Origin of the sequence: Psychrobacter sp. NPDC078409 (genome assembly GCF_050268505.1) — a bacterium.
GTDB lineage: Bacteria > Pseudomonadota > Gammaproteobacteria > Pseudomonadales > Moraxellaceae > Psychrobacter.
On sequence record NZ_JBNNGW010000001.1, the window covers coordinates 451,380 to 500,290 of the forward strand.

At 42.8% G+C, this 48,911-nt stretch carries 32 protein-coding genes, 1 tRNA gene, 2 pseudogenes and 1 other annotated feature; of the genes and pseudogenes, 14 read left to right on the top strand and 21 right to left on the bottom strand.

Features of this window, described 5'->3' with window-relative positions:
* The 3 genes and pseudogenes from ACQKC9_RS01640 to ACQKC9_RS01650 all read right to left on the bottom strand — a co-directional run.
* Window positions 1-1,874, bottom strand: a pseudogene (locus ACQKC9_RS01640) (hypothetical protein); the annotation flags it as partial.
* A 1,053-nt stretch (window positions 1,875-2,927) separates the two neighbouring features.
* Window positions 2,928-3,611 carry a cupin domain-containing protein gene (locus ACQKC9_RS01645; protein WP_427620253.1) on the bottom strand — a complete coding sequence of 228 codons (684 nt, stop codon included), beginning with the start codon at window positions 3,609-3,611 and terminating at the stop codon, window positions 2,928-2,930.
* A gap of 92 nt (window positions 3,612-3,703) precedes the next feature.
* Window positions 3,704-4,567 carry a universal stress protein gene (locus ACQKC9_RS01650; protein ID WP_057760594.1) on the bottom strand — a complete coding sequence of 288 codons (864 nt, stop codon included), beginning with the start codon at window positions 4,565-4,567 and terminating at the stop codon, window positions 3,704-3,706.
* Between the two features lie 419 nt (window positions 4,568-4,986).
* Here ACQKC9_RS01650 and ACQKC9_RS01655 point away from each other — a divergent pair, with 419 nt between their 5' ends.
* From ACQKC9_RS01655 to ACQKC9_RS01685, 7 genes are all read left to right on the top strand, one after another.
* Window positions 4,987-5,520: a DUF2058 domain-containing protein gene (locus ACQKC9_RS01655; RefSeq protein WP_290176714.1), complete on the top strand. Its 534-nt coding sequence runs from the start codon at window positions 4,987-4,989 to the stop codon at window positions 5,518-5,520.
* 455 nt (window positions 5,521-5,975) lie between these two features.
* Complete coding sequence (locus ACQKC9_RS01660; protein WP_427620254.1) at window positions 5,976-6,380, top strand: hypothetical protein; 405 nt, start codon at window positions 5,976-5,978, stop codon at window positions 6,378-6,380.
* A gap of 286 nt (window positions 6,381-6,666) precedes the next feature.
* Window positions 6,667-8,820 (top strand): FAD-dependent oxidoreductase, encoded by a 2,154-nt coding sequence (locus ACQKC9_RS01665; RefSeq protein ID WP_427620255.1) that lies wholly within the window; start codon window positions 6,667-6,669, stop codon window positions 8,818-8,820.
* 196 nt (window positions 8,821-9,016) lie between these two features.
* Complete coding sequence (locus tag ACQKC9_RS01670; protein ID WP_427620256.1) at window positions 9,017-10,315, top strand: ABC transporter substrate-binding protein; 1,299 nt, start codon at window positions 9,017-9,019, stop codon at window positions 10,313-10,315.
* A complete protein-coding gene (locus ACQKC9_RS01675) occupies window positions 10,312-12,075 on the top strand; it encodes an ABC transporter permease (protein ID WP_427620257.1) in 1,764 nt (587 codons plus the stop codon). Before ACQKC9_RS01670 ends, ACQKC9_RS01675 begins: the two co-directional genes overlap by 4 nt.
* A 79-nt stretch (window positions 12,076-12,154) precedes the next feature.
* A complete protein-coding gene (locus ACQKC9_RS01680) occupies window positions 12,155-12,796 on the top strand; it encodes an ATP-binding cassette domain-containing protein (RefSeq protein ID WP_427620258.1) in 642 nt (213 codons plus the stop codon).
* Window positions 12,797-12,876: 80 nt separating this feature from the next.
* On the top strand, window positions 12,877-13,503 hold the full coding sequence (locus tag ACQKC9_RS01685) for a CDP-alcohol phosphatidyltransferase family protein (protein WP_427620259.1): 627 nt from the start codon (window positions 12,877-12,879) through the stop codon (window positions 13,501-13,503).
* 44 nt (window positions 13,504-13,547) lie between these two features.
* Here ACQKC9_RS01685 and ACQKC9_RS01690 read toward each other — a convergent pair whose 3' ends face one another.
* The 9 genes from ACQKC9_RS01690 to speB form a co-directional block, all read right to left on the bottom strand.
* Entirely contained in the window at window positions 13,548-14,159 is a 612-nt protein-coding gene (locus ACQKC9_RS01690) for a TetR/AcrR family transcriptional regulator (protein ID WP_427620260.1), read from the bottom strand.
* 247 nt (window positions 14,160-14,406) lie between these two features.
* Window positions 14,407-15,918, bottom strand: a complete 1,512-nt coding sequence (locus tag ACQKC9_RS01695; protein WP_427620261.1) for an aldehyde dehydrogenase family protein — start codon at window positions 15,916-15,918, stop codon at window positions 14,407-14,409.
* A gap of 155 nt (window positions 15,919-16,073) precedes the next feature.
* A complete protein-coding gene (locus tag ACQKC9_RS01700) occupies window positions 16,074-17,480 on the bottom strand; it encodes a YjiH family protein (protein ID WP_057760612.1) in 1,407 nt (468 codons plus the stop codon).
* Window positions 17,461-19,263, bottom strand: a complete 1,803-nt coding sequence (gene dld, locus ACQKC9_RS01705; protein ID WP_427620262.1) for a D-lactate dehydrogenase — start codon at window positions 19,261-19,263, stop codon at window positions 17,461-17,463. Before dld ends, ACQKC9_RS01700 begins: the two co-directional genes overlap by 20 nt.
* A 104-nt stretch (window positions 19,264-19,367) precedes the next feature.
* Window positions 19,368-21,089 carry a 5-guanidino-2-oxopentanoate decarboxylase gene (locus ACQKC9_RS01710; protein WP_427620263.1) on the bottom strand — a complete coding sequence of 574 codons (1,722 nt, stop codon included), beginning with the start codon at window positions 21,087-21,089 and terminating at the stop codon, window positions 19,368-19,370.
* A gap of 92 nt (window positions 21,090-21,181) precedes the next feature.
* Window positions 21,182-21,925 carry an MBL fold metallo-hydrolase gene (locus ACQKC9_RS01715; protein ID WP_427620264.1) on the bottom strand — a complete coding sequence of 248 codons (744 nt, stop codon included), beginning with the start codon at window positions 21,923-21,925 and terminating at the stop codon, window positions 21,182-21,184.
* Window positions 21,922-22,722: a carbon-nitrogen hydrolase family protein gene (locus ACQKC9_RS01720; RefSeq protein WP_427620265.1), complete on the bottom strand. Its 801-nt coding sequence runs from the start codon at window positions 22,720-22,722 to the stop codon at window positions 21,922-21,924. Before ACQKC9_RS01720 ends, ACQKC9_RS01715 begins: the two co-directional genes overlap by 4 nt.
* The gene (locus ACQKC9_RS01725) at window positions 22,719-24,065 is read right to left on the bottom strand and encodes a purine-cytosine permease family protein (protein WP_427620266.1); all 1,347 of its coding nucleotides are present in this window, start codon (window positions 24,063-24,065) and stop codon (window positions 22,719-22,721) included. Before ACQKC9_RS01725 ends, ACQKC9_RS01720 begins: the two co-directional genes overlap by 4 nt.
* A 139-nt stretch (window positions 24,066-24,204) precedes the next feature.
* Window positions 24,205-25,173, bottom strand: a complete 969-nt coding sequence (speB, locus tag ACQKC9_RS01730) for an agmatinase (RefSeq protein WP_057760617.1) — start codon at window positions 25,171-25,173, stop codon at window positions 24,205-24,207.
* Window positions 25,174-25,381: 208 nt separating this feature from the next.
* Here speB and ACQKC9_RS01735 point away from each other — a divergent pair, with 208 nt between their 5' ends.
* Window positions 25,382-26,284: a LysR family transcriptional regulator gene (locus tag ACQKC9_RS01735; RefSeq protein WP_427620267.1), complete on the top strand. Its 903-nt coding sequence runs from the start codon at window positions 25,382-25,384 to the stop codon at window positions 26,282-26,284.
* Window positions 26,285-26,300: 16 nt separating this feature from the next.
* On the opposite strand, the gene ACQKC9_RS01740 is transcribed toward ACQKC9_RS01735, so the two are convergent.
* The 3 genes from ACQKC9_RS01740 to ACQKC9_RS01750 form a co-directional block, all read right to left on the bottom strand.
* A complete protein-coding gene (locus tag ACQKC9_RS01740) occupies window positions 26,301-28,091 on the bottom strand; it encodes a potassium/proton antiporter (protein ID WP_201607887.1) in 1,791 nt (596 codons plus the stop codon).
* A gap of 278 nt (window positions 28,092-28,369) precedes the next feature.
* Window positions 28,370-28,705: a GlpM family protein gene (locus ACQKC9_RS01745; protein WP_224737711.1), complete on the bottom strand. Its 336-nt coding sequence runs from the start codon at window positions 28,703-28,705 to the stop codon at window positions 28,370-28,372.
* A gap of 189 nt (window positions 28,706-28,894) precedes the next feature.
* A complete protein-coding gene (locus tag ACQKC9_RS01750) occupies window positions 28,895-30,565 on the bottom strand; it encodes an alpha-keto acid decarboxylase family protein (RefSeq protein ID WP_427620268.1) in 1,671 nt (556 codons plus the stop codon).
* 260 nt (window positions 30,566-30,825) lie between these two features.
* Here ACQKC9_RS01750 and ACQKC9_RS01755 point away from each other — a divergent pair.
* Window positions 30,826-30,900 (top strand) — tRNA-Gly (locus ACQKC9_RS01755).
* Between the two features lie 438 nt (window positions 30,901-31,338).
* Here the strand turns inward: ACQKC9_RS01755 and ACQKC9_RS01760 are convergent.
* On the bottom strand, window positions 31,339-31,563 hold the full coding sequence (locus ACQKC9_RS01760) for a helix-turn-helix domain-containing protein (protein ID WP_193008784.1): 225 nt from the start codon (window positions 31,561-31,563) through the stop codon (window positions 31,339-31,341).
* A gap of 196 nt (window positions 31,564-31,759) precedes the next feature.
* Here ACQKC9_RS01760 and ACQKC9_RS01765 point away from each other — a divergent pair, with 196 nt between their 5' ends.
* From ACQKC9_RS01765 to ACQKC9_RS01780, 4 genes are read left to right on the top strand one after another with little or no spacing between them, the layout of a single operon-like run.
* Window positions 31,760-31,975 carry a hypothetical protein gene (locus ACQKC9_RS01765; RefSeq protein WP_011513303.1) on the top strand — a complete coding sequence of 72 codons (216 nt, stop codon included), beginning with the start codon at window positions 31,760-31,762 and terminating at the stop codon, window positions 31,973-31,975.
* An 18-nt stretch (window positions 31,976-31,993) separates the two neighbouring features.
* On the top strand, window positions 31,994-33,238 hold the full coding sequence (locus tag ACQKC9_RS01770) for a tyrosine-type recombinase/integrase (RefSeq protein WP_427620269.1): 1,245 nt from the start codon (window positions 31,994-31,996) through the stop codon (window positions 33,236-33,238).
* Window positions 33,235-33,528: a hypothetical protein gene (locus ACQKC9_RS01775; RefSeq protein WP_427620270.1), complete on the top strand. Its 294-nt coding sequence runs from the start codon at window positions 33,235-33,237 to the stop codon at window positions 33,526-33,528. Before ACQKC9_RS01770 ends, ACQKC9_RS01775 begins: the two co-directional genes overlap by 4 nt.
* Before the next feature lie 10 nt (window positions 33,529-33,538).
* Window positions 33,539-33,859, top strand: a complete 321-nt coding sequence (locus tag ACQKC9_RS01780; protein WP_427620271.1) for a hypothetical protein — start codon at window positions 33,539-33,541, stop codon at window positions 33,857-33,859.
* Window positions 33,860-33,986: 127 nt separating this feature from the next.
* Here the strand turns inward: ACQKC9_RS01780 and ACQKC9_RS01785 are convergent, their stop codons facing one another.
* Window positions 33,987-34,394, bottom strand: coding sequence for a hypothetical protein (locus ACQKC9_RS01785; protein WP_427620272.1), 408 nt, complete (start codon window positions 34,392-34,394; stop codon window positions 33,987-33,989).
* A gap of 145 nt (window positions 34,395-34,539) precedes the next feature.
* Between ACQKC9_RS01785 and ACQKC9_RS01790 the strand changes: the two are divergent.
* A pseudogene (locus ACQKC9_RS01790) lies at window positions 34,540-35,759 on the top strand (IS3 family transposase).
* Window positions 34,815-34,931 (top strand) — a sequence feature (AL1L pseudoknot). Its footprint overlaps the pseudogene before it by 117 nt.
* A gap of 269 nt (window positions 35,760-36,028) precedes the next feature.
* Here the strand turns inward: ACQKC9_RS01790 and ACQKC9_RS01795 are convergent.
* The 4 genes from ACQKC9_RS01795 to ACQKC9_RS01810 form a co-directional block, all read right to left on the bottom strand.
* Window positions 36,029-36,607 (bottom strand): hypothetical protein, encoded by a 579-nt coding sequence (locus ACQKC9_RS01795; protein WP_427620273.1) that lies wholly within the window; start codon window positions 36,605-36,607, stop codon window positions 36,029-36,031.
* Window positions 36,604-38,871: a polymorphic toxin-type HINT domain-containing protein gene (locus ACQKC9_RS01800; RefSeq protein ID WP_427620274.1), complete on the bottom strand. Its 2,268-nt coding sequence runs from the start codon at window positions 38,869-38,871 to the stop codon at window positions 36,604-36,606. Before ACQKC9_RS01800 ends, ACQKC9_RS01795 begins: the two co-directional genes overlap by 4 nt.
* 95 nt (window positions 38,872-38,966) lie before the next feature.
* Window positions 38,967-39,380 (bottom strand): Imm44 family immunity protein, encoded by a 414-nt coding sequence (locus ACQKC9_RS01805; protein ID WP_427620275.1) that lies wholly within the window; start codon window positions 39,378-39,380, stop codon window positions 38,967-38,969.
* A 14-nt stretch (window positions 39,381-39,394) separates the two neighbouring features.
* A complete protein-coding gene (locus ACQKC9_RS01810; protein ID WP_427620276.1) occupies window positions 39,395-48,814 on the bottom strand; it encodes a hemagglutinin repeat-containing protein in 9,420 nt (3,139 codons plus the stop codon).
* Window positions 48,815-48,911 lie beyond the last annotated feature (97 nt).

Sequence of the window (48,911 nt, forward strand, 5' to 3'; positions counted from 1 at the left end):
GTTAAGGTGATGATGTCACCTGCGGTACCAGTGCCGGTCACATTAAATCCAGCACCTGCTTCAATCGCATTGATGATGTCATCGCCTGTGACTGCATTGATGACGGGCTCTGTCGGTGCAATGGTGTCTACGACAATGTCAACTGTGCTGCTGGCGCTTGGTAGATTACCAGCGGCGTCCGTGGCAGTGGCGGTTAGGGTTTCATCCCCTTCGCCCATGGCCGCCACGTCATCGGCATCAACTGCCACACTCCAGTTGCCATCACCATCGACGGTCACAGGATCGCCAATCTGAATACCTGCTTCATTGGTTAAGGTGATGATGTCACCTGCGGTACCAGTGCCGGTCACATTAAATCCAGCACCTGCTTCAATCGCATTGATGATGTCATCGCCTGTGACTGCATCTATCTCAGGAGCATCAGCATCAGCATCAGCATCAGCATCAGCATCGGCATCAGCATCGGCATCAGCATCGGCATCGGCATCAGCATCGGCATCGGCATCGGCATCAGCATCGGCATCAGCATCGGCATCAGCATCAGCATCAGCATCGGCATCAGCATCAGCATCGGCATCAGCATCAGCATCAGCATCAGCATCGGCGTCAGCATCAGCATCGGCATCAGCATCGGCATCAGCATCGGCGTCAGCATCAGCATCAGCATCGGCATCAGCGTCGGCATCAGCGTCGGCGTCGGCATCGGCATCAGCATCGGCGTCAGCATCAGCATCGGCATCGGCGTCGGCATCGGCATCGGCATCGGCGTCGGCATCGGCATCGGCATCGGCGTCGGCGTCTGCATCGGCGTCTGCATCGGCGTCTGCATCAGCATCAGCATCAGCATCAGCATCAGCATCAGCATCGGCATCGGCGTCAGCATCGGCGTCAGCATCGGCGTCAGCATCGGCGTCTGCATCGGCGTCAGCATCAGCATCAGCATCAGCATCGGCATCGGCATCGGCGTCAGCATCAGCGTCTGCATCGGCATCAGCATCGGCATCAGCATCAGCATCAGCATCAGCATCAGCATCAGCATCAGCATCGGCATCAGCATCGGCATCAGCATCAGCATCAGCATCAGCATCAGCATCAGCATCGGCATCAGCATCGGCATCGGCATCAGCATCAGCATCAGCATCAGCATCGGCGTCAGCATCAGCATCAGCATCAGCATCAGCATCGGCGTCAGCATCAGCATCAGCATCAGCATCAGCATCAGCATCGGCGTCAGCATCAGCATCAGCATCAGCATCGGCGTCAGCATCAGCATCAGCATCGGCATCAGCATCAGCATCGGCGTCAGCATCAGCATCAGCATCGGCATCTGCATCTGCATCTGCATCTGCATCTGCATCTGCATCTGCATCACTATCATCACCACTGCTTGAGAAAGCAGCACCTGCAATACCAGCACCTGCTAGACCCAACAACCATGGTAGAGCTGCAAAACCTTCAGCTTCTGTGGCCCCAACCCACCAAGGACTTATTTGTGGATCTCCGCCTAATGATTGACTTTGTGCCTCACCTATTTGTAGTTCAGTGACATAGTCTGTCACTTCGCCTGTATCAGGAAGATAGTAGTAATAGTTACCATCTTCAGCAATACCTATTAATGCATTATCTGCATTATCATAAAACCCCTCAATAATAAGGTCTGGGCCCTGTCCATCATTTTCAAAAGAAATATGAAGGCTGTTATCTACTCTTTTAGTAATAACATTATTTGGTGCACGATTAACAGTTGTATCAAGCAGCTCGTAATTAGTCCTATTAACAGCTTTAATTACTGTAGGCGTTTCATTTTTCAAGACCACTGTATGCTCAGCGATTGTCTCAACTTTATTATTGATTTTCACAATTATAGTATTCATAAGACCGTCCTTGATTGACTAATTTTGACTAAATATAAACACAGCTGTTCGATAAGATATTAATATTCCATAAGGCGATAATGAAAATACCTCTAAATCATTTTTTCAAAGAACTTTGGATAACTACACTTATAAAGATATAATTATATATAAAATTAACTAAATCCTGACTAAACCGCCAGCTTTCTAACAGTGCTTTAAAAACCTTTCATTAAAAAAACTTTACTTTATATTTTATTATTTAAAATAACTTAACAAATTATTTATATTCTAAAAAACGAATATAAAAACAAAATATTTTTTAACTAATGATAGTAACGTAAGAGAAACATCAATTTTTCTTAGCGACGCATTCTATCAACAAATATCCAATTTATAAATAGTTTATAGAACTTTTGTTACTTATTATTATATTTTGTAAATATTCAATCCTTGTCATGAATTGCTTATATGCGTTTCATAGCAAGCTTCGGATATATTTTGTGTTGTTACTTTTATAATAATACGCTAGGTTTATAGGTCAACATAGTTTCTTTATCAAATTGTAAACAATATTCGATTTTACAAATACAATTTGTTTTTTAGAAGGGACATAATTCCTGAACCAACCTATATAGGTACGTTTCAGTAGTTAACATAATAGATAACGAGTAGGTTCGATAAAGAGAAAGTAACCATAATAAATTTTTTATAGATTAATATTTTTTAAGGATTAGATAGTAAATCAATCAATAGTAGTCATTCTCATTTCTTATAAAAATAAATAGAGTTTCTGATGGTAAAAAGATAAGACTAGCCAAAAGCGCTGTTTAAAATCACTTTATTTAATCGCTTAGGCTAATTTTCTATAAGAAGATACTTGGAAGGTTGTTATTTTTTGAAGGTAGATGAAAAAAGATGATACTTGGTATCTTTTTCTGATGAGGCTCACACAAAAGTGAGTATTGCTTATAATACATTAATTTTATGAAGTGATAATTTGGTACGTCATAATTAAGAATTAGAAGTACCAAATTATTTTTATATTTTGTCTATACAATTAATAAGTGCTATTTAAGTTTCTTCAATGTCTAAACCGATGACATGGTTAAGATGGCCAGTTTTTAGGTATATGGTTGCGCCCTCTACCCCTGCTTTTATTTGTACATTTGTATCTATCGGTAGGCGTATCCAACTATCCTGCTGATATACCTGTTCACCCTCTATTAGCTCGCCTGCTACAACTAATATTTCTGCACCGTCATGAACTGTCTCAGTGAATAGCAACTCTCCTGCATCGATACGCTGTAGACTGACGTGCTCTATCCCATCGGAAAAAAGCGGGCAGATAGTACGGTTGCCTTGTTGCTGCCAATTAGCATCTTTATAAGTGTCGATAGCTACGTACTGCGTTTCGTCAGACGACATTTGCCGTAACTTGACAAAAATGACAGCACCTTCGTCACTATAAGGCCGATGACCTGAAGACGGTGGATTACGTAGATACCAACCTGCTGGATAATGGGTGTCATCTGCAGAAAAAGTGCCTGATAATACCAATATCTCTTCGCCGCCTAGATGCATATGATGCGGAAAGTAAGAGTTTGGCGCGTAACGCACAAGACTGGTAGCGCGAGCCTTCTCCGCGCCCACACGATCAAGCATGACACGCTCTACACCATTTTGTGGTGACTTAATCCATTGATGTGCTTCGGGGGCCAGTAAAGCACGTTGTGAAAAATCTGCATTAATTAGCATAAAGTAGTCCGAAAGTATTAAATGATTAGGGCGTACCCACAATATAAAACTGAGGACACGCCCTAGACGATAAACACAAATATATGACGTTATTACCGCACTAGAATGACCGGCGATAACGTGCTAGCGATAATTTCTGTCGTTGTACTTCCGAGAAACAGTTGCTGCCATTTCGAATGTCCGTACGCACCCACCACCATAATGTCGACATTGTTCTCTACCTGAAACTTTAACAATCCGTCCACCGCATCAGAAGCAGATAAATGATGTGCTTCAACGACAAACCCAGCATCTTCTAACTGTGCGGCGGCGGCGCTCATACTTTGCTTGGCGGCATCGTTATGATTGCCTACCATCACGATATGGCCTTTTAGACCTTTTAATAGTGGACTTTTTGACACCATTCGTGCCGCTTTAATAGAAGTTTTGCTACCATCAAAGGCAATCATATACGAGCTTGGCTCTTCAAATTTCTCTGAGCAAATCAATATAGGAATATCTGACCCACGAGCGACCGTCTCGATTTGACTACCAATATTAATCCGACTGTTCTTATGATCTTCTCCGCGTCGTCCCATCACAATCGCACGATTTTCTTCTTTAAAATGCTCAATACTAGGAAGCAATTTGCCGTGGCGTTGATAAACGCGAACATTGACATCAGCGAAACTGCTTTGAATGTGGCTTTTTGCATCTTGTACCAATGCATTACTATAGCTGTTGACGACTTTTGCTCTTTGCTCATCCAATTGGGACAACTCTTCTAATAAAAACTGACGGCTATTGATGCCTATAGCACCTGATAAATCTCGTCTGGTCGATGCCGGTATGTCACTGACGTGCAACAACCCAACAGGTACGTTTAATTTACTGGCATACCACGCTGCATAGTCACAAACTGATTCAGTCACTGCTGAGCCGTCAATACAGGCCAAAATGTGCTGTGATGTTGTCATAATCTGTCCTTAAATTTAATTATTTAATCCTATACAGCTTGTTAGTTCTGACCAAGCTATGCTCTTTGGTTTATGTTCTCTGACTTATAATCTTTAACTTATACTCTTTGGCTTATGTACTCTGACTAGGGTATATTTCATTTACCTGATGATAGTTATCTTTTAAAAATTATCTTATTAAGTAAATTTACCCCTTCATTTGATAATAACCAATTTAAACGGCTTCATCCAGCAATGTGTGCAACCCTTTTGCAATAATTGTAATTTGTTACTGACAGCCTTGTGCATGGTTCATCGCAGACTGATATCTAGCTATATATAAAGTCTTATCATCGTCTGACCACATGCGCTAGCAAAGTTTGCTACAATGTATTTTTTAGCATTTATGATTTCGGTATCGTTATTTAGGTGATTGGATTATGGCAAAAAATGCCCTACAGGCTCAATTATTAAAGGCTGGCTTGGTTGATAGCAAAAAGGCCAAGAAGATCAGCAAGCAAACGCAACATGCCAAGCGTACTGGTGATTCAGAGAGCGTCGAAGCAAAAAAAGCATTAGCAGAGGCACAAGCCCAAAAGCTAGAAAAGGATCAAAAGCTTAATCAAGAAAAACAGCGCGTATTGGAAGAGAAAGCATTAAAGGCCAATATCGTCCAAATGATTAAGCAGCATCAGATTACTGAGACAGAAGGTGAGGTTAGCTATCAGTTTGTCGATGAGTCCAAAGTAAAGAAAATCGCTATTACTCAGAAACTGTACGATCAAATCGTGGCCGGTCACGTAGTCATCGCACGCTTGGAAGAAGGCTACGCACTATTGCCTCGTCCATTGGCTGATCGTATTGATTCAAAAATGGAAGGCTTTATGGTTGTGTCAAATGATACTGCTGAGGAAGCATTGGCAGAAGACGATCCATATGCCGCTTATGTGATTCCAGATGACTTGATGTGGTAAGGAATTATTCTACTGCTGTTGCCTTTACTATAGTGTTATAAGCATACCCTCAAAAGCCCTTTATAGAATTTATGTTCTATAAAGGGCTTTTTACATTTATACAAGTTAGGCAAATTTTTATAGCGCAAAATAAACGTTAAATGTGTCGACAGACTCAATCAAACGTACACAAATCGGGCTTCTTTAACCTAACATTGCTGGTTTGGTTAAAGAAAGTAACCTAGCGCTCTAATTGCCAGAACATGGATATAATCAACTTGAACAGTTATTCAATAACCACTACAATGCGTTTTTAGTACATTTTGTGGTAATACTTTGTTTATTTTTGAGTAATCACTCAACATTGTTCATATTTTACCTGTGTTTGTTACCTGATAGTTCGGTGCCATCGTGCCCGTTTTATTTGCTTAATTTGTTCCAATTCACTTTTACTTTTTCTCAAAAAGAGATAATCCATGCCAAAACATTTGCCACTCTCACTATTGTTTCTTCGCCTTGGTGTTTTCATCGTATTCTTCTTCTGGACACTCGACAAATTCGTAAATCCTGAACATGCCGCCAATGTGTTCGCTAAATTCTACGCTTTAGAAAACTTAGGCATCACCATTGTTTACCTGATTGGTAGCTTACAAATCATTCTTATCTTCTCGTTTGTCATGGGTTTATTCAAAAAGTGGACATACGGCATCATCTTATTACTACATGCCGCTTCTACTTTTACCTCCTTTGGTCTTTACCTAACGCCTTTTGATAACTTGTTGTTTTTTGCTGCATGGCCAATGCTGGCAGCCTGTTTGGCACTGTTCTTAATGAGAGACTATGACACCCTAACATTGGGTAAAAATACGTCTCCAGTATAAATGTTAGCGGCTGTGCTTATTGTTTAAGTAGTATAAATATCAGACAGCAAGATATAATTTATATACTATTAAGACTGCCGACTTAAATTTTTTATCGTAGTTAGGCGATTTAGATGATTCGATTTGATCGCCACGTTACTCAACTATAGTCACTTAAATATAGTCACTTAAATATAGTCACTTAAATATAGTCACTTAAGTATAGTTATTCAGACGATGAGTATTCTACAGTTTGTAGTAATAACTACGATTTTAGCCTTTGCTCCCTTATTTGGCCGGATTCTCCATGATTAAAAGAATATTTTTAATACTATTAATATTGATATTAGCGGCAAGCTTTTTTTATTTTGACCTAAATCAATTATTGACGCTTGATGGCTTAAAAGGGTCGATGGCGCAATTTAATGAATACAAAGCGCAGTCACCGCTATTGATTATCGGTGGGTTTTTCTTACTATATGTCGTCGTTACTGCCCTCTCCTTACCTGGCGCTGCGATTTTGACGCTAGCCGCTGGTGCGCTATTTGGTTTGGTTCAGGGCTTACTCGTTGCTTCATTTGCATCGAGTATTGGTGCTACCATTGCCTTCTTGGCATCGCGATATTTACTGCGTGATACCATCAAACAGCGCTTTCCTGAGCGGTTGGCAGCTATTGATGCAGGCGTTGAAAAAGAAGGTGGATTTTATTTATTTACCTTACGTCTGGTACCCATATTTCCATTCTTTTTAATTAACCTATTGATGGGCGTGACGTCTATTAAAACATGGACTTACTACTGGGTCAGTCAAATCGGTATGCTGGCTGGGACGTTTGTCTTTGTCAATGCAGGGACACAGCTGGCACAGATAGACAGCTTATCGGGTATTTTATCTTTCAACTTAATTGTCTCGTTTGCGTTATTAGGTTTCTTCCCATTAATAGCAAAAGGAGTGTTGAACATGTTTAAAAAACGCCGTGTTTATAAAAACCATACCAAACCTAAAAAGTTCGATCGCAATATGATTGTGATTGGCGCAGGCGCTGGCGGATTGGTTACAAGCTACATTGCCGCAGCGGTAAAGGCAAAAGTCACACTGATTGAAGCAGGTGAAATGGGCGGTGATTGTCTCAATTATGGCTGTGTACCTAGTAAGGCTATCATTAAGAGCGCAAAAATCGCTGATCAAATTCGTCATGGAGAAAACTACGGTCTAGAGAACACTGTACCGCAGTTTTCATTCAAAAAAGTGATGGCACGCGTACAGCAAGTCGTGGCTGATATCGCACCGCACGATAGCGTTGAACGTTATACCAATCTGGGCGTCGATGTGGTCAAAGGCTATGCCAAATTGATCGATCCTTGGACAGTAGAAATCCAGCTAAATGACGGCGGCATGCAGACCCTAACAGCACGTACCATTGTCATTGCCACTGGCGCTCGCCCATTTGTACCACCTCTGCCAGGTATAGAAGAAACAGGTTACGTAACCAGTGACACGCTATGGACTAAGTTTGCTGAGCTAGAAGAAGCTCCGAAAAAACTAGTAGTACTAGGCGGTGGTCCAATCGGTAGCGAGCTTGCGCAAAGCTTTGCTCGACTGGGTTCTAATGTGATGCAAATTGAGATGAGCGATCGCATTATGGGTAAAGAAGACCTTGAAGTGTCTACCTTTGCTCATCAGTCGCTCACTGATAGCGGTGTTAATATTTTGACCTCACATCAAGCAATGCGCTGCGAGATGCGTGATGGCAAAAAATACATTATCGTCAAACACAATGAAACAGAAATCGATATCGAGTATGATGAGCTTCTTTGTGCCGTTGGTCGTAGCGCACGCCTTGAAGGTTATGGTTTAGAGGCGCTAGGTATCGAAACCAATCGTACGATCGTGACCAACGAATATCTCGAGACGTTATATCCCAATATTTTTGCCGCAGGCGATATCGTTGGCCCATACCAGTTTACTCATGTCGCTGCCCATCAGGGTTGGTATGCAGCAGTGAATGGTTTATTTGGCAATCTGAAAAAGTTTAAAGTAGATTATCGTGTGATTCCTTGGGTTACATTTATCGACCCAGAAGTCGCTCGTGTTGGTATTAACGAGCAAGAAGCCATTGATAAAGGCATCGATTACGAGATTACTCGTTTTGAGTTTGAAGAGTTAGATCGTGCCATTACAGATAGCGCAGCTAAAGGCTTTATCAAAGTCATTACGCCAAAAGGTAAAGACAAAATATTGGGTGTGACGGTAGTGTCTGAACATGCAGGCGACCTAATCGCTGAGTTTGTACTGGCCATGAAACATGGTCTGGGTCTTAATAAAATATTGGGTACTATTCATAGCTACCCTACTTGGGCTGAAGGCAACAAATACGCCGCTGGTGAGTGGAAACGTGCTCACGCCCCTGAGACCGTATTGAGTTGGCTAGAAAAATACCATACTTGGCGTCGCGGTTAGTTAATGATGGTTAGTTAATATCAGTTAATTAAGGACAGTTTGCTGATCAACGTCATTAAATGACGCGATTGGTAGCAAAGTGTTAAAAGACTCCAATAAAGCTGGTTTAGATTTTGTGATATCTGTTTGGTTTGACATGGCAGGCTATGAAATCTTTACCAGCTTTACTAACATTTAAATCATAACGGAAACTTGAATGCGCGTTATTACCGCTTTACCGATGCTCAAACGTCTTACGCGATATAGCACCTACGCTATGGTGATGAGCATTTGTATTGGTATATCAGCAAGCACAGCATCGCCAACTACTGCCAATATTAACCAAGACTTATCACCTTGGCAGCAGATAGAAGCCCAAGGTAGCAATCAAGACGTTTATTTCTATGCATGGGGCGGTGACCCACAGATTAACGCTTATCTACAATGGGTCGCTGATCAAGTCGATGATAAATATAATATCAACTTAGTTCATGTCAAATTGAGCGACACCAGCGAAGCAGTCAGTCGGGTACTAGCAGAAAAGTCTGCCCATAATGATGATCAAGGTAGTGTCGATTTGGTCTGGATTAATGGTGCTAACTTTGCCACCATGAGTGAAAACTCGTTATTACTCAAACAATGGGCCAATAAACTGCCCAATTTTGCGCTGACGGACCCAGAGAATAATCCAACCGTAAATTTCGACTTTGGTGTGCCGACCAACGGCATGGAAGCACCGTGGGGACAAGCCTCTCTGACGTTCTATTATGACAGCTTGTCGACCAGTAAACCGCCAACAACGCTAACTGAACTGACCACTTGGACAGCACAAAACCCTGGCCGTTTTAGCTACCCCAAACCGCCTGACTTTTTGGGTATGAGTTTCTTAAAATACGTCTTAGTTATGCTGCATGAGCAACAAGACGCTCAAATGGGTAAGAACATTAGCGCACAGCTCAACTTGCCTGCCACCAAAGAAAACACCGTGCTCGTATTAGATCCACTATGGGCGTTTTTGGATGACTTTCATCCAACCTTATGGCGTAATGGCGAGCAGTTTGTACAGACAGGTGCGCAGATGCGGCGCTTGGTCGATGATACGGAGCTGAGTCTCGCGTTTACCTTTTCGGCACCAGAGGTTCCTGCGGCCGTACAGCGTTACGACTTACCCGAAAGCATTCGCAGCTATGCGATGAGTGATGGCAGCTTAAGCAATACCCATTTTGTTGCCATTCCTTATAATGCTAGCCATCCTCAAGCCGCGCAATTAGTAGCCAACTTTCTGATGAGTCCGGATGCACAAGCCAAAAAACAAACCCCTTCGGTATGGGGTGATAAAACCGTACTGGTCCAATCTACGCTTAGTCCTGCACAACAAGCATTATTCAAAACCAAACAGCCTCATCCAAGCGCCCTGCTCTTTGACAGTGTCAAGCGTACAGTAAGTGAACCACATCCAAGTTGGGTAGAAGCCATCCAGCAAGGCTGGCAAGTACGTTATGGGGTAAGTCCATGAGCCAAGGTTTTGATAAAATAGCGAAGAAAGGTGATAGCCCTAGACCTATTACGCTCGAGAAAAAAGACCTGTTTACGCGTATCGTGTCTTTTAGTCCTAAACTCTTAATTCTTATATTAATATTACCCGTACTCTGTGGCCTCATTTGTGTACTGTTGCCTGCTCTGAGCTGGGTGCCTGCTTTAGAGAAAACGACTCTGAATCTGCAAGGATTTACAGACCTGTGGCAAACGCCTGGCATCACGCAGATGGCTGCATTAAGTCTCGCTACGGGACTTATCAGCACCCTACTTGCTTTTGTCATTGCCCTGATGATATTGGCCGCGTTTTTTAACAGTGTTTGGTTGCAGCGTATTGAGCATTTATTAAGCCCCATCTTGGTCATTCCTCATGCAGCTGCAGCCATTGCCGTTGGATTTTTGATTGCACCTTCAGGCATGTTTGCACGGCTCATATCTCCTTGGCTAACTGGTTGGGAGATGGCACCCGATGGTATGTTTCCCCATGATCCATACGGTATCAGCATCATCTTGGGTTTAACCTTAAAAGAGCTGCCTTTTCTGTTATTAATGGCCTTAGGCGCGCTGGCTCAACCTGAGCTTGGCAAAAAACTGCGTCAGCAATATACCGTTGCGCTCAATTTAGGTTATTACCCGATTACTGCTTTTTTTAAGGCGGTCTTGCCTCTGTTATATCCTTTTCTACGTTTGCCGATTTTAGCAGTGCTTGCCTATGCCAGTGCGAGTGTCGAGATGCCATTGATATTAGGTCCTAATACACCGCCAACGCTTGCTGTCTCTATCATACAATGGTTCAACGATGTCGATCTTACCCTACGTATCAAAGCATCAGCAGGGGCATTATTACAACTTGTACTGACAGCAGGTTTAGTTGGCTTTTGGCTGGGCGGCGAAAAAGCTATCAAAGCCATGTTTAGTGTTTCGTCAATCAATGGCAAGCGTCATTATGCAGACGCTATCTGGCAAAAAATCACTGCTACTCTTACCGTAGGCGTGATTGGTTTTATAATATTGTCGCTCGCTGGGCTCGTACTGTGGGCATTTGCAGGATTTTGGCGGTTTCCGTCGATGCTGCCAGAGCAGTTCGTGCTATTACACTTTCAAAGTGCCTTTACCCAAATGAGCACACCACTGGTCAATACGCTCAGCATTGGTGCCGTCAGTACTGCCTTTGCTGTTTTTCTGACTTTGTTATGCTTGGAAGCTGAGCAACTGAGTGCTAAGCCACTATCACACTTCACCAGCTTTATTATTTACTTACCGCTCTTGGTGCCAAGTATTGCGTTTCTGTTTGGCTTGGTATGGTTACAGCAGTTGGCCAATCATCAGTCAGCATTTTTTAATGTGACATTTGCGCATCTTTTATTCGTGCTGCCGTACGTGTTTTTATCACTGGCCAGTAGCTATCGACGCTTAGATCCTCGTTTTGCTCATGTGGCCGCCAGCCTTGGCGCTGCACCCATTAAAGTGTTTTTTCAGATAAAACTGCCGCAGTTATTTGCCCCTATTTTGATTGCTATAGCACTCGGTCTAGCAATCAGCTTTGGTCAGTACTTGCCAACTCTATTGGCAGGTGGCGGACGTATTGCCACTATTACGACGGAAGCAGTGACACTGGCAAATGGTGCCAGTAGGCGTACCAGTGCTGTCTACGCAATTATGCAAATGGCGCTACCGCTCATCGGTTTTATATTGGCTTGGATGCTACCCAAATACTTTTTTAGAAGTGGCACTCGATAGCAGGCTGGTCATAAACGAAAGCAAACGTTATCAAACATTAAAATAATCAGTCTTAAAAAACGCAACCAAAGGGTTCCTGATGCCATCATCTTTACAGATAAAAGACTTACAACTGTTTCGTCAAAACGAGCAATTATTGAGTATCAATGAAGACATTGCTGGTGGTGACATCCTAACCGTGATGGGGCCTTCTGGTAGTGGTAAGTCCAGTCTACTAAACTGGCTGACAGGCACTTTGGCGAGCGATTTTACCGCGTCTGGTACTGTCTGGTTGAACGATGAAAACGTGACTCACCTGCCAGCACATTTGCGCCGTATTGGTGTGCTGTATCAAGATGCACTGCTGTTTTCGCACCTATCAGTCGCGGGCAATATTGCTTTTGCCATGCCCAAAAACAACAAAAGCAATAAAAAGCAGCGAGTTGAAAAGATAATACAGGCGTTAGCTCAAGTAGGCTTAGAAGGGATGGGAGATCGTCATCCTGATAACCTATCAGGTGGTCAACAAGCGCGTGTCGCCCTACTACGAACGCTACTGAGTGAGCCCAAAGCAATACTACTTGATGAGCCCTTTAGCAAACTTGATACTCAATTAAGGATGGATACACGGCAATTGGTATTTGATCAGATTCGTACTCATAAGTTGCCTGCTATTATGGTCACGCACGACCAAAGCGATGCTGAAGCAGCTAACGGTAAGGTTGTTCAGGTAGGACGATAGTTTCGAGTATCAAAGCCAAATATTAACGCTAAATACCCAATCAAAGTATCAAAATAAGCAAAATACAAAAGGCAGCTCGCATGTTAGATAAGTTTATCACGCCCGTTATCAAGCCGCTGCTAACCCCAATAGTAGCGACATTGCATAAGCTCGGCGTTACTGCTGATCAGCTGACGGTAGTGGGATTTTTGATTGGGATGCTGGCCCTGCCACTACTGGCATTTGAGCTATGGTATGGCGCATTGGCCGCGATTATATTGAATCGTATCTTTGATGGGCTGGACGGCGCAATGGCACGCTATGCACAGCAAAGCTCAAGCGCTGGCGGCTACTTAGATATCACCCTCGATTTTTTGTTTTATGCCGCTGTGCCGTTCGGGTTTATTTTGGCTAACCCTGAACAAAATGCTATTGCAGGCGCGTTGTTATTAGCGGCATTTATCGGTACAGGTTCGAGCTTTTTGGCTTTTGCGATTTCTGCAGAAAAGTTTCAATTAGACAAGCCTCAGTTTAAGTATAAAAGCTTTTATTATCTCAACGGCCTCACCGAAGGCACCGAGACCATTGCTCTTTTTATTGCTCTTTGTATTTGGCCGCAACATTTTGTGCTACTTGCTGGTATCTTTGCTACTGCTTGTGCTGTTACTATTTTTACTCGTATACATGGTGGGTATCATACCCTCAAGCAGCTTGAATCTACCAAGTAATCGTCTGAAGATATACGCCATATCAAAACCCAGCCATCATACCGCTAAGCATTTACCGAATCATCGAGTCGCAGTGCTTCTATAGATAAGGCCATATCTTCAGCAAGGGCGTGTACCGTCGAGCTCTCTATGTCACGCTGTGCAAAGGCACGCAGCCCCATGACTTCTGCCTGTAGGCGACGTCCAAGTCTAACCGGATCAAGCTCACTATCCATCTCACATACATTCTGCGCTTCCTTAAAGCATTCTATAAATCGCGTCTCCATGCCTGCCAACAGCATTTCCACCTTGGTTAACGCTGTTTGCTCACGCGCGCCCAGCTCTAGTAAGCTTTTGACCAACATACAGGCTCGGCTCGGTAACGCCTTATCACGAATCCCGCCAAGCTGACGTATATAAGCGGCAAGGCCTAATAAAGGCGTTTTATGATGGCTCAATACTCGCTCAAGCTCAGTCAATCCTAAACGCGCATAGTATTCTAGCGCTTCTTGAAACAGTCCTTCTTTATTACCAAAAGCGGCATAGATACTACCTGGGCGCATATCGAGTGCTTGTTCGATGTCTTTTAGAGACGTGGCATGAAAACCCTTTTGCCAAAAAAGCTGTAGCGCACGCTCCAAGGCGTCATGACGGTTGTAAAGTGCGGTGCGTGACATAATGTGCCCCATTTAAAAAGCCGTGACCTCATATAAAAATGGGCACGGCTATAAAACTTGAATGATTGCTCAATATTATCCTGAATGGGTGCGACAGTAAAGTTAATATAAGAAACGGTCTGGTAAACAAACGTAATGCTAGAGCGCGACCTAGCTATCAACAATCACTCTACAATCATTCAACAGTCATGCTGATAGCTAGTAAATGGTCTCTACAGTGGCTAGTGACAATCTAATTGAAATCCAATTAATCGGTCAACAATACATGTTTGCTCTTCTGATAAGCGGACAAACCATCACCGCCCAACTCACGGCCGATACCGCTGTGTTTGAACCCGCCCCAGCCTGCTTCTGGCAGTACGATTTGTTGCTCGTTAATCCAGATATGCCCAGCTTTGATTTGTAGCGCCATCTCAAGCGCAGCAGTCTCATCGGGGCTCACAATGGTTGCTGCTAGAGCAAACTTACTATCATTAGCTAGACGGATAGCCTCTGCACCGTCAGTAAAGGTTGCACAGACTAATACAGGGCCAAACACTTCTTCCATCCATAATTGACTGGTCGTTGGCACATTCGTATAGATAGTTGGCTTTACAAAATAGCCAGATGCTTCTAATAACTCACCACCGGTTAAGCAGTCCAGATTTTCAGCTGTCGCAATATCAAAGAATTTCTTAACTTGATTCAGTTGTTGCTTGCTAACCAATGGACCCATTTGCGTCCCTGTCGCAAAACCATCACCAATTTGCAAACTTTCCGTTTTGACTTTTAATACGTCAAACAGCTGTGTAGCGATATCTTGATGGACAACCAAACGCGAAGTGGCCGAGCATATCTGACCTGCATTGGTAAATATACCGCCAATGATTAAATCGCAAGCGTAATCAATATCAGTATCTGCGCATACCACGATGGGAGACTTACCGCCAAGCTCTAGGCTAATGTCTTTGATGCCTTTTGCTGCTTGAACCATCACCTTTTCGCCTACTATATTGCTGCCTGTAAACGATACTTTGTCAATCAGCGGATGACTGGTCATCGCAGTGCCCACTTCAGCAGCACCCGGTAAGATATTAATCACTCCTTTTGGCAAGCCAATCTCAGATAAGATATTACCTAGCATAAGCTCTGGTAATAATGTCACTTCAGACGGTTTTAATAGCACGGTACAACCTGCCGCTAGCGCAGGGGCCAACTTCCAAGAAGTCGTCACCATTGGGAAGTTCCAAGGGGTAATCAGCGCACAAATACCTACTGGCGAGTATGTCTTTAACAAACGAATACCCGACTCAGGCGTTGAGACCTTAGACCACGTTGCCTGATCTGTGATGAGATTGGCATAGTAGCGATAGCAAGCAATGGCGTCCCCGACGTCTATCTTCGCCTCTTCAATTGGTTTGCCGTTGTTTAATACAGACAGCCCAACCAACTTATCGAATTGCTGCTCCATAGAGTCTGCAATCGCATTTAGATAGCGGGCACGCTCACTTACACTAGTCTGTGACCAGCTAGCAAACGCTTCATCAGCCGCTTCAACTGCCTGCTCTACATGGGCACTGGTGCATAAGCGCGTCGTTGCAATTACCTCGCCTGAATTTGGATCATACAACGCTTGGATATTTGAATGATCAGGATAGGTCACAGCTGCTTCAATCGTAACCCAGTCACCATTGATATAAGCGGCATTGAGTACAACTTCGTTTTGAGCCGTTTGTATGGCAGTTTCTCTGGTTAAATCTGTAGAGTTCAGCATTTCCATAATGGTCAATCACCTTATATTTTTGATCAAATTTTCTTTATGTGCGTAACGTCCGTAACGTGATTGGCTAAATGGTCGGCTTAACTGACTACAGAAAAACCGACCATTTGCATATTATCGTCAGGCTCGATGTCCTGTTAATACTAGATGCGCCACTAATACAGTAGGTGCGCCACTGATGTGATAACTACCAAACTGATAAGCGTACGAAGGATAAAGATTAAAAATAGCTCTAACACATTTAGCTTAATATTTGATTTCAAAATCAGCGCACCTACTTCAGACATGTAGATAATCTGAGTAATTGAAGCAGCACCAACGATAAATCGTGTCATCTCACTTTCAATGCTTTTGCCGACTAGCGCTGGCAAGTACATATCTGCAAAGCCCATAATCATGGCAGGTGCAGCTTTTGCCGCCTCTGGAATCTGTAACCACTCAAGTAGTGGTACAAGTGGTGTCGCAAGCCAATTAAAGACTGGCGTGTACTCTGCTAAGCCAAGACCGATGGTACCAATCGCAAAAATAACCGGAATCAATCCAAAGTAGATATCAAACAGATTGTGTACGCTGCGTTTGAACACTTTACCTAAGCTAGGCATAGAATGCGCGCGAGTAACCGCACGATTAACTGCCCATTGGTACGTTGTGTATTCAGCAGGGATGCCTTCGTCTAGCATGCTTTTGCCCGAGTGATACGTATCAGGCTTGAGTGATAGCGGCGGAATACGCGGCATAATGATCGCAGCGATAAAACCGGTTAGCGCAATGGTCAGATAAAAGAAGACGAAGTTATTGTCTACACCGATGGTTTTGGCAACCACATAGGTAAAGGCAATAGAAGTGACGGAAAATGTGGTCGCGATAATGGCGGCTTCACGTTGACTGTAGAAGCTTTTGTCATACTCTTGCATGGTGACTAGCAAGCCGATAGACGCTGCACCAAACCAAGAAGACATTGCATCGACAGCAGAACGACCAGGCAGTTTAAAGAGTTTGATAAATACTTTACTGGCTAAGGTACCTAAAAACTCCATCAAGCCGAAATCAGTCAAAAATGGCAGCGATAAAATGGCAAAGAAAAACAACGGAATCAAAATAGGAATCAAATCTTCGAAAATGACGCCGCCCGTATTACGATTGATAATAAACTCGGGGCCGACTTGTAGGAAAATCATCCAAACAAACAACATACCTAAAAAACGCGTGGACAGCCAAAACCAATCAACATCAAAGAGCTTTTTTACCAGTGAATCTTCATGCAAATTGGGCTTTAACGCTTTGACTGCCAGTGCACCAAGAGCGGAGATAGTCACTATCGCCATCGCAATATAGGCCACAAATCCACCTAACACGGTTTGTAGCGTATCGGTCAATACACCTAATAAAATTGTGACTTTACCATCCCACTCAAACGGTATGATAAAAAGTGCAATACCCAGTGCTGAAAACAATAGGAACTTCCACATTGCTGCACGCCACTGTCCTGCTTTTGGCGTCTCTGGATCAACCGTATTATTCCCTAAAATCGGCTGCTGCGACTTATCCATATAACTCGTCATTTAATTTCTCCTTAATGGGCGATGATTGCCAGTTTTTCCATTTCTCTGTCTGACCAATACCTGGGTTAAGCGAATTGGTTGGATCCAGTTTTTTATAAAAATAATGTAGCTCAGTTTTAGCAGGATATACGTGCCCCACGTTGTGCTCAGCAGGGTACTCAATATGACGCTTATCATAAAATGCCAGCAGCTCATCCTTGAATTGCTTGACATTGGTCTTAGGTTTTAATAAATAGTCTTGGTGCATGACATGACAGAAAAAATGCCCCAGATAAAAGGTTTTACTGACTTGTTCTTGCAAGTGTTCAGGTAGAGTCTCGTCCCAATCTACGGCATTTCTAGGTAAGGCAATATCGGTCGATAGCAGCTCGCCAAATTTGTCTTGATTTAAATTATGATAACGGAACATGGCAGCGGTCGCGGCACTGCGAAATACCAATAACGATTGCGATTCAAGCTCTGTGCATACATGCAGCGCACCTTGATATTGCTGTAGATAGTCTTGCAAAAAATCCTGCGCAGCGGCGATATTGTTGCCGTCGTTTTTATTAGAATCTGGATCAAAACCATCTGCGACTTTTATAATCAAATGGTATTTATATGAGAGTGCCTGCGTGGTCAAAGTGGCTGGTAATGACGGCGGCATAAACCTAGATGTCATCTGTAATACCCGATCTGGCAGCGTCTTTGGGAGATGCCACTTATCCAGATAGTAGCCAATCTTTGCTTGCAGTCGATACAGCGACCCTATCTTACTAGCAGGAAGCTTACGCATGCTCAAGCAAGTGTCTCGGCCATAGTACATCGTGATGTCGTTATAGTTTTTATGCATATACTCAGCCAACACGGGCAATTTCAACTCTCTTTTTAACCATTGTTTTCTAAGTGTGGTTAAAGTATCAGCGTCGTTGGTCGAGATATAAAATGTTTTCTCTTGCTTAGGTCTGGCAAAGGTCGCTACCCTCACCGCAAATACGATGACCTTGCCAGCTGAACCAGAAGCTTCGTACAGGCCGCTGGGATCATTGTTAAATCGAGCAGGTGTCTCTGCCTCACAATCACGGACTTTGTGTTGATAATGATGGTTGGTACAGGCGTTACTGTTGCTCGTACTATTTGAGACCTTATTAAACGTGCCAGCTTGCAGGTTCTCTAGCATTTCCTCTGGCTGCATCCCCAACTCAATGCCTAGATGGTTGATTAACTCAAACGCTCCTGATGCATTGCGTCTGGCAAATAGAGACATCTCAGTATAGGCAGGTCCACGCTGCACCAACATCCCGCCCGAGCTATTACAGATTCCGCCTATCACCGATGCACCCACGCAACTAGAGCCCAATACTGAATGCGGCTCACGCCCTAATGGCGCAAGGGTGGACTCTAATTGCTGCAAAGTAGCGGCTGGCAAAGCAACCAGTTCTGCTGCATCATTAAGTAAATGCACACCGCCCAATAACTGCATAGAGATTACGACTAGCGGCCTGTCATAATCTCCATTCGGCGTTGAGCCACCTGTTAGGCCTGTATTGGCTGCTTGAGCAATGATAATCACATCGGCAGCGGCACAGATATTAATGACGCGCCATAGTGCCACAAGAGAGTGCGGTATCACAACTGCGACGGTAGCGTCTGTGATAGCCTCAATCGCACCTTGCACATAAGACTGCTGTTGGCTAGGTTTTGTCAATACATTGGTCGTACCAACGACAGCAGCAAGCTCCGTCAACAAACGCAGCATTTGCTCATGTCTACTTTTTGACATTTCTCTAGCATTTGGCGTCATGAACGTGCTTCCTTGCGTAATCAGCGTTTGTCATTTTTATGTCGTTTTTTAGAACTGTGACTATCGGTCTCGTGATTATCCGTGGCATTAGCGCCAGTATTACTTTAACTAAAATAAGTCACTGTCTCAGCCATTTCTTTTAGAAAGTCATCTGCTTCATCAATCTCATAAATAATCGGCTGTTTACCTTTCGTGTCTGTCTTTAATGCGTCTAGCAATTGCTGCTTATCGGTGATTCTACGATAGCCAGCGCCAAACCCTGCTGCTAATGGCTCAAAGTTTGGTGTTTTGATGTTGACGCCAATTAGTGGTAAACCGCCCTCTTCCATGTAACGACGAATCTCACCGTAGCCTTGGTTGTTCCATAGCAAAACAATCAATGGTAGCTCAAGCTCGGCGGCGCAGATGAGCTCGGCAATCGTGAACTGAATACCGCCATCACCCATTAGACTGACGACGGGTAGATTTGAGCCAACCATGGCCCCAATAGCAGCAGGCAAACCATAGCCTAATGTGCCAAAACCCGTCGATGAGTTGAACCATTTACGCGTCGCCAAGGCTTCAAGACCAAGATTGCCGCTATAGACAGGCTGCGTTGAATCACCAACGAAAATGACGTCTTCCACCTCATCTCTAATCAGCTTTAGTAAGGCATTTTGACCCGCAAAGTCTGTCGTTACATCCTTTAAGATGGCTTGTTTGGCCTCATTGACACGTGATAATGCATGATGTTCGAATGCCTGGCCTTCTAAGCGATCACATAAACCACTAATCGCCATCTGTGCGTCGGACAGTACCGCAATATCTGCTCTAAATGGACGCTGCAATTGCTGAGCATCACAGTCGATACGTACCAGCGTGCCGTTGATTTTAAACCCACCATTAAAGAACACATCATAGTCAGTCTCACCAAGCTCAGTACCAATCGCTAACACCCAGTCCGCCTCGGTAATCACGGCTCGGCCTGCGTCTAACGACTGGTTGCTACCCAAACTTAATGGATGGCCAGGTGGCAGCAAGCCTTTGGCATTAATCGTCAAAAACGTTGGCGCATCTATCAGCTCTGCCAATCGTTGTGCATCTTGATCGACATCGACACAGCCGCCTCCATAAAGTATTACAGGATTTTTCGCGGTTTTTAATGACTGTACGATTAGGTCTAATTGCGTAGGATTCGGCAATGGTCTTGTGACCTGCGGTAGGCTCACACTATTTGTACCAACTTCGCTATTTGCTACAGCATTTAAACTAGATGGCTTAGCAACATGGCTAGCATCAGCAGTGATGACATCAATAGGTAGCTGAATATGTACTGGCCCCGGACGTGCACCGTTAAATAAAGCAAAAGCTTCTGCAATGACTTTCGGTAGCGATTCAGGTTGCCAGATGGTTTTGCTCGTCAATGCTACTTTACTAATCATGCCTTGCTGATCATGCAACTCATGCAAATGCCCTTCGCCACTACCCGTGTCTTTGACTTTATTGACACTAGAAATCACTAGCATCGGTATCGAATCAGCCAGTGCTTGCGCCATCGCCGTCATGATATTGGTCATGCCAGGGCCAGTGATGATAAAACATACGCCAACCTTGCCAGAGGCACGGTAATAGCCATCCGCCATAAACCCAGCGCCTTGTTCATGACGCGGTGTCACATGACGGATATTGGTATTTGGCAGACCGCGATACAGCTCTACCGTGTGCACACCAGGGATACCAAAAACGGTCTCTACACCATAATACTCTAGCCACTGCACTAATAGCTCACCGCAGGTCAATGATGATGTGTCAGACAAAGAAGAAGGCGTTTGCGTCAATTGGGTCATGGGTCAGTCATCCTAAAAAATATAATTAGTATTAAGTTAAAATTTTTATATTGGCTAATGGTTTATTTTTAATCGTTATTGAGTGCTATTCATTACAAATCATGGTGCCGTAACCAATCATCAATCATGATGTTTAAGCGTTTACCTGAAAAGCTAGGGAAATGACCACCATGAACGACTCGCACTGGTAGTGCATTTAAGCGGCGCATGCTCTTAGCGTAGTCAGACATATTGCTGTGCCACGTATCTTCAATTAATGGGCCATCATAGATAAGGTCACCAGAAATCAGCGTTTCGCTAGCCGCTTCCCACAAGGCGATACCACCTGGAGAATGGCCAGGCGTATGAATTACTTCAAACTGACGATTGCCCAAATCAATCACGTCACCGTCTTCAAGCTGCATAATTTTCGCTGGTGCAGCAATTTTATAACCGCAATGGGCATAAGGTTCAGGCGGTAGCGCGTCAAACATCTCATCGTTGACAAACATATCTGCCAAAGTACGAGTATTGTCTGGTTCAGCTAGGATGTGTGCTTCAGCAGAATGGACATGACAGCAGTCAAACTCATTTGCTGCGCCAATGTGGTCAAAATGGGTGTGACTGGCTACACCAACGATATCGCGATCAGCGAGCAAAGCGACATGGCGGCGCAATGGTACAGCACCTAACCCAAAATCTACTAATAAATCACGTTCACCACCCCGTACGTGCCACAAATTACAGCGAAAAAACGGCTTAATCCATGGCTCATCGATAAGTGTGATTCCGTCACTGAGCGTGGTGGTTCGATACCAGTTTTCTGACTTGATTCGAGGTAATGACTGCTCACTCATAAGTCAGCTCCATTAACGACATGAGTATCTTTAAGAGCACGCAGATCCTTAAGATAATTTTGATGCGTGCGACTTTCATCAATACGGGCGAGATCGATATCTACTATCATCGTGCCAGCGGTCAAACCAAGCCTTCCGATTACCTCACCATCGGGACCAGCGACGATGCTATTGCCACAGTAATGAAGGGTATCTTCTACGCCTGAGCGGTTGATACAAGCAACAAAGCATTGATTGTCCATGGCACGAGCGCGAATTTGCAGTACTTGACGCTCTGCATTTGGCAACATATTTGCTGTAGGTGACAGGATGACCTCTGCGCCTGCTTGAGCTAGCTCTCTTGCCACCTCTGGGAACTCATTATCGTAGCAAATCATTAAACCTAATTTGCCAAATCGAGTATTAACCACACAAGATTTTTTACCTGCTGTAAAGAACTCGTTTTCACGCTCCCATAAATGACGCTTGTTATAAGTCGCAAGGTGCTGCCCATTGTCATCTAGCAGTATGGCAGAGTTGCTTAACTCACCATTAGACTGGCGCTCAGCGAGACCAAACAATAGATGCAAGTTATATTTATCAGCAAGTCTCGCTGCTTCAGTGACAATTGGACCATCGATAGTTTGCGCTAAGTGATCAAGATGCTCAAAGATGTTGTAGCCTGTGAATGCAAGCTCTGGCAACGCGAGCAGATCTACTTTTGCCTCTACTGCTAGGCGACAAAGCGACTCTAAAGCTTCTAGATTGGCCGTCGCTTCAGCCAGTAAAGGATTGGTTTGAGCAACCATCAATTTCATAATGACGGCTCCTTTTGAGCTGAAGTGACAGCGCTACTAGGACGAGTAAACAAAGTCGCACCTAACCAGTAAAGTCCACCAGTAATAATAAAGACAGGTAATGAAGCACCGAAAGATGGAGGCGCTATCAAAGTCCAGTATGCGGCAAGCGCTGCACCGATTAGATATGCTGCGATAGCAATCTTTGCCGTAGGACGGCCTAACTGTTTGGTAGAGTCAAGCAGTCTTGCGGTGTAGCCTTCTTGACCAACAAGATAATAATCGACAATCATGACTGAAAATGCTGGGATAAATAGTGCACCTACGATCAATAAGAAGTTTTGGAACTGGTCTAAAATACCTGGTATCAGCGCCCCAAAGATAGTGACCAAACCAATGATAAGTGCAGGTTTCCAAAAGCTCATGTTAGGAGCGATGTTCATGCAGGATAGCGTTGCGCTATAGACTGCCATTACATTGGTTGTCATGACTGAAAAGAAGATAACTAGCGCAGCTGGCAGGCCAAAACCAAAGTCAGCAAGTAGACGAGTCGGGTCGTAAGTCTGTTCCATACCGTTTAAGATAGAAAGCCCTGATATCGTCGCACCCAAACCCATAGCAACGATAGCCGCCATGATGTAGCCAAAGTAAGTACCCCATACGGCAATCTTTGAAGTTTTACAGTTACGGTTGTAATCAGCTGCTGAAGACATCCAAGAGAACGCAGTGGCAATGACGATATCAAACGCGATACCTAGCGTAATACCATTACGTGATTCAACTGGCATCTCAAACAGTGTCGATACATCATAATGTTGGTTTAGCTGATAAAGTACGACAACCGTAAGCGCGGCCATGGCTAGTGCCGCCCAACGTTCGACAAGCTCAATACCGAGGTGACCGCGTAGCACAATTAGCACCACGACGGTCTCGCACAAGATCACAAATAGTGGCAGGTTACTATAACCTGTGGTCGCTTCAATCGCATAGTTCAGACTCATGCCAGCGAGCAGCGCCTGAATACAGCTCCACGCAATGAGCACACCCATGTTTACCAGTGAAATCAACTGGCTACCAAGTGGTCCATAAGCTCTACGTGTCAGCGCCATCGATGGTAGGCCGGTACGCTGGCCCATCAAGCCAACCAAAAGCAGTGGAATTGCACCGATTAAAGAACCAATGAGTACGGTCGTAATAGCAGTGGTAAATCGTAGATCTGGTACCAATAGCATCCCGGTTAAAATGGTCGTGACGACGATATTGGCACCGAACCACAGCGCAAACGTACCAATTGAACCCAAACTGTGTCCAGCTTCATTTGGAGAAAGGGTATCTTGACCAAAAAATGAAGAAGGTTTACTCATTAGTGTCTTCCTTAACCGAGTTATATTAATACCAGTCATTGCACTGGTGCCGATAAAGCTACTTTATGCTCCACATCTAACCAATAAGAGATTGTCAATAACCCATTCCTTTTATGGTTATCATGTTAAGACATAACGACTAGTAAACCGCCTTAACCTTGTCGTCATAGCGTACGCCCGGCAGGATGCATAGCATTTCGAACAATAAGTTCGCTGCCAATACCGAGGTGTTACCAAATGGATCATACGGTGGTGACACTTCAACTAAGTCCCCACCCACCACATCTAGGCCGCGCATACCGCGAATGATTTCGATACCTTGAGTAGAGGTCAAGCCGCCGATTTCAGCGGTGCCCGTACCTGGGGCAAATGCAGGATCGATACCGTCGATATCGAAGCTCAAGTAAACAGGACCATCACCTAGCTTTTCACGTACTTCAGCCATAAGCGGTGTTAGCGATTTGTACCAGCACTCCTCAGCAGGTACCACACGGAATCCTTGCTCAGTTGACCAGTCAAACTCTTCAGCGCTATAGCCTGTACCACGTAGACCAATCTGCACCACACGATTACCATCGATAAGGTTTTCTTCAACAGCGCGGCGGAACGGCGTACCATGAGCGATTTTTTCGCCAAACATATCATCATTGATATCAGCATGAGCATCGATATGCACCATACCGACAGGGCCATGTTTTTTGGCAAGTGCACGCAGGATAGGCAACGCGATAGTATGATCACCGCCTAGTGTTAGAGGAATCGCGCCATGTTTGACAATTTTATCGGTATAGAATTTTTCGATGATATCAACGCTTTTTAGCAGGTTGAAGGTATTGATAGGCACATCGCCGATGTCAGCGACTTGTAATGACTCAAAAGGTGCAGCGCGAGTGGCCACATTGTAGGGACGAATCATTCTTGACTCATCACGAATCTGTCTAGGACCCAATCTTGCACCGCTACGGTTGGATGCACCAATATCCAAAGGTACGCCAACAAACGCCACATCTAACCCTTCAGCATCGGCTTGAGTTGGCAGACGCATCATAGAAGCGAAACCGCCAAATCTTGGCATATCGTTGCCGCTTAATGGTTGATTGAATGTCATAAGTTACTTCCTTGTTCTATTTGGTTTAAGTACACAATTTGCTACATGCCATTGACAATACATAAATATAAGAGAAGGAACCATGGTAAAATTTAGAAGTAAACTTCTATTTTTTCGTAGTAAAGTGCGCTTATAGGTCGCTATCAGAAGTTTATGAAAAGAAGTATCGATTAAAAGATGATATTGATTGATAAATGAGGAGCTGCTTTTGATATTGGATGAACTGATAAAGATAGACATCAAAACACTACGCAGCTTTATGGCTATCGTAGAGTGCCAAGGCGTGACGGCCGCCCAGTCGCGTTTGAATGTCACTACTTCTGTGATCAGTGGACACTTAACCCACTTAGAAGATCGCTTAGGAATGACGCTGTGTCACCGTGGTCGAGCAGGATTTAAGCTCACAGAGGACGGTGCCGCTGTTTACGAGGCATGTTTGGGCTTTACCGAATCAGTCGCCAGCTTTCAACATCAGCTGCATTACATTAAACAATTAGACTCAGTTCATGGCGGGCACATCAGACTTTGCTTGATTGATCAGATGCCCAAGTTTTTTTATGATGCGCTTAGACAACGTCTAGCCAACAGCTACCGTAATAACCCGTTAATACACTTTTCTATCGACGTACAAAGCCCTGAGAGCATGTTAGAAAAGCTCTTGAGTAACGAGAGTGACATTGGCGTGGGTTATTTTGGCAGCTTTCCACCTTTACTGACCTTTAAGCCAGCATTTGTTGAAAAACAAGTGGTCTGCTGTGGACGCGAGCATAGGCTATTTTACAACTCAGACGGATTAACTTTTGAAGATTTAGAACAGAACTATCCGTGGATAAAAAGAGGCTATGTGGTAGAACACCATATCAATCATATTCGCCCCAAGACATTAAGCGCGACTACTTATCATATGGAGGCGACAGCGCAGCTTATCCTTGCGGGTCACCATATTGGCTACTTGCCGCGTGATTTAGCGAAGCGTTATGAGGGTATGGGACTGATGAAAATACTACTGCCTGATGAGGCAAGCTATGATGTCGAGCACCATTGGGCATATAGAGAAAATCAGCCTAAACAAGCGGCTGACTTTTTGAATAAGATGATGAATTTGCTATAAGATACCACTAGGTTTATTACACTATTGCAGACGGTTGTTGGTACTTTAGACCAATGGTTCTTAGCTTCCCTTTGTCATCGACTTCCTTAATAACCAATGACCACTCGTCACTCACCACAACGGTATCGCCCGACACTGGCGCGGTACCTAAATGTGATTTAACGTACTCGGCCACCGTCTGCTCCCACATGTTTTTTGCGCTGTCTTCATCGGACGTTTTGAGTGTTTTTACCAGTGTCTCAGACGCCATAATTCCTGTAAAAAACGGCAAATCTCCAAGTTTGACACTCGGTGATAGCAACCAATCGCCATAGAAATCATCGATAGCTTTGCGATCTAGTGTCGTGTCATTAAAAATCTTGGCGATTTTGCTCGCGTGATTACCTCTCATCGCATACCAGACACTGTCGCCGAATTTTAGCTTTGTATTGTCATCGACTACTACGATTTGCTGATTACGGACTAGCGCAAAGACACTGATTTCATCTGGATTGATACCTTTGGAGATACCCATAGGATGACGCCCAATGGCAAATGCGCCCGACTTTGCCTCAAACTCATACAGCGTGATACTGGCCTTATCGGATACCCAGACTTCATGCTCCTCTTTTGGGTCTTTATTGGTTGGAATACGTACCTTAAACAGATTGGCCATCGTCGGGATGGTTGTGCCTTGCAAAATCAACGACAGAACCACGACGCCAAAGGCAATATCAAACAGCATAAAGGCGTTATCTATCCCAGCCATGACGGGTAAAATTGCCAAGGTAATAGGCACTGCACCGCGCAAACCAACCCAAGAGATAAACCCAATCTCTCTGTCTTTAAATTTGAAAGGTTTTACGCTGGTATAGACGGCAATAGGACGCGCGACAAAGATCATAAAGAGCGCGATTGCAACCGAATAATGCCAGACATTGAGGACGTTTGACGGAGTGACCAATAGTCCCAATACCACAAACAGCACGGCCTGCGACAGCCAAGCAAAGCTGTCCATCACTCGCATGACATGCTCTGTCGAGCGCACCTTGTGGTTGCCGATTAACACACCAGTGAGGTATACCGCCAAAAATCCACTGCCGCCAATGAGATTGGTCGCGGCGAACACAGCCAAGCCAGCAGAGAGAATCAAAATAGCGTACATGCCTTCTGCCAAATGTACCTTGGGCAATAATCGGGATAAGAAATAACCGAATAACAAGCCCATCCCTAGCCCAAAGCTCAGCTGCTGTAGCAATAAAACTAAAAAGCCGAATACTGTCTGACCATCAGGATCAACATTTAAGGCAATCAAACCAGTGACTAATAAAATAGCCAAGGGATCGTTGGCACCAGACTCAAGTTCAAGCGTGGCTTGCACACGGTCGTTAAGCTTGACGCCGCCATTACGTAATAGAGAAAATACCGCTGCTGCATCGGTTGAGCCGACAATCGCTGCCATCAGTAAACCAAAGCGCCAATCGACATCAAGTAGCCAAGTGACGAAGACCCCTAGCACCATGACCGTGACCAACACACCCCACGTGGCCAGCGTAATCGCAGGTTTTAGCCCTACTCGAAACGATTTAAAGGACGTACGTAAACCACCATCTAGCAAGATACAGGCTAAGGCTGCCTGCCCAACGAAATTGGCTAGCGCATATTGAGAGAACTCAATACCCAAGATACCCTGCTCGCCTGCCAACATACCCACTATCAAAAACAGCAACAACAATGGTACGCCTAAGCGCGCCGACAATGTACTCGCCATGATACTGGCGAAAATTAGTACTGCGCCTACGAGATACAGGATATTTAAGGTATCCATTTTTTTTGAGCCCTATTTTTTATTATTAAGAATAGTAATTGATTGCGATGGGGTTTTCGTTATCTTGCTGTTAGGAGATATTACACCAGTGAGCCTATCATAAGCGGCCATTATTCAAAATATGAATGACAATTATTTATGATGATATTAGCATCACCATCAGAACTAGCAGCCAATACTAAATCAATAAAAATACTTCAATAAAAAAAGTTCAAATATCAAAGTGAAGCTTGTAAAATACTATTACTGTGTTGAAAACCTCTATGTCTTAATATTACTTAACCTTGAATGTATTGCCATGTCAGTACCAGAATCGCAGCCGCAACTGTCCAAGCGACCACACCTAATAGCAGTGCCTTGTATAAACTCATATAACTGATGCTAAAAAACACCACAAAGGTATAAATCAAGTGCGGTATGACACCAAGCATACTGAATATCAGCGCGACCTTTAAATCAGCGGGACTGCGCTCAGTACCAACGATAAAGTGACTAATTAACGTAAAGGTGGGAAATAGTGGCGCAAGTGCCGCCAAATAGAAAAATCGGGTTTGGGCGAACATTTGAATCGCCAGTACCATCAATGCGCCGATAAGCATTTTTAACCAAATCACGACGGGTCTGTCTCCTGTTGACTATAAAGGCTGAACGTAGCCCAATCCGCCATGATACTAAAGTCTGTAAACTGACATAAGAGCAATCGCTGATTAATTAATCCGTATGATAAAAAAATGCAAAAACCCCATCTAGCTAAGTTGCTAAATGGGGCTGTTACTTCTATTCAGTACGCTTTTGCGAATGACTTAGTCCTTTTTTGGTTTTAGTGCCGCGCTGATGTCTGCTAGCAATGGTGGGATATCATGCTTGTCTGCAATCACCTCAATCATTATAAGCTTATCGGTAGTCGCAGCAGCTTTGTCAAAAGCAGATTTTAGCTCGCCTGCCGTCTTTGCTTTGAGTAGTACACTATTTTCTTCTGTCGCGCCGAACGCTCGCGGCATGATTTGCCAATCGCATTTAGGGATATCGTTATAGTATTGGTTTTCGCCATGAATTGCGCGCTCTACCGTATAGCCATCATTATTGATTAAGACGATTACAGGGTTGATGCGCTCTTGAATCATGACCGCTAGCTCTTGGATCGTTAGCAATGCTGAACCGTCCCCAATCAATAATACACTGCGCTTATCTGGCGATGCGATTGCGGCGCCCAAGCTGGCAGGCAACGTGTAGCCAATTGAGCCCCACATCGGCTGCCCATATGATGTCACCCCTTCTGGCAGACGCACATCACTAATACCAAAATAGGCCGTCCCTTGTTCAGAAAACACCAAGTTATTGTGATCTAAGCGGTCAGCGATAATATGCCATAAATCATCTTGGCGGATAGCCTCACTATCTTTGCCTTTTTGTTCGTGCGGCTTAACTTCTTCACAGAAAGGTTTTGGTACGATATCAATGTCAGAGGTCATCACTTCATGCAGGGCTTGCAACGCATCTTTTAGCGCAATCGGTGCAAAGTTCTTACCACTGATAGAAGCACGCTCATAGTGCAAGTCTACGACCACATCTTCATTGATATCTTGGCTAAACCCTGCGGTTGTAGTGTCAGTGTATTGCACCCCTACTTTGATAAGGCATTCGCAGTTTTCTACCGCATCTTTCACAATTGGACGTGAGGCAACACCCGCATAAGTGCCTGCCCAACGATCACTATTTTCATCAAGTAGCGTCTTGCCCCAAGATAGCGTGGTATAAGGAATATCTGTATCAGCGATCAATGCTTTGAGCTGTGACTGCAATCCCAAACGATGCACCATCAAATCTGCCATTAATGTCGTGGTCTTGTTTGGCAAAAACTCGGTTAGTGCTTGCTTAAAATCTGATAATGCCGCTTGGCTGGTAATATCTTCTTGGCTATCGATCAACTTGGTCGTTGGTGGATAGATAGGCTGGCGCGCAACGTCTGGTGATAATAGTAAGTAACCTGGGCGATGCTTTTTGAGAATCAAGCGAATTACTCTATCAATTTCTGAAGCAGCATTTTCAGGAGTAAGCTGCGCACGGGCTACCGTCACTGGCTCGACCATCTTAATAAAATGGTTGAATACGCCATCACCAAGCGAATGATGAATACGGCGCTTTGAGTCTTGTAGCGCTGTGCTTGGCGCACCTACGATATGCAATACCGGCGCGTACTCAGCAAAAGAACCTGCAGTTGCGTTAATCGCTGATAGTTCGCCTACACCAAAGGTCGTCACCATAGCGGCAAACCCACGCTCGCGTGCATAGCCATCGGCAGCATAGCCAGCATTTAGCTCATTGGTGTTACCTACCCAGCGCAATTTATCAGAGGCGAGAACGTTATCCAAAAAAGTTAAGTTAAAATCACCAGGTACGCCAAATATCTCAGATGCACCCGCTTCTGCGACACGATCAAACAAATAATCAGCGATGGTATATTGTTGACTCATTTTTTATCCTTATGACTTATCTTTGTAAGTATTGATAATTGTGAATGTGATTGAGGTTAAATTATAAAGTGCGTCCCAGCTTATTTATGTACTACAAAGCTTTTGGAATACATATTATAATAAACCGTTATAACATATATCTATGGCCAGAAGACATGCCTATTTTAATAACTTTAATTTTTTTCGTCATAGGTGTTGACACAATAAAAAAACTGCGTATAATACGCCTTCATCAACTGACGATAGTTAATTGATAATTAGCGGGAATAGCTCAGTGGTAGAGCATAACCTTGCCAAGGTTGGGGTCGAGAGTTCGAATCTCTTTTCCCGCTCCAAATACTTAAAAAGCCTCACTTAACAGTGAGGCTTTTTTTTGTCTAATTTTCAAGGGTTACAGCGTTTTTATATCTTATTTCCCAATCAAATTATTAAGTTAATCTAACGAGATATAGGTCTCGAAATCAGCACCGTGACCAAAACGTGACCATTTCGTGCCCACGCTATAAACACTGTTTTTGTAATTGACCCCAACTTACTATTCCTACCTTTATAAGAAGCGATGCTAAAAAATATTTTCTTAGTATCACTTTTCCTTTTCCACTGCTTTTTTACAATTAGCTCATAGCGTGACCAAAACGTGACCAAAACGTGACCAAATCATGAAAAAGTAAATATAAAAAATAACCCCAACCTTAATTTTATACTTTGAAGCGCCTTGTATATAAGGCTATACAGCTGTTTCTCTACTCATGTATTTCCAGTTTTATAAGTCTTCAGGACTGGTCACCCACATCTTTATTTGGCTTATAGATAAACAAGTCACCCACCTGCACGTCTAAAAACTCACATAACTGGTCGATAGTATTGAAATCAATTCTTGATGACTCTTCATTATATAGTTTATGAAGGGTTGATTTACTCATGCCTGTTGCTCTTACAACATCTGCTACACGCAATTTTTTCTCTGCCAAAATAACAGGAAGTTTAGACACGATCATAAAAATTACCTCTTTTCGGGTAAAAATGCTTTACATTGCAGTAAAAAGGTAATATATTACACAAATCGGTTATTAATTACCTCTAAGCGGGTAAATCTTAACTGATTCCTTCAAGATGCATTTTTACAGGTTGATAAAATAATTTTTATTCTATCACTTAATGCAATGACTTAATAACTGAAAAGAGGTAAATACTATGAGTAATACTTATTTAACAACTGATGAGTTAGCCGAACGCATCAAGTACGACGCACGTACTATCCGCAATCAAATGAAAGACACCGTTTTGATTGAAAACATTCACTACATACGCCCGTTTGGTGGTCGTAAGATTCTGTATGTATGGGAACGTATCGAAGAAGATATGTGCAAGCCGGTTATGAGCGCTATCAACGGTATGGCACTTCAATAAAAAATAAGGAGATTTACTATGGCTACTATGCGAGGACGGTTTGGTAAGCTGGTCGTTGACTTCCGCTACTTAGGTAAGCGCTGTCGAGAAAAGACCAGTTTAGAAGACAACCCAGCTAATCGTAAAAAATTAGCGCAAGTCATGAAAAAAATGGAAGCAGAAATAACTTTAGGCATCTTTGACTATGCTGCTTACTTTCCAAAAAGTGAACGAGCACAGGAGATGACGGCACTGGCTGATAGAGCAGAAGCTTGTATCAGTCGCAATCCGACCTTTAAGGAGTTTTCGAAAACGTTTTTTGAGGAGAGGAAGATTGAATGGCGACCGAGCTATCGGCAAAAAATAAAGATTATTCTAGATAAGTATCTCTTACCTGAGTTTGGTGGTAAAGCGGTACATGCCATAAAAAAATCAGACTTGCTGACCTTCCGTAGCTCCCTCGCCAAAGTTCGTTACGGTAAAGATGGTCAGTCAAGTCTGTCAGTAGCACGAATCAATCAGATTATGATACTACTTCGTATGATACTAGAAGAAGCATCAGATCGCCATGAGTTTGAGATGCCTTATAAAAATATTAAGAATCTTAAACAAGCTCGTCCGGATGTAAACCCTTTTACATTGGCTGAGGTATGGCTGATTTTAAAGCATGTTCGAGCTGACTATAAGCCCTACTACACTATTCGCTTCTTTACAGGAATGCGTACCAGTGAGATTGATGGGCTGAAATGGGACTGCATTAACTTTGATCGGCGTGAAATCAGCATCAGAGGAGCGTTAGTCAATGGTGAGATGGGTCCGACGAAGACATTAGGCTCACAGCGTGATATTGCAATATCACAGTTAGTGTATGACGCCTTACTGGAGCAAAAGACTCGTACCTTTGGTAAGTCAGAGTTTGTGTTTTGCAATTCACAAGGCAATCCAATGGAGTACCGTAATGTGAATAGACGGATATGGAAACCCACGCTTGCCCTACTCGGTCTTAAACATAGACGTGCTTATCAGACTCGGCATACCGCAGCGACGCTTTGGCTCGCTGCTGGTGAGAATCCCGAGTGGATAGCTCGTCAGATGGGTCATAGCAGTACGGAGATGCTGTTTCGGGTGTATAGCCGTTATGTGCCTGATATTACCCGTCAAGATGGCTCAGCGATGGATAACTTGCTGTTAGCTAGCAAGGAGAAGCTAATCAGCGCATCGAATAGCTCTGACAGTGAAGGGCTAATCACGAACATACAGGCTGCCAAGGAGACGTTGCAATGAAAATCATCAATTATGAGCATCTGTTTGGTGAGTTTAAACGGGATGGTGCAATCAGTGTAGATGCAAACCTTATCGCCAATGCATTGATGCGTGAGTTGTACGTTTCATCGGGTTATAACCTAGCACGCTTCTTGGGAGTGAAACACTGCTTTAATAACGATATGGCGATGCGTGTGTGGGTGCAGAAGCGCTTGGATGCTCAGGATGGGTACTTTGTAGAAGATATGCGCAGTCAGCTTCAAAGCGAGCTTTATGAGCTACTACCGCACTCTGACTATGGCAGCTACTGAGGAGAGTATTATGAGTATAAAACTTCAGCCTAATATGACGCAGAGCCCATATGATATCAAAATATGTGAGGATTACTGGGCATATGATAATCAGAGCGGCTTTATTAAACATGTGCAGACGCTTTGTGAAAAGTATGAGGTAAGTCCTCAAATACTGTTTGAGACAATCGCTCAGTGTTATGCCTACTTGGACGATGTTGTATGTGAATACTGCGGCTATGCTTGTCCAATTGAAGTACCTGCCGACATCCCTTATATGCGGGCAAAAAATAGTTGGTTATGCACAATATGTGAGCATGCTTTATGGCGGACAGATCAAGCAAACAAATGAGCATTAATTATCCAAAAAGCCAGACAGCTTTGAACTGACCCCCAAATCTTCGACGGTTTAAGTTTATTTCAAGGACTGAGTTCTGTATTGCAGAGGACTCAGTCCTTTTAGTATAATGAGAAATCTTTTACTTTTTCAGTTTATTATCTAACGAATTCAACATAGCATTTACCACTATACTTGATGATTTAATTTTTTTGATCTTACTAATCAAATCCATATCAAAATCTTTGGTAATCATACCCATGCTTAATAACGAATTGATAGAATCTAGTGCTGCTATTTGTACTTCAACATTATCTACGCTTAAAAAACTTAGTAATAAGTTCATAGATTTTGAATCGTTAAAGTCTCCTAAGACATCAGCACATCTGATCAACCAGAAAGAATCTCGATCTCTCCAATCGTTATTTATAGTCAACCAATCCTCGTTTGAGAACTCGCAAAGTTTGACTTCAGCAAAGCTAATGCCTTCATCGGACCAATAGTCTTCTGAGAAAGAAGACAATAAATAATTATCAAAATCTTTAAACATTTTATTTACCTCCAAATGATTCAGGAGAAGTACAGCCTCGACCACAAGGATATCCAGCCGTCACATTATCTCCTATTTTAATAACTTCAACTTTTTGAACCGCCCCGGGATTGTCGGAGACTCAACATTCTGAGAGAATACGACAATGAAAAGACAAACCTACAACCCCGAGATTAAAGAACGCGCCGTTCGCATGCCGATTGAAGCGTCGGGCGATTATCCATCCAATTGGTCAGCAATCCAAGCCATTGCCCCTAAGATTGGCTGCACGCCTGAAACCCTGCGCTCCTGGTATAAAAAGCACATCGATCAAACTATTCCGGCATCCGTACAAGCGCAAAGCTAAGAGCAACGCATTAAGGCGCTTGAACGTGAGAATAAAGAGCTCAAGCAAGCCAATGAGATTATACGTAAGGCTGCTACTTTTTTCGCCCAGGCGGAGCTCGGCCGCCCACTAAAGTGATGGTTCATTTCATTGATGATCACAAATATCAATACGGGATCGAGTCAATTTGTAGAGTACTACCGATTGCTCCATCAACCTATCACCCTGCTAAAGACTTGGAGGATTGCCCTGAGAAGCGTTCCCTTCGCAGTCAGCATGACGACTTTTACCTCAGTGAAATCAGACGCATCTGGACTGACAGTAAGTGCCGCTACGGTGCACGCAAAGTCTGGCAGCAGATGAAAGCGGATGGCATTCATCTAGCTCGCTGCACCGTAGAGCGCTTAATAAGCCAGCATGGCCTACAAGGGTTTTGGCGTGATAAGGGTAAGATAACCACCAACAGCCGTGATGACCAGAAGCGCGCTGATGACTTGGTCAATCGCAACTTTAGCACCCACCGCCCTAACCAGTTATGGGTTGCGGACTTTACCTATATCAAGACACTGAGTGGCTGGGTATATACCGCTTTTATCATTGATGTGTTTGCTCGCGTTATCGTGGGCTGGAAGGTATCTGATCGCATGAACACCGATATGGTGATGGCAGCATTAAACCAAGCAATAGCAGATAGAAACCATCCTAAAGATGTCATTCATCACAGCGATCGAGGGGTTCAGTATTTATCTATTCGTTATACTGATAAAATGTGTGACTCTGGTATCATCGCTTCTGTTGGCACAACTGGTGATTCATACGATAATGCACTGGCTGAAACGGTCAATGGGCCGTATAAGTCTGAGGTGATTGAATATCTAAAGGAAAGCTGGACTGGCGTCAACGACGTTGAATTAGCAACCCTTGAATGGGTAGACTGGTTTAATAAAACCCGTTTGCATAGTACGATTGGTTATGTGTCGCCTTTTGAGTTTGAAAAGCGGTATTATGATAATTTAACCCTGTCAGGCATTGCTGCCTGACTCAAGTAAATCACTCTCCGATATAGTCGGGGCGGTTCACAGTAGCAGTAGCCAAATTAATTTCATGATTTTTGATGCCACCTACTCTAAACTCACCAAGTGACACTCTATTATTTGCTAGTCATATCTTGATTGAAATTCTCAACTTTCAACATATTAGTTCCCCAGTTGAAATGTAAAATAGAAAAGATCAACGATATATGAGTTTATATCGCCGATCTTTTAACTACGTATTAGGTTATATAATCATGCGCTAAACAAACACAATATTACGCAACAGGTATATAGATCAGATTACCCTCAAAATAAGGATCTATCCCATCAGGTTTAGCAAGCGTTGGACCGTCAGTATTATTATTAAGTCCATGTGACATAATAAGTCCAGAGCCGTTCTCAAATTCAAACAACACCCCTCGCTCGCTTGGTAAGTCCAGTATTTTAGAGTAAGTCTCAGAAGTCTCTTTGATAATGGTCACTGATTTGACTACTTGATTGAGATAAATACTCCACTCATCAAAATCTTTAGCATAAAAAGGAACGGCGTCTTCATCTTCCTCTTGTAGCCAGTCACGGTGCTCACCATTTTCCTTTTTTTCGACCCACATTAGCACTGTATTTTTACGAGAGTCGCTAACACCACCTATGACCAATCCATCTTCAAAATAGAATAAGTACGGCCCTAGCGGATCACTAAAAAAGTCTTCAGGTTCTATAAAGTAGTTGTCGATAAGCTCTTGTTCAGGCACATCGTTAAATTTAATAATATTGATAAGTTTACGCCCCACTAAGCTAGCAAGCAATTCTGTAAGGTTACTAGGTAAATTCATATCATAAACTGATATTGTCATTTGTTTTTACTCGCTTCTTTAATTAATAGGTTTATCATAGTTATATTTTTCGGCGAAGGCTTAGTCTTAGGATGAATATATAATGGATCACTAATTACAACTTTGCCATCTTTGCCAATTAAAAACTGTAAATCATCAATTTTTACTTTTTGTTTTACCATTTTATCTCTGATGGCTTTTAAGTCTCTAGCACTACGGGCATTTAATAGGCTGGTATCTGCATTAGCTACTAACTTGATTTTTCCTGATTTACTATCTAGCGCAGCAATGTCTTTTGAGCTTTGCGCATAGCGATCCATTATCATCGCAGGTGCGCCATCATGTGTAGTGGTTCTAGCGTTGACCACTGGAAAGCCTAGGTCTTTAAGCTGTTGTAACTTAGCTGCTTCGTCTTGGAGGGCTGACAGTGGCTTACCAGACTTTAGCTTACCGATGACTGTTTTTTCGTCTATGGCATAGACGAGCTTGTTGCCACCTGTCCCGATAACGTTGGCTTGTTTGCCCTTCACTATGATAGATGCTAAGTCACAACAATTCGCATTATGAACCCAAATACCCATCTCACCGATATGATAGGTGCTAAAGTCTTGTACTTCAAAGTTATAAACCGTGTCTTTTTTGTCTAAAGCAGTTTGACTCACTACGGTAGCTGTCGCCCTTCCCTGCTTATCTAACAGCTTCATTCCAGCTTCTAAGATAGATGCTTTACGCCAGCCTTCACCGTCAATCCAGAAGGGATGCTCTGCTGTGGTATTGATAGTTTCTTTTAAGCCGTCATAGTGCTTTATCTTAACTTCAAAGATAGCAGCATTAGGCGTGACTTTGGTGGCAATGACAGGACGATAGTCATATTTGTCACCAAACTCCTCTCTCGACCAAACCAGTTCGCCACGCTCTATTGTTTCAATTGGTTTTAAACCGTGAATAGTGTGAATTAAGGTGCCTGCGGTGAAACATTCACCTGTGCTACAGGTTTGCGCAGCTTTTTTTATAGGCGTACCGGTCAATACCTCATTACCTGGTTTATAAGCAGGTATATCAGAAACAGCCTTCTTACTAGCATTTAATTTAGCAAGTTGTTTAGCAGTATAAGTTGTTACTTTTCCACCTTTTCCTATAATTCTAATACCACTACTACTTATTTTAACGGTTATTCCAGCAGCTGCGCCTACAGGACTGTCCATTAAAGGTCTAAAGATGTGTATCGCAGCATCTTCTACATCGAATCCTAATGTTTTGGACATATCTGATACGAAGTTATCGAAGTTTTTACGTGTTATAGGTTGAGCTTTAGTTCCCCATACTTCTTGTATATCATCCCACTCTCCCGGGTAACTAGCGATACAACCATCGTAAATTCCGCAATCATTTAAATTATCACCACTATCTTGCTGAGACTCTAGCTTTTCCTTGTTACTTGCTAATTGCTCCTGCTGTGCTTTTGCATCATTAGTGGTCGTGATTGGTTTAGGAGTAATGGTCGTGCGCTCTTCTGCAATCGCACCACTGTTTGCCCATGTGCCAAGGTTATAGGCACTGTTACCTGTTTCACCCATAACATGAGCAGCCGCTTCTCCTTGTCCATTTTGATGCGCGGCTTCATGGTTGATGATTTCTACTACATTACCCATACTATCCGTGTTGATGTAAGTATCCGTCCCATTCATGACGTTGGTCGTACCTAGAACATTATCGCCATTTACGTTACGTAAATCATCAACAAGACTGACTTGAGTACCATCCGCATCAGTCCCTGTCGTGATAGCGGTATTAAACTGATTTAGGGTATCATTATTGTCAACGGTATTAGTCAGCTCTCCTTCTACTATAGCCTCTACCGTCGCGTTAAGGTTGACCGTGTTATCACTCATACCTGTTTCTAGGTTATTAGTGAGCTGCTTGAAATTGTCTTTGGCTTTATCAATGCCTGATTTATTTTGACTGTCAGGGTTGCCATTCCCTTTATCAAATAGTCCCGCAGTAATGGCAGGTACAGCAAGCCCTGCCGTACCTGTAATAGCTGCAGTAGCTTTCAAGTTCTTCGGCAGATCCCTTTGCTCATCAATAATCTCAGCCCGACCCGCATTCGTCAGCACCCGAGTATCAATACCCGTATCGATAGCCAGTCCACCTGTTTGCACATCTTTGATAATCGTTTCAGTATTCAAGGCGTCACGGTTGACGCCTGCTAAGCTGTCCTTACCTGTGAGTGCGTCCCCTGTGACAATAGCGCCTTGGCCAACAGTGGCTTTGGTGAGAAACATAAAAAAAGCTACGATGCATGAAGTATCGTAGCTTTCTGATCTAATTGCGCTTAACTTTTATGTGTACGGCTCATCCCACACTACAATCAGTAATGTTAATGAGCGATTATCCAGCCATTTTTTAAAGCAACGCTTTGTGTATCTTGACGTAAGCTTTCAATGCCTGCTTCGTTTAATCCCTTTTCAAGTAATAAATCCAAACTACGCATGAGCATCTCGTAGATAAGCTGTTGCTGACGCTTGGCATCTCCATTGACAAACTCAGGATAGTCAATTTGTAGTTTAAAATCCATTTTTTTAGTCTTGGATGAGTATTTTATGACTTCACAATACCGCTCTTGGTCTACTTTGTCTTTCATTAAAATGGCTATGCAGCGCCATTTATCTAAGTCTATATCATAGTCTTTGTCTGCAATTTTCGCATTGATTTCATCTTCTAAATAAATTATAGCTAGTCTGAATGGCTCTAAAACATGTTTTTCTACTTCACCTGACATCCATAATTTCATAGCTGCTCCTTTAATCATTGATAGGTTTTATTTAGCTCTGGTTTTTTGCCATTCTCTTTTTCATATTGTTTAATCATTTCAGTTTGTTTTCTATGCATTTCTTTTTTAGTACCCTTTTCTAAAGGAGTATAAATCACACCCATTTTTTCAATTTCATCAGTAGAATAGCGCTTTTGGTTACCTACCCCGTAGCGGTCTTCACCATGAGTAGTTTCGCCATATTTTTTCGGTTCACCTGTACGGCGACAGGTCAGGCAGTATAGTTCAGCAGGCTGATCACCCAACGTATTACCATGCTCATTCGGCGAGCTAGTTGTCCGCTGAACCCCTTTATCATCAATCACATAGTAACCACCGCTCTCTCGTTGATAGATTTCATTACCATTATTATCAGGCTTGCCCGTGCTGGTTAATCTTCCACCATTTGGACCTGTGATACTACCATCAGAGTTGTTGGTATACGCGCCTTCTCTAGCATCACCGATAGCGCCTCTTTGACTATTACCCATACTTGGAATTGATGACCCGCCGTTTGTTCTAGTCCCAAGATAGGTGACACCAGCTGCACTTCCTAACGCTACCGTAGTAATAATCCCAACACCTTCTTTGGTCAAGGCAAGCTGCTCTGATAGCTGTTTGGTCGTCTGATTGCCTTGAACATAGGAGCCGTCTGTCAAATTATTAACGGTATCTACGTTTGAGTTATGTACCCAGCCTGTCGCCATATTCTGTACATAGTCTATTCCTTGTTCCAGTTTTTCACCAACCAAAGCATCCGTAATCACTGGTTGAACCAAAGCGACAGGACCTTTTAGCGCCAGCGTCACAGCGAGCATGGCATCATCAGGATTTATACCAGTCAGCGCAACGACTTTGTCTACCTTGCGTTTGATCTGTGCACTTTTAGAGAGCATGTCAATTGCTAAGTTGCTGTCATTACTAACCGCTATTGAATCATTGCCGATGACAGCAGTGTCTGATGATGCATCAGGTAGCAGTGTTACTCTATGAGCAGTTACGGTTACTGTATCTAAAGTTACAGACGGTACTTCATCATCATCATAATCTCCGTTACCTGCCTGTAAACTTGATGTATCAGGACCACTACCTGTATCATCATTGTTACTACTTAAGTCGCTAGTAGATGTATACTCGGCTGCCGTATCAGAGTTGACTTTAGTATCCTTGGTATCATTAATGGCTGCATAATTATTGAGAAGATAATTACTAGAAGCGATGTCTTTTTCTACCTCTTGGATGGCTTGTTCTTGAGTCAAGCCATCTTTATCCATATAGTCTAAAACGGCTTGTTGACGGTATGACTCTTGATAGGTAGCAGCTTCAGCCAGTAGATTATTGATTTCTTTTATCTCTCCGAGCACTTCGGTGTTGTTAAACATGGCCTCGAAGTCTTCAGGCTCTCCTCCTTGTTTGATATATTCAGGATACGCCTCTAATAAGTCACCGCCTACTTCCTTAAACGCTACAGGTACTTCAGCCAGACGAGCTTCCATATTATCTAGCACAGCTAGCGTTTTTTGTTTGAAGTTATTATCAGGTAAGCCTTTGACTAAATTCTCAGTAGTTTGTCTGACATTTTCAGGCAACTTCTTTTGCTCTTTGATAATCTCAGCCCGACCCGCATTCGTCAACACCCGAGTATCAATACCCGTATCGATAGCCAGTCCACCCGTTTGAACATCTTTAATAATCGTTTCGGTATTGAGACTGTCACGGTTGACGCCCGCTAAGCTGTCTTTACCTGTAACTGCGTCCCCTGTGATAATTGCGCCTTGGCCTATAGTGGCACGGGTTTCACTTTCAAAGTCGCGGCCTGTATTGCCTAGCTGGATGCCAACGTTATTCAGGCTCTTACCAGTTGGGGTACTACCAACGCTTAAGCTACCACCGATACTGCGCTGCTCTTCGGCTGCTGTGTTGATGAGATCTTTTGTGGTCAGGCTGCCTGTGGTGAAGTTAAGTGTGCCGTTGGTTTGATTACCGTCGTTATCGGTGTTTATCTTAGCAACGATACCACCGATATTAGTGGTACTGCCTGCGGTGAGGCTGTGGTTGTCACTGCTATAGACGATACCGCTTTGTTCAGCGGCCATCAGGCTTTGACTGCTACCTTTAGATTTATTGGCGCCAATACTACCACCGCTTGGTGCGCCACCTGCGAAGTTGATGCCAATATTACCGCCTGAGCTTTTGTCACTGCTGCTGGCACTGTTTTGAACTGTTTCGATATTCAGCGTGTCCGTGGCATAGCTGCCACCACTGGCATTGATACGACCACCTGTTAAGTTGGTCGTATCTGCGTAGCCGTTAAACTCTCCAACATTGAGCTCGCTGTTGGTGTAAGTGTTACCTTGGCTTTGAGCGCTGCTTTGCTGCTGGCTGATGCCAAGACTGGCACTGCCCGTGGTGCTGATGCTACCAGTTTGACTACTCGTTTTACTGGTGCTGCTACCACTACTCGTGTTGGTACCTGCATTGAGCGTAAAGCTGCCAAGGTTATCAATGTTGAGCTTACCAATATTGCCTTTGAGCCCGGTACCCGTAAAGTCATCGCCGACAAAGGTTGCATTAGCGCCATTGAGCTCTGTACCTTGCCACTCGCCTTTGCTTTGCGTATCGGTGCTAGTGGTTCGAGTGTGCTCAGCTTTCGCAGTGGCACTAAAGCCTGCGGTAGCATAGGTATTAGTGGCACTAGCTGCTGTGCTACCCAAATTAATCTGGGCATTAGCGAGGTTAAGGGTAGCGGCAGCAAGATTAATCTCGTAATCTTTCACAGCATCTGCACTGAGCTCACCGCGTGACACTCTATCCTTAGCATCGCTTAGCTCGTTTTTGGCAGCAGCGACCGCTGATCCAGCTTCTTTAACCTGTTCAGCGGCGCTAATGACATCAACTGAAGCATGATGCACGTCGACACTGATGCGAGTGGTATCCGTTTTATTGTTATTGGTAACGGTCTCTGTATTTTCGATACCACCTAAGTTTGTAGTCTTAGCTCCGACTAATAGGCTACCAGTTTCCTCATTAGCATTGAATTTAGCCGCTGTGGTGGTTAAGCTGCCATCTGTCATGTCTCCAAGGACAGTGATATAGTCACTGTCGATCTTGACGCCTTGATGAGTAACAGTTGTTGTTGTCTTAGTATCTTCACTATCGGTACGAACGACTGCGCCAAGCTGTAAGCTGTCGCTGTTTAGCTTGATACCTTCGCCACCGATGGTTTCTTCTTGTCGTCTTTGGGTGTTAGTACTCGTAGTAGTAGCCACACCAAAATCAATATCATCCCCAAGCACAAATGTACTGCCACCCACTTGAGTGGTTGTAAAGGTTGTGCCATTTGCTTGAACCGTTTTCCCGCCGACGTGGATGTTGTTACCTTCCAAATTAGAGGCAGCCTCGCTAGTACTGCTGCTAGTGTCTTCACTACTCTTACTAATCGTAATACCATCAGTAATGCCTAATGTACCACCGATAACACCCGCCACTTGCATACCAATTTTGGCAATACCTTTATAGGATTTTTGCTTGTTGTTCCACTCACTGTCTTCAAGCTCAATGGTGCCAAAGGTTAAATTATCAATCGATCCTGATTTGATAATAGGCTTACCGTTATCATCAAGCTGTAAGTTACCTTGCACATCAGTAGCAAGAGAAGCATCTCCAACTTGTAGGTTGCCATTTTTTGCTTGCAATCTTGCGGCATTTATATCGACATTTTTACCGTTTACGTAAACGCTGCTGCCGCTAATACCTGTCTCGTTCAAGGTCTCACGCTCATAACCTTTTTGTTGGCCAGTTCCCTTGTAAAAATTGCTGGTAGTGCGAACTGTACTTTTCGCTGCTTGGTCAACAGCAGACTGAACCGTAACGTTTCCTTGCATTGCGGTAACTTCTGCCACTTGTACGGCATCTACATTAGTACCAACCAAGCTGACATTACCTTGATTAGAACTGATAATGACATTACTACCAGTAATATCACTAGTAACCGCTGTATTGGTATAAATACTTTCATTTTCAGTGTATTTTTTCTTACCATAAAACTTCTTTTTCGACCAGCTGCGAGAAGTCTCGCTACTTGTTTCTTCTCTTCCTTCAGTAAAGGTCACATCATTATCAGCGATAACGATAGTATTACCCATCTCGTTATTTATCTGCGTGGCCGTACCTGTAATATTATTACCCGCTGTAATACGGATATCACCTAATTGGCTTTGAAGCTCTGTGCCTACATCAACTTTATGCGCGGAATTATCGATGCCAGTATGGTCTTTAAAATCATTGACATTGACATTTTTTACGGCGTTAAAGGCAATATTATTACCTGCTTCAAGCGCGATACCTGTCTCGGCATTGATACTAGCATTAGACAAGGCAATATTATTACCCGCTTGCATTCCAATTTGACCAGCATCTAAACGGCTACCTATACTGGTACTACGCTCAGAATGGCTATCTCTACTAGCAGATGAGCTATAAGAGTCATTTTTATGGCTTTCTGTGCCGTTTAGCAAGTTGATATCTTGTCTAGCATTAAGCAAGGCATCGCCACCGACCGTGATATCAGCTGCAACACCTCGAATAGTATTAGCCGAGAGAGTCAAGTTACCCGCCGTAGCCAACTTGCTGCCTATATCTTTTGAATAACTGGTATTTCGATAGTCACTATCACTAAATTGATGGCTCTCACTACTACCTACATTTAGAGCATTCAAGTTTATATCATCGACCGCAGATAACGTGGTGTTACCTACATAATTTTGAATGTTAGCGCCAGTTGCATTGATATTTTTCCCAGCGGTGATACTTAGGGTGTCCTCACCAATGACAGATGAGTCTTTATTGCCTACGGTGATACTTGCTTGACGATCAATATAAGTCACACTATTACTATGACGTTCATTATTGGCTTGGCTAGTAGCCACTGTACTATTAATATTGACATCACCGCCAGCATCTAAGATCAGTTTGCGCTGCGCTACAATGTCACTATTGTTATTGATATCTTGCTTAGCTGTTAGATCAACGAAATCACCACTGAATCGATTGTTATTAGTGATGTTATTGGCATCGATAGACATATATCCTGAGGTAGCGATAGTAGCGTTATTAACGACATCACCACTAAACTCTCCATAGAAGTTATTACTCGCAATAAGAGAGCCATCGCCTTTTATACTGTCTACTTTTGCAGTGACGTAGAGCTGAGGTACAAGCACATTAAGATGTGTACCATCGTCCAAGGTGACAGACTTTTCAACCAGCCAAACAATATCTTGGGTAAGCTGTTGCATTTGTTCTGCAGACAAAGCCACACCAGGTATCAAGTTGTATTGCTGTGCAAATGCTACACCTTGATCCATTAGCTGCTGATATTCTCTGGTATCATCTCTATAATCGTTCAAAAACCTCTTACCAGTAAGTGCCATTACCTGATCACGAATCAGCTGTTGCTCGTAGTAACCATCACCTAGACGCTTGTGAATCTTATTAGGGTCCAAATGCAACTGTTGCAACATATAATCTGACGAAAGCCAATTAGATTGCTGTGTAAAATCTCTGTCGGTCTCCACAATATAGTTAGCATTTGAATCACTACTGACCCCATACAACGCATTAGCAGGGACAATATAGTCCTTGTTTAAAGTTCTAACTTCACTATCGCTATCTCCACTATCGACAGTTATAGAGATAGACTTTATAGTCGTTGTCTCATTAGATTGATCGATAGTGCTATTCGTACCATCTCCCACTAATGTATCGACTATTTTTTTGAGGGAATTTATATCGAAATCAGCTTGAGAATGCTCAATCGAGTTTTGATCCTCTGTTATTATTTGATCAGCAGTAGCAACATTGCTACTCAATAGTTTGAATAATAGCTGCTGTTGTTCGACAGGCAGTGCTGAAACATCGCCTGAATTATTTACAATGTTTATTATCAGTGTTTGAATATCTGTAGAGGCACTCTCATACGCTTTAACGGATGTTGTATTTACACTATCATTGATTTTTACGTTGTCTTTTGTATTACCAAGCTCTGCTGATGACGAACCTTTCGTTTGGCTTGAGGGTTGGTTGATTGCAGCACTTGATGATGAATCTACTATTGCACTGTTTTTTTCAAGTATTTGTAATATTAGCTGTTGCAAACCGTCGGTTCTAGTTTGACTTGAAGGTTGGTTGATTACAGCACTTGATGACGAATCTGCTATTGCACTGTTTTTGTCAAGTATTTGTAATATTAGCTGTTGCAAACCATTCGTTTTAGTTTGACTCGTTTTTATTTCAGCACCACTGGTGGCAGCAGTTACATTATTGCTGTTTTGAGTATTCCCTAATAATACTTTAACCGCTTGGCCAACGTCGTTTTCACTTTCGATGATAGTTGCATTAGATTGAACCCCTCTTACATTATCAGTCTGACCGAGCTCACTAGAGCTATTTACCTTTGAATGGTCATTGCTATTTTTTTCATCATAATCAGTATATGTCGCATTTTTAACTTGCTGGATAGTGATATTTGCAGAAGAAATATTTCCTTTAGCGATGTCTTCTGACTCGTTGTCTATATTCTGATTTTTAAGAGTTTGCGCTGTGAGTCCATTAGATAGGATCGCTAAATCGACAGCGTTTTTAAAGACTTCATCTTCTTTAGGATTGTCCTGTTCTGTTACCCATTTGCCCCCATTACCTTTTGCATAGTAGCGTATTTTACTATCTTCATAGCTAATATATCGATTCCCTAAGGCTTGATTAGGGTCTGTTACTAGATTTTTGCCGATAAAATCTATATCGCCACCAACAATAACCTGACTTTTATCATTACTAAAATTATCACCATTCACGATAAGGTTTCCACCTACAACTATACGTGAAGGATCACTACTTAGTGTTTGGTCTTCTTTTACAACCTTAGTGTAACTAGTTATATCAAACCATTTCGTCGTTCCAGTATTGTGATCCTCGTGCCATCTTTCAGGAGAATGAATAAGGAAAGCGTTTGTCTTTGAACTAGTATTACTAAAATCCTCGTTTTTCAATCTATCAATAGCTGATACAGAGAGGTATGCATCATAGAAGTTGTTTTCATCCCAACTAATACAAGCTTCTGTAGGGTTTCTATAATCTGTACAATAACCATCTCCACTGAGCTCATATGTCCCACTGTTACTAATTCGACTTCTAACTGCCTCCATTTTTTTATCTAGGCTAACCTCTTTTACTTGTGTGTCGATTTGGTAAGACGCATTGGCATTGTTGATATCTTTGACCAACAACTTCATATCACCTATAGACTCAATAGTAGCGCCAATATTATTTAAGGTATTGGCTTGACCAACTGCTTCTAGATCACTGTTAAGCTCTCCACCTATAGTCATACTACCTGCGCTAAATATTTTAGCCTGACCTTCGAAATCTGCAGCAAACTTATTATCGCGGCTAGCTCTTGGTAAGTTATTGATAACATTGGCACCGATATCAAGACTTTCACGTGCAGCGATAATAGGTGCTTTGGTGGTTGAATCTTGAGCATCTGAAGTAGGTGTATTGTTGAGCGTTCCTGTATTGATGGCCAAATGCGTTCCATAGATACGCCCTCCACTTTCGTTATCAATACGATCTTTAATATTTAACCAAGTCTCATCACCGTTGATCAGACCTTTATTAAGCAATGTATCCGCCTGAAGGTAGGTATTTAGATTCCCTTCAATACGAGAGGTTTCTCCGATATTCTCGATACTCTGAGCCGTAAGGTTGATGTTGTTAGCAGATAATGCACCTTTGTTGACGAAACTACCATCCGTTTTAAAGCTCAAAGTATTACCAGCTTCCAATACTGTCTCGTCGGTATGTATATACTGCTCAGTAGGGTTATGTAAGTTTATATCTAAATTATTGGCTGCTTTTATTTCTCCACCACTATTAGATAGCTCTTTTGAGTCTATAAATATATCGTTGCTTGCAAAAATTTGACCGCTTACACCCTTGATACTGCCATTAACCAATCGTAAACCAGTATTTTGCAAAGATTTATTAATATCAACGTTCTTAGCTTGGATCAAACCAGCAGAATTATCTATTTCAGTATTAGCATTTAAATTGACACTCTCTGTAGCACTTATGACACCTTGTTGATTGTCAATATTGTTAGCATTGACCACTACTTCTTTACCTTTCAGTACTGCATTACTATCTACTGCTTGATTAAAGCCATTGATAATATTATCGACCGTTATTGAAAGATTGTTTCCCGCTTCTATTAGTCCTCCCTGACCACTAGCGTTTTGGTTTATAAGCGTGGTTACTTTACCCTTATTATTAAGAGTAATATCAATATTATTGTTGGCATATATCGTTCCATTCACATTACTCACAGACTCTGAATCTATGCTTTTATTTATATAAATGTTGTTAGCTGATAATATTTGTCCACTATCATTTTTAATAATGGGAGCAGATAAGTTTATATCCTTGTTAGAAACAATATAGCCACTTGTATTGTCCAAAGAGTCAGTACTTAACTTAATATTTCCTTGTGCTTGAATTCCTGTCTTACCTAGTAGTGTTTGGGCATTTGCTATTTTTTTGGTATTAAGAATCAAGGTGTTTTCACTATTTTGCTGTATTAGTCCTTGAGTGTTATCTAAAACAGATTGATCAGCATTGACCGTTAAAGTATTACCACTAACTATTTTTCCTTTAGTATTGTCTAGAGTTTGGGCATTAGTCGTTAACGTTACATTTCCTTTTGAGTTAATCTGCCCATTAGAGTTATCAAAATTAACCCCACTTTTTATATTGACACTCTTTTCACCACTGACATAACTATTGTGATTAGAAAACTCTTCAGATTGGATATTTACTTCTTCATTGATTGAGGCAATATCACCTGATTGTCTATTGAGTAATTTATCATGAACATTAATTGTTACTGTCTGATTGGCTAATATTTCACCGCCATTATTAATTATATTGCTAGCTATAATTTTTACAGCTTTGTTAGCAGCAATTTTGGCATTTTCATTGTAAATATTGTTATTGGCATCTATTATTAAATTACCAGCAGCCAAAATACCTGTAGGTTTGGAATTATTTATAGTATTTGAGTTACTTAAATTACTGATCTCTTTAATAGACAAATCAGCATCATTTGTAGTTTTGATTAGTCCACTATTATTTGATACATTTTCAAACCCAGAAATTATCAGTTGATGATTGCTACTGATCTCACCTGAGTTATTGTTCAATGTCAATTGACCACTTAGTTTTGAAAGGCTATCAGTGTTGTCCTGTATTGAAAATATTTTACCGAGAGTATTGTCTATCGCTTGAGTATCAATTACGAAATTACCAGCCGTTAATACTTCTCCAGAAGCATTATTCAAAGAGCCACTAGAGTTAATATTCAATGCACCCGATCCTGAATGCTGAATCACTCCTTTGCTATTGTTTAGTCGCTCGGAGTTGATGGTCAGGGTTTGAGCGTTACTGCCAAGATAGCCACTT

Coding starts and splice junctions, on each gene's coding strand:
- ACQKC9_RS01645 (WP_427620253.1), bottom strand. CDS start 3,611: ATGCTAATTAATGCAGATTTTTCACAACGTGCTTTACTGGCCCCCGAA.
- ACQKC9_RS01650 (WP_057760594.1), bottom strand. CDS start 4,567: ATGACAACATCACAGCACATTTTGGCCTGTATTGACGGCTCAGCAGTG.
- ACQKC9_RS01655 (WP_290176714.1), top strand. CDS start 4,987: ATGGCAAAAAATGCCCTACAGGCTCAATTATTAAAGGCTGGCTTGGTT.
- ACQKC9_RS01660 (WP_427620254.1), top strand. CDS start 5,976: ATGCCAAAACATTTGCCACTCTCACTATTGTTTCTTCGCCTTGGTGTT.
- ACQKC9_RS01665 (WP_427620255.1), top strand. CDS start 6,667: ATGATTAAAAGAATATTTTTAATACTATTAATATTGATATTAGCGGCA.
- ACQKC9_RS01670 (WP_427620256.1), top strand. CDS start 9,017: ATGCGCGTTATTACCGCTTTACCGATGCTCAAACGTCTTACGCGATAT.
- ACQKC9_RS01675 (WP_427620257.1), top strand. CDS start 10,312: ATGAGCCAAGGTTTTGATAAAATAGCGAAGAAAGGTGATAGCCCTAGA.
- ACQKC9_RS01680 (WP_427620258.1), top strand. CDS start 12,155: ATGCCATCATCTTTACAGATAAAAGACTTACAACTGTTTCGTCAAAAC.
- ACQKC9_RS01685 (WP_427620259.1), top strand. CDS start 12,877: ATGTTAGATAAGTTTATCACGCCCGTTATCAAGCCGCTGCTAACCCCA.
- ACQKC9_RS01690 (WP_427620260.1), bottom strand. CDS start 14,159: ATGTCACGCACCGCACTTTACAACCGTCATGACGCCTTGGAGCGTGCG.
- ACQKC9_RS01695 (WP_427620261.1), bottom strand. CDS start 15,918: ATGGAAATGCTGAACTCTACAGATTTAACCAGAGAAACTGCCATACAA.
- ACQKC9_RS01700 (WP_057760612.1), bottom strand. CDS start 17,480: ATGACGAGTTATATGGATAAGTCGCAGCAGCCGATTTTAGGGAATAAT.
- dld (WP_427620262.1), bottom strand. CDS start 19,263: ATGACGCCAAATGCTAGAGAAATGTCAAAAAGTAGACATGAGCAAATG.
- ACQKC9_RS01710 (WP_427620263.1), bottom strand. CDS start 21,089: ATGACCCAATTGACGCAAACGCCTTCTTCTTTGTCTGACACATCATCA.
- ACQKC9_RS01715 (WP_427620264.1), bottom strand. CDS start 21,925: ATGAGTGAGCAGTCATTACCTCGAATCAAGTCAGAAAACTGGTATCGA.
- ACQKC9_RS01720 (WP_427620265.1), bottom strand. CDS start 22,722: ATGAAATTGATGGTTGCTCAAACCAATCCTTTACTGGCTGAAGCGACG.
- ACQKC9_RS01725 (WP_427620266.1), bottom strand. CDS start 24,065: ATGAGTAAACCTTCTTCATTTTTTGGTCAAGATACCCTTTCTCCAAAT.
- speB (WP_057760617.1), bottom strand. CDS start 25,173: ATGACATTCAATCAACCATTAAGCGGCAACGATATGCCAAGATTTGGC.
- ACQKC9_RS01740 (WP_201607887.1), bottom strand. CDS start 28,091: ATGGATACCTTAAATATCCTGTATCTCGTAGGCGCAGTACTAATTTTC.
- ACQKC9_RS01750 (WP_427620268.1), bottom strand. CDS start 30,565: ATGAGTCAACAATATACCATCGCTGATTATTTGTTTGATCGTGTCGCA.
- ACQKC9_RS01760 (WP_193008784.1), bottom strand. CDS start 31,563: ATGATCGTGTCTAAACTTCCTGTTATTTTGGCAGAGAAAAAATTGCGT.
- ACQKC9_RS01765 (WP_011513303.1), top strand. CDS start 31,760: ATGAGTAATACTTATTTAACAACTGATGAGTTAGCCGAACGCATCAAG.
- ACQKC9_RS01770 (WP_427620269.1), top strand. CDS start 31,994: ATGGCTACTATGCGAGGACGGTTTGGTAAGCTGGTCGTTGACTTCCGC.
- ACQKC9_RS01775 (WP_427620270.1), top strand. CDS start 33,235: ATGAAAATCATCAATTATGAGCATCTGTTTGGTGAGTTTAAACGGGAT.
- ACQKC9_RS01780 (WP_427620271.1), top strand. CDS start 33,539: ATGAGTATAAAACTTCAGCCTAATATGACGCAGAGCCCATATGATATC.
- ACQKC9_RS01785 (WP_427620272.1), bottom strand. CDS start 34,394: ATGTTTAAAGATTTTGATAATTATTTATTGTCTTCTTTCTCAGAAGAC.
- ACQKC9_RS01795 (WP_427620273.1), bottom strand. CDS start 36,607: ATGACAATATCAGTTTATGATATGAATTTACCTAGTAACCTTACAGAA.
- ACQKC9_RS01800 (WP_427620274.1), bottom strand. CDS start 38,871: ATGTTTCTCACCAAAGCCACTGTTGGCCAAGGCGCTATTGTCACAGGG.
- ACQKC9_RS01805 (WP_427620275.1), bottom strand. CDS start 39,380: ATGAAATTATGGATGTCAGGTGAAGTAGAAAAACATGTTTTAGAGCCA.